Here is a 57,671-nt window from a genome sequence, read left to right as displayed (position 1 = left end):
ACCAGGTGCTGGCCTTGGCGCCTGACGCCGCGTCACGCAAAGCGGGAAGCAAACTCGGCGCGGCGGGGCCGTGGTCCGAGGCGGGCAGTTCCGACGAGGGGACGGTGTGGGGGCTGTGCAAGGGCAGCGGGAGCAAGCCGTATCAGACGGTCGTGGACGTCGCGGACGCCTCCGGGCCCGCGTACAAGTGCAGTTGCCCGAGCCGCAAGTTCCCGTGCAAACACGCGCTGGGGCTGCTGCTGCTCTGGGCGGGCGGCGACGCGGCGGTGCCGCGGGGGCAGGCGCCGGAGTGGGCCGCGCAGTGGATGGCGGGGCGGCGCAGACGGGCGGAGGAGAAGAAGGGCGGGGAGGCCGCGGGCGCGCCGTCCGGGTCGGCTGATCCGGAGGCGGCGCGGCGCCGGGCGGAGCGCCGCGCCGAGCGGGTCACGGCGGGCGCGGTGGAGCTGGAGCAGCGGCTGGCGGACCTGCTGCGCGGTGGCCTGGCCTCGGCGGAGCAGTCGGGGTACGGCCTGTGGGAGGAGACGGCGGCCCGCATGGTCGACGCCCAGGCGCAGGGTCTCGCCGCCCGCGTACGGGAGTTGGGGGCGATCCCGGCCACGGGGCCCGGCTGGCCGGTGCGGCTGCTGGAGGAGTGCGCGCTGCTACATCTGCTCGGCCAGGGCTGGCTGCGCCGCGAACGGCTCCCGGACGGCCTCGCCGCCACGGTCCGCTCCCGCATGGGCCTGCCGGCCTCAGCGGACGGCGAGCCGGTGCGCGACCGCTGGCTGGTGCTCGCCCAGTACGACACGGCGGACACGCGCCTGACGACCCGCCGCATCTGGCTGTACGGCGCCGACTCGGACCGCACGGCGCTGCTCCTCTCCTACGGCGCCGCCGGACGCGCCCCGGAGCTGGCGCTGCCCGTGGGGCTGGCCCTGGACGCCGAGGTGGCCTCCTACCCGGGCGCCGGGCAGCCGCGGGTGGCGCTGGGCGAGCAGTTCGCCCCTCCGGCACCGGCGGCGATACGCCCTCCGGGCGTGACGACCTCCGAGGCGGCCGCCCGGTACGGCGACGCCCTGCGCGACGACCCGTGGCTGGAGTCCGTCCCGGTGACGCTGGGCAGGGTCGTCCCGGCCCCCGACGGGGACTCCTGGCAGCTGGCGGACGCCGACGAGGACGCGGCGCTGCCGCTGACTCCCGCCGCGCGGTCCCGGCCCGGCCTGTGGCGGCTCGTCGCCCTGTCGGGCGGTGCCCCGGTCACGGTGTTCGGCGAGTGCGGCCACCAGGGCTTCACCCCGCTGACGGCCTGGTCCGAGGGCCCGGGCGACGCCGTGTCCCTGTGCTGACCCGACGGCGGACCCCCGGTTCACGGGGCATCGGCCGGACCCACCCTTCTCACGGATTCACGCATCTTTCAGGCATCACGGGACAACCGGTAAGGGCGAGCCTTCGACCACCTCCGGGCGCCCCACGGAAAGGAAGCTCATGACCAGGACCTCCGCTCCTGTGGACGCGCCCGTCGCGGGCGCCTGGGAGGGGCTCGTCACCACGGCACTGCTGGGCACGGACCGGCGCACCCCGCCGGGCACCGCCCCCGGACAGGACGCCCCGGTGGCCCTGCTGGACGCGGCGGCCGTGGAGACCGTCCGACGGCGGGCCGGCCTGCGTCCGGCGCGCGCGGCGCAGCGTCCGCGACCGGCCCCGGAGGACCGGCGTCCGCCGTTGCCCGCCGCTGCCGCCCGCAGACTCGCGATGCTGCTGGCCGACCGGCCCGGCACGTCCGGCGGCGGCCGCCGCGGTACCGCGCCCGATCTGATGGAGCTGCTGCCCCAGTGGCTGGCGGCGGCGAACGCCCGCGGCTTCGCCCCGCCCCCGCAGGTGCTGCCGGCGCTGCTGGACGCGGCCCGGGGACGGACGGACCTGCGCCCGGCGGCGCTGGAGTTCGCCGGACCGCGCGCCCTGTGGCTGGCCCGGCTGAACCCGGACTGGCGGTTCGCCCTGCGCGCGGCCCCGGGCGGCGGAGCGGCCCTGCCGCGCCCCGAGGACGACGACACCACGCGCCGGTTGTGGGAGGAGGGCCTGTTCGCCGAACGGGTCGCCCTCCTGTCCGCCCTGCGCTCCCGTGAACCGGCCGCCGCACGCGAGCTGCTCGCGTCGACGTGGACGACGGAGCGGGCCGAGGACCGGCTGATGTTCCTCGACTCCCTGCGCACGGGCCTCGGCCCGGACGACGAGCCGTTCCTGGAACAGGCCCTGGACGACCGCAGCCGCAACGTCCGGGCCACGGCGGCGGAACTGCTGTCGGCCCTGCCCGGTTCGGCGCTCGCGGCCCGGATGGCGGTCCGGGCGACGGCGTGCGTGGCCATCGACCACACGGGGACCGGCCGGACCGCGGGGACGCCTGCCCCCGTGATCGCCGTCGAGGCCCCGCACGAGTGCGACCTGGGCATGGAGCGCGACGGCGTCGTGCCGAAGGCCCCCGCGGGGCGGGGTGAGCGGTCCTGGTGGTTCGGTCAGCTGGTGGAGGCGGCACCGCTCGGCACGTGGTCGCGGCGGCTCGGCGGCCGGACGCCCCGGGAGATCGTGGCGCTGCCGGTGGCGGACGACTGGCAGGGCGAGCTGCACGCGGCGTGGTGCCGGGCCGCGGTGCGTCAGGGGGACGCCGAGTGGTCGCGCGCGCTGCTCGGCGAACCGTCCGCGCCGGAGGCGGGTGGCCCGGGCGCGGTGTCCCTGGCCGAGCGGGCCAAGCTGCTCGGCACGCTGGACGCCGCCGAACGGGCCGAGTGGGTGGCCGGTTTCATCGCGACGCACGGCCTGTCGGAGGCCTTCCAGCTGCTCGGCGTGTGCGCGGTGCCGTGGGCTCCGCCGCTCGGCCGCGCGGTGGTGGACGCGCTCAACATCGCGCGGGACGCGGGGAGTTATCCATGGAGTTTCAGCGGAGTCATGGGGCTGGCCGAGCGCTGCCTGGACCCGTCCGAGTCCGGCCGTCTCGACGCGCTGCTGGCCGTGCCCGACGAGCCGGAGGACGCGTCCCCGGGAGCCGGCGGCTACTGGGCGGAGGCCTTCCAGCGCCTGGTCACGACCCTGCGCCTGCGCGCGGCGATGATCGAGGAACTGGGCCCGGCGGGCCCGGCGGAGAACGCGAGCCCGGCCTAGAGCGCCACGACGCGCACCAGGCCGGCGATCCCGCCGGCACGCGCCGCGCCCCCGCGAGCCCGGGGCACGATCATGCCGATACGCATCGCGTCCACCCCCACCCGGGCCACGATCACCCCGGCCCGGCGCGCGACCTCACCGACCCAGGCCACCGCCGCCCGGGCTCGGGCCACAGTCACGCCGGCACCCGCACCCGCACCGGCACCGGCACCGGCACCGGCACCAAAAGCGGCAGCGGCCCCGGCCCGGGACCCGGCCGAATCGGCTCAGCCGCCGGAGGCAGCCGGCTGGCGTACGTTCGCCCGGACCCAGTCGACGATGGACTGCGTCGTCGCACCGGGCGTGAAGATCTCCGCGACGCCCTTCTCCTTCAGCGGGGCGATGTCCGCCTCGGGGATGATCCCGCCGCCGAAGACCAGGATGTCCGCCGCGTCCCGCTCCCGGAGCAGGTCGATCACCGCCGCGAAGAGGGTGTTGTGCGCGCCGGAGAGGATGGACAGCCCGATCGCGTCGGCGTCCTCCTGGATCGCCGTGTCGACGATCTGCTCGGGAGTCTGGTGGAGGCCGGTGTAGATGACCTCCATACCGGCGTCGCGCAGGGCCCGCGCGATCACCTTGGCCCCGCGATCGTGGCCGTCGAGCCCCGGCTTGGCCACCACCACGCGGATCGGACCGGCTGCCACACCCATCACTGCCTCCATGAAGCGACTACATCCATCCGTACGGACAAGTACCGCACACATCCGGCACGCCGTACACGCCACCCTGACACGGACGCGCCCCGAACCGCCCGGGGAAGTGAACGAACGTTATCTCCAGCATCCCGCAACCGGCAGTTTCGCGGTGCTGACCGAGGGGGAAATCACACGATGGGACAAGCGCAAGGGGAGCCGCAGGAAGGCCGCCGCACCGCCGCGCCACCCATCGCACCCAGCGGCGGTACGTCACTCCGGCGAAGGCACACAGGGCAAGCACCGCACGCACAGCTCGCAGGGCACGCACAGCAGGCAGGGCACGCACGGCGCACCAACGGGGAGCCACGTCACCGCGTAGACCGGGAACCCCGCCTCACCACCGCCGTCACACACGCCACCTGCCGCGCGCGTTCCTCGCAGCTCACGCGGCTCGCGCCACTCGCCCGGTCGTCGCCGGCCGTCTTCGCCGCTGCTTTCCACGAGTGCACTCGGGGGGCCATGCCGTCCTCCCGTGTGCCGACAGGAGGTCGGCCATGAAGGTCACCGGGGCGGCTGCGCCTCTTCTTCCGTTCTGCCGGGGCCTGCTGCCGAACCGCCTGGCGGGACTGTCCATGGCACTCCTGAAGGCCACCGCCCTGGAGATCGCGATCCTGGCCGGGCACCTCCTGCTCTACCCCTCCGGCATCGCGCAGGAGCGGCGCGGCCCCGCCCCGGCCCTGCCCGCCGACGGTGCGGCCCAGCTGCCGACGGAGGCCAAGCCCCCGGTGGTGCTGCTGCACGGCTTCATCGACAACCGGTCGGTCTTCGTCCTGCTGCGCCGGAGTCTCGCCCAGCACGGCAGGCAGCAGATCGAGTCCCTCAATTACTCGCCGCTGACCTGCGACATACGCGCCGCGGCCGAGTTGCTCGGCCGGCACATCGAGGAGATCTGCGAGCGCACCGGAGCCCGGCGGGTCGATGTGGTCGGGCACAGCCTCGGCGGACTGATAGCGCGTTACTACGTGCAGCGGCTCGGCGGCGACACGCGCGTGCGGACCCTGGTGACCCTCGGCACGCCGCACTCGGGCACCCGGGTGGCGCCCTTGGCCGACGCGCACCCCATCGTGCGCCAGATGCGCCCCGGCTCGCCGGTGCTCGAGGAGCTCACTCGGCCCGCCCCGGGCTGTCGAACGCACTTCGTGAGCTTCTGGAGCGACCTCGACCACGTGATGGATCCGCTGGAGTCGGCCTGCATCGACCATCCCGATCTGACGGCGCAGAACGTACAGGTCACCGGCATCGGCCACCTCGCCCTGCCCGTGCACCCCGCCGTCGCCAACGGGATACGGCAGGTTCTCGACACGGCCCGCCCGGGCGAACCGTCCACCGGCCACGCCGGAGGCGCGACGGTGGCCTGACGGGGTGCCTGACTCGGGCCTGACGCAAGTCCTCACGGTGGACCGACGACAACCCGACGGTGCGCCGAAGACCGCTCGAACCGGTCCGCCCGACGGCCACCCCACCACACGGTCGGGCGACAGTCGGCCCGTGGCCGTCACACCCGGCGCGCGGACTCGTCATACAGATGACACACCGCTCCGCATCACCCAACAGCCTCGAACAAACTTCGAACACAGAGCCAAACTCGCGCCCGCAGTCCGCCAAAACACGGCCGAATGCCCGTTTCCTGCGCGCGCGAAACCTGCCGAAGATTGTCGTGCCCGCGTACCGCCGGGTACAGTCGCCGCACTGCTCTGGCAGCCCCTGTTGTCGAGGCGAAAGAGAAGTTGGTGAACGACCGTCACCCGTCGGGGACCATGACCCCGGCTCCGGCTTCCGACGCCGCCTCGGCGCCCTACGCGTCGTACGGCACCCAGGAAGCCCCGTACGGCGACTTCACCACGTACGGCGACTACGCCGCCACCGGTTTTGATCCCGCCGGCACGGACGGCGCCGGCTTCGACGCCACCGGCCACACCACCGCGAGCTTCGCCGCCGACCCCCTCTTCGGCGACATGCCGGGCAGCGGTCAGGACACGGGCACGTACGACACCGGCCACTGGCCCACGGGTGCGCACGAGAACCCGCACCACGACGCGTACGCGGCCCAGCACCACGCCGCCTACGACACCGGCGTCTACGACACCGGCTCCTGGCACACCGAGCAGCAGCCCCTGTCGGCCATCCCGCCGCAGGCCCCGCCCTCCGACGCCACCGGCCAGTGGGAGACGGGTGCTTGGCTCCAGCCGGACCAGTCCGGCAACCCGGGCGACCGGACCCAGCAGTGGGAATGGGGCACGCAGGCTTTCGACACGGGTGCCTTCGACGCCACGCAGTGGAACTCCGACGGCACCGCCGCACCCGCCCCGGACGCCTACGAGCAGCATGGCGAAACCTTCGAGCAGCACGAGCCGGTCGCCTTCGATCAGCGCGAGACCGCGACGTTCGAGCAGGTCGCCTACGAGGAATCCGCCGAGGCCGGCCACCACGAGCCGGACGCGACCGGCGAACTGCCCACCGTCGCCCCGCTCCTGGACGGCCAGGAAGAGGTCGAGCCCCCCGCTTCGCGCGCGGCTTCGCGCGCCGGCTCCCGTTCCCGCCGCCGTACGCCGCCCAAGCGCTCGGCGCTGATGACCATCGCGGTGCCCTCGGCGTGTGTGATGGGCGTGGCCGGGATCGCGGCCGCCTCCGTCGGCAGTCTCACGGAGGACAGCGCGGCGGAGGCGCACACCACCGCGGCGGACGTGCAGCCGGTGCAGCCGGCCGCGGCCAACAACAAGCTCGACACCCAGTTGCAGAGCCTCGCCGCCGGGGCCGACGACTTCGCCGACCGGGCCAGCCGTACGCAGGAGCGCATCGACCTCAAGGCCCAGCAGGCCGCCGAGCGCAAGCGGGCGGCGGAGGAAGCGGCCCGCAAGGAGCGGCTGCGCCCGAAGTTCGCCCTGCCGGTCGCGCAGCACGGACTGAGCGCCTACTACGGCCAGTCCGGCATCAACTGGATGTCCCTGCACACCGGCATCGACTTCCCCGTCTCCTACGGCACGACGGTGATGGCCGCGACCGACGGCACCGTGCGCACCCAGTGGAACAGCGCGTACGGCAACATGATGATCGTGACCGCGAAGGACGGCACGGAGACGTGGTACTGCCACCTCTCCACGTACACGGTCGCCTCGGGGACGACCGTCAAGGCCGGGGACCCGATCGCGCGCTCCGGCAACTCCGGCAACTCGACCGGCCCGCACCTGCACTTCGAGGTGCGTCCCGCGGGCGGCTCGGCGATCGACCCCCTCTCGTGGCTGCGCAGCCACGGCGTCGACCCGACGTAAGGCCGCCCCGACCCCGCGGGCGCGTCACGCCGCCCCGGCCCCCAGCACCTGACGCAGCCCGCCCCCGCAAGCGGGGCGGGCAAACACGACGGCCCCCGCCGGGCGGACCGGCGAAGGCCGGCGACCCGCCCGGCTCACCGGACTACAGCTTCTCCACCGGCGCGTACCGCAGCAGCAGCCGCTTGGGTTTGGTGTCGCCGAAGTCGATCGTCGCCTCGGCGTTCGCGCCGGTTCCCTTGACCGCCACGACCGTCCCGAGACCGAACTGGTCGTGCGTGACCCGGTCCCCGACCGCCAGCCCCACCACCGGCTTCTCGGCCGTACGGCGGGTGGCGAAGCCGGACGCGCCCGAGGCGGACGAGCGCGAGCGGGACGACGACAGCGAGGCCGCGACGGCGGAGACGGGACCGGAGGACGCGGGGCCGGTGGCGCCCGTGCGCTTCCACTCCACGTGGGCCGGCGGGATCTCCTCCAGGAACCGGGAGGGCGGGTTGTACGAGGGCTGGCCCCAGGCGCTGCGCAGCGTGGAGCGGGTCAGGTAGAGCCGCTCCCGCGCGCGGGTGATGCCGACGTAGGCCAGGCGCCGCTCCTCCTCCAGTTCCTTGGTCTGGCCGAGGGCGCGCATGTGCGGGAAGACGCCGTCCTCCATGCCGGTGAGGAAGACGACCGGGAACTCCAGGCCCTTGGCGGTGTGCAGCGTCATGAGCGTGATGACGCCGTCGCCGTCCTCCTCGTCGGGGATCTGGTCGGAGTCGGCGACCAGCGCGACCTGTTCGAGGAAGTCGGCCAGCGTGCTCTGCTCGCCCTCGCCGCGTTCCTGCTCGAACTCCATGGCGACGGCGGCGAGTTCCTGGAGGTTCTCGATCCGGGTCTCGTCCTGCGGGTCGGTGGAGGCCTGCAGCTCGGCGAGGTAGCCGGTGCGCTCCAGGACGGCCTCCAGCACCGTGGCCGGTCCGGCGCCGGACTCGACGATCGTGCGGAGGTCCTCCATCAGCGTGTTGAACCGCTTGACGGCGTTGGTGGAGCGCGCGGCCATGCCGTAGGCCTCGTCGACGCGCTTGAGCGCCTGCGGGAAGCTGATCTTCTCGCGCTGGGCGAGGGCGTCGATCATCGCCTCGGCCCGGTCGCCGATGCCCCGCTTGGGGACGTTGAGGATCCGGCGCAGCGGCACCGAGTCCTCCGGGTTGGCCAGGACGCGCAGGTAGGCCAGGACGTCCCGGACCTCCTTGCGCTCGTAGAAGCGGACGCCGCCGACGACCTTGTAGGGCAGGCCGACGCGGATGAAGACCTCTTCGAAGACACGGGACTGGGCGTTGGTGCGGTAGAAGACCGCGACGTCGCCCGCCTTCGCCTCGCCGGCGTCCGTGAGGCGGTCTATCTCGTCGGCGACGAACTGGGCCTCGTCGTGCTCGGTGTCGGCGACGTAGCCGGTGATCAGCGCGCCCGCGCCCGCGTTGGTCCACAGGTTCTTGGGGCGGCGGGACTCGTTGCGCTCGATGACCGCGTTGGCGGCGCTGAGGATCGTCTGCGTGGAGCGGTAGTTCTGCTCCAGCAGGATCGTCGTCGCGTTCGGGTAGTCCTCCTCGAACTGGAGGATGTTGCGGATCGTCGCGCCGCGGAAGGCGTAGATCGACTGGTCGGCGTCGCCGACGACGCACAGCTCGGCGGGCGGGATCTCGGCCTCCGGCGGTACGTCCACGGGGTGCTCGGCGGTGCCGACCAGCTCGCGGACCAGGGCGTACTGCGCGTGGTTGGTGTCCTGGTACTCGTCGACCAGGACGTGCCGGAAGCGGCGGCGGTAGTGCTCGGCGACGTCCGGGAAGGCGCGCAGCAGGTTGACCGTGGTCATGATCAGGTCGTCGAAGTCCAGGGCGTTCGCCTCGCGCAGCCGCGACTGGTAGAGGGCGTAGGCCTGGGCGAGGGTCTTCTCGAAGCCGTCGGTGGCCTGGGCGGCGAAGTCCTCCTCGTCGATCAACTCGTTCTTCAGGTTGCTGATCTTGGCGCTGAACGACTTCGGCGGGAAGCGCTTGGGGTCGAGGTCCAGGTCGCGGCAGACCAGGGCCATCAGGCGCTTGGAGTCGGCGGCGTCGTAGATCGAGAAGGAGGACGTGAAGCCGAGCCGCTTGCTCTCGCGGCGGAGGATGCGCACGCAGGCGCTGTGGAACGTCATGACCCACATGGCGTTGGCGCGGGGGCCGACGAGCTGCTCGACGCGCTCCTTCATCTCGCCCGCGGCCTTGTTGGTGAAGGTGATCGCGAGGATCTGGCCGGGGTGGACGTCCCGCTCGGCGAGCAGGTGCGCGATGCGGTGCGTGAGCACGCGGGTCTTTCCGGAGCCGGCGCCGGCCACGATGAGCAGCGGGGAGCCGGAGTGCACGACGGCGGCGCGCTGGTTGTCGTTCAGCCCGTCCAGCAGCGCGGCGGAGTCGATCACGGGGCGGGGGGCGCCGTCCCGGTAGTGGGTGTCCCGGTCCGGCGGCACGTCGAACTTCCCGCCGAACAGATCGTCCGGGATCGACTCCGGAACGTGATCGTCCTCGGGCGGCGGCGGGGGCTCGTCCGCGGGGCCCCGCTGGGCCTGGAGACTCGCCAGGAAGTTGTCGTCAAAGAGGCTGCTCATCGCTCTCCGAGTCTAGGGCGCCCCACTGACAGCCCGCCGCCGCCCCGAGAACATCGCCCCGGAACCGGGCCTTCGTGCCCGGTCGCCGGGCCGCCGTCGCCGTCCGGAATGGCGTGATCACGCCGCGCGACACCGGGCCCGATTCGGGACGACTCAGGACCAATTACCCCCACTCCCTCACGCTCAGCGATGCTCCGACGTAAGGTCACGAAAATGTATCGGGCATATCACCCATCAACCTTCACAGGCGCCACACGAGTTGGCTACGGTGCGACCGGGCCGCATGACCCCCACCGGCGAACGTCGCCGGGCCGCGCGGCCTCCGCCGAGTCCGGTGTGCCGCAGCGGCAGCCGGAGCCGGGGACCCACCGAGAACCTGGGGTGAATCGGCCCGACTCCCTCCCCGGGAAGGCCGTAGGGCAACCCTTCCGAACCACCCGCCCGAACCCGACAGCTAACCCGGTAGGCGGAACCTTGGAAGGAGTCGCCTCCCTTGGCGTCGCACCGTAAGTCGCGTCCTTCGGGCACGCGCGTGGCAGGCATACGGACCCCCGCCCTCGCAACGGCGGCCCTCACCTCCGTCGCCCTGCTGTCCCAGTCGGCCAACGCCGCCCCCGAGGCCGACGGCAAGCCCAGCCTGGAGGAGGTCGAGAAGAAGGTCGACGACCTGTACCGCCAGGCCGAGTCGGCGACCGACAAGTACAACGCGGCCAAGGAGAAGACCGCGAAGCAGCGCAAGCGCGTCGGCACCCTCCTCGACGACGTCGCCGAGCGCACCGAGAAGCTCAACGAGGCCCGCCAGAAGCTCGGTTCCTTCGCCGCCGCCCAGTACCGCACCGGCGCCGCCGCACCGGACACCGCCACGTTCCTGCTCGCGGACACCCCGCAGGACTACGTCGACCAGTCCCAGCTGATGGACCGGATGACCGGCCGCCAGAAGGGCGCGGTCGACGACTACGTCACCCAGCAGTCCGAGACGATGCGCAAGCGCCAGGAGGCCACCGAGAGCCTGCGGACGCTCACCGCGTCGCAGAGCGATCTGAAGACGGCCAAGGCCACCGTCCAGCGCAAGCTCGCCGCCGCCCGCGACCTGCTGTCGCAGCTGACCGCCGAGGAGAAGGCGCGGCTCGCGGCGATCGAGCAGGAGAAGCGGGCGGAGGCCGCCCGCAGGGCCGCCGAGCTGGCCCGCGAGCAGGCCGCGCGGGACAAGGCCCGGGAAGAGGCCGCCCAGCGGCAGGACAGCGCCCCGTCGGGCACCGCCGCGGGCCCCGCCTCCCCGACGTCCCCGGTCCCGGCCGGCTCCTCGTACGCCACCAAGGCGGGCAAGGCGCTGGCCTTCGCCCGCGCCCAGATCGGCAAACCGTACGTGTGGGGCGCCGTCGGCCCCGGCTCCTACGACTGCTCCGGCCTCACCCAGGCCGCGTGGAAGGCCGCCGGGGTCACCCTCCCGCGCACGACCTACGACCAGGTCGACGCCGGCACCACCGTCCCGCTGTCCCGTGCCCAACCCGGTGACCTGGTGTTCTTCTACGACGACATCACCCACGTCGGCCTCTACATCGGCAACGGCATGATGATCCACGCCCCGAAGCCGGGCGCGTACGTGCGCGAGGAGTCGGTCTACTACGACGGCGAGTCGGCCGTCCACAGCGTGGTGCGGCCGGCCTGAGGGGTCCCGTGCGTTTTTGAGGGGCACGCGCGCGTGCCCCTCACCCAACCCGCGCGCCGCTCTCTAGCATCGGCGCTATGCCCGGCCCCTCCCGGTTCGCCACCTTGTGGGCGACCTACGCGCTGACCGCCGGCACCCTGTCGGCAGGTCTCGACTCGGCGGGGTACGGAGTCCTCTCCCGCATCGCCCTCGTCCCGGCCTGCGCGGCCTGGCTGGGGACCGTGGCGTACGTCGTGCTGCGACTGCCGCGGGCCGCGTGGCGGGCGCAGGCACCGGCCGCCCACACCTTCACCGCGGCCACCGCCCTGCTCGGCGCCGGTGTCTCGGCGGCCGGCCGGCAGACGCCCGCCGCGGCGCTGCTCGCGCTCGCGGCACTGCTCTGGACGCTGCTGCTCGCCGCCGGGGATCCGGGCCGCGGCGGGACCGTGTTCCTGCGCTGCGTGGCCACCCAGGGGCTCGCCGTGCTCGGCGCCACGCTCGCCGCGGCCGAGTCGGTGGCCTGGCCCGCCCACGCCGCCATGGTGCTGTTCTGGCTGGGGCTGATCCGGTACGGCTTCGCCCTGTTCCGCTTCGCCCCGCGCGAAGTGACCGACGGGCTCGGGGACCACTGGCTCGCGGGCGGCGCGCTCGCCGTCTCGGCACTGGCCGGGGCGCGGCTCCTCAGCGCCGGCAGCGGCCGCCTGTACGTGTGGAACGACGACGATCACACCGTCCTCAGCCGGGTCACCGTCGCCCTGCTGGTGCTCACCCTGGTGTGCTGGGTCGCCCTGCTCACCGCCGAGCTGATGTGGCCCCGGCACGGCTTCGACGTGCGCCGCTGGGCCGGTGTCTTCGGCGCGGCCGTGACGGCGGCCGCGACGCTGGCCGTCGCCGCCGCCCTGGACGCCCCCTGGCTCGACGCCGTCGGCCGGGCACTGCTGTGGCTCGCGGTGGCGCTGTGGCTGGCGTGCACCGCCCGGACGGCAGCGGCGGTCCGCGCCGGGTCAGGTCCCGCCGGGGTCAGGTCCACAGGACGGCGATGAAGACGTTCGCCGCCGTCAGCAGCCCGACCAGGCCGAACAGGCCCTTGTCCACCTTCTCGTCGTCCCGTTTCACGTAGACCAGGCCCAGGATCACGATCAGCAGGGCCAGCTTCACGCCGATCTTGATGTTGTTCACGGACTGGTCGTCGGCCTGGTTGAGCCCGACCAGGATCACCCCGGTGACCAGCATCGTCAGGGCGCCGTGCAGCATCGCGGGGGTGTAGCGGGCGGTGCCCCGGCCCATCGCCTTCAGCTGGGTGAGGAAGCCGCCCAGGAGCGCGGCGATGCCGATGATGTGCAGACCGACGAAGAGGTGGATGAGTACGTCCATGGGGCCGGAGCCTAATCAGGGGCCCCGGCGCCGCCGGACACCGGCCCACCGGTGCATATATGCGCCATAGCACCCGATCACCGTCACTCGCCCGGGAAATCCACGCATCGGTCATCACGCTGAGTCGAGTGGACGGCGCCCCGGAGGCTTCACGGTCACATACGGTCACCGCCGGTCCTCTCGAAACACTTCCGCGCACCCGCCCCCGGCCCCGCACGCCCAGGTTTAGCGTCCTCCACCAGGTGCCCGGCTCCCCACCGCCGCCCGGGCCAGGGGCGGCAGTCGGACACCACCGCCGAGAAGGTCCGGCGGCGGCCCGCTTCCCCTGTGCGGGCCGTCGCCGGACGCGCGCAGGCCGCTGTCCGCTCCCCCGACGGCCGTACGCACCCACCGGCGGTCGAGGAAAGGACGTGGCCGGAAGAGTGGCAGCGCACCGCAAGCCCCGACAGCGCTCGACAGGTGGCGGCACGGCCCGCACGGCCGCCACGATCGCCCTCGCGGGCGCGGCGACGGCGACGGGCTTCGACGGGACCGGACACGCCGAACCGCAGCTCACCCCCGGCCAGGTCAAGGCCGAGGTGGACCGGCTGTACCGGGAGGCGGAGGTCGCCACCGAGAAGTACAACGGCGCGAAGGAGAAGGCCGAGGCGGCCGGGCAGCGCCTGAAGGGACTCCAGGACCAGGCGGCCCGCAAGGAGGAACGGCTCAACACGGCCCGCGACGCCCTGGGCGCGGTCGCGTCGGCCCAGTACCGCGGCGGCGGCCTGGATCCCGCGCTGCAACTCGCCCTGTCCGACGACCCCGACCGCTACCTGGACAACGCCGAGTTCGTCGAACGCGCCGGCAACCGGCAGCGGTCCGCCGTCGCGGGCGTGCGCAAACGGCTCCGGGAGATCGAGCAGCTGCGCGGCGCCGCCCACATCGAGCTGACCTCCCTGAAGTCACGGCAGTCGGAGCTGCGGCGGCACAAGAAGACGGTCACCGGCAAACTCGGCACGGCACGGCGGCTGCTGTCCCGGCTCACCGCCGAGGAACGCGCCCGGCTCGACGGGTCCCCCCGCGCCTCCCGGACCCCGGGGGCGCGGGACACCCTGGCGGCACCCGGTCCGGCCGCCTCCCGGGCACCCCACTCCCGCGCGGCCGCGGCCGTCTCCTACGCCTACCAGAAGCTCGGCAGCCCCTACGTCTGGGGCGCGACCGGCCCGAACGCCTTCGACTGCTCGGGCCTCGTCCAGGCCGCGTACCGCTCCGCCGGCGTCGCCCTGCCCCGCACGACCTACTCCCAGATCGACGCGGGCCGGCGCGTCTCCCGCTCCGAACTCCTCCCCGGCGACCTGGTGTTCTTCTACGCCGGCATCAGCCACGTCGGCATCTACGTGGGCAACGGGCAGATGATCCACGCCCCCAACCCGTCCGCCCCGGTCCGCCTCGCCCCGCTCGACGAGATGCCGTACGCGGGCGCCACCCGGGTGGTCTGAGCCGGCCGGACCCCGCCGCCCGGGCGGCCCCCGGGTGGCGCGGCCGCGTCGGCGTCACACCAGCCGGCGGGCCGTCGCCCAGCGCGTCAGCTCGTGACGGTTGGAGAGCTGGAGCTTGCGCAGGACCGCCGAGACGTGCGACTCGACCGTCTTCACGGAGATGAACAGCTGCTTGGCGATCTCCTTGTACGCGTAGCCCCGGGCGATCAGCCGCAGCACCTCGCGCTCGCGCTGGGTCAGGCGGTCCAGGTCCTCGTCGATCGGCGGCGCGTCCGTGGAGGCGAAGGCGTCCAGGACGAACCCGGCCAGCCGCGGGGAGAACACCGCGTCGCCCTCCTGGACGCGGAAGATGGAGTCCACGAGGTCCGTGCCGGTGATCGTCTTGGTGACGTAGCCGCGGGCCCCGCCGCGGATCACGCCGATCACGTCCTCCGCCGCGTCCGACACGGACAGCGCCAGGAAGCGCACCGGCTGCTCGGCGTCGCCCATCAACGGGGCGCAGCGCCGCAGCACTTCCACCCCGCCACCGCCCGGCAGGTGCACGTCGAGGAGGACCACCTCGGGCCGGGTCGCGGTGATGACCGTGACCGCCTGGTCGACGTCCGCCGCCTCACCGACGACCTCGACGCCGGTCTGCTCGGTCTGCCCGATCTCGGCCTGGACGCCCGTGCGGAACATGCGGTGGTCGTCGACGAGGACCACGCGCACGTGCCGCCCGCCCGACTCCGCGGGCCCGGCCGCCTGTGCCGCTCCCGCCGTACCGTTCGCCTCGGTCGGGTCGCTCATGACGTCTTCTCCGCCCTCTCCATCTCCAGCTCGACCTCCGTGCCGCCGTCCGGCACCGCGCGCAGCCGCGCCGTACCGCCGTTGCGCTCCATGCGGCCGATGATCGATTCTCTGACACCCATCCGGTCGGCGGGTATCGAGTCGAGGTCGAAGCCGGGTCCGCGGTCCCGGACGGACACGAAGACCGTCTTCCCCTCGACCTCGGCGTAGACCTGTACGGCTCCTCCCTCGCCACCGTACTTGGCGGCGTTCACCATCGCTTCGCGCGCGGCCTGCATCTGTGCGGCGACTCTCTCGTCGAGCGGGCAGTCCCCCACCACCACGACCTCGATGGGCACGCCGTGCTTGTCCTCCACCTCGGCCGCGTTGCGCCGGACCGCGTCGGCGAGGGTCGTGGGCTCGTCGGCCTCGTCCTTGCCCGTGCCCTCGGGCTTGTACAGCCAGGTGCGCAGGTCGCGCTCCTGGGCGCGGGCGAGGCGGCGCACCTCGCCGGCGTTCTCCGCGTTGCGCTGGATCAGGGTGAGCGTGTGCAGCACCGAGTCGTGCACATGGGCGGCGACCTCCGCGCGCTCCTGGGCCCGGATGCGCATCAGCCGCTCCTCGGACAGGTCCTGCGTCATGCGGACCAGATACGGGCCCGCCAGCAGCGTAATCCCCACGAGGACCGCGAGGGCCGCCTGCAGGACGGAACCGAGGTGGGCGGCGGAGCCCTGCAGGACGAAGATGCCGGAGACGCCGGCCGTCACCAGCAGCACACCGGCCACCGAGCGCAGCAGCGTGACCGTACGGCGGCGGCGGCCGACCTCGGCCCAGCGGGCCCGGCGGGCGTTGTCCGCCTGCCGCCACACCAGGGCGACACCCGCGCCCACGAGGACCATGGGCCACAGGTAGGCGCGGGCCCCGCCGCCGAGGTTCACATTGCCCACGAAGACCATGGCCACCACGACCATGAGGAGCAGGGCCACGATCTGGCCCTTGTCGGGCCGGCGCGTGACCAGCTTGCGCCGCCCGTCGGGCGAGGTCTCCGTGGTGACCAGCGAGGACGGCCGCTGCGCGTCGACCCCGCCGACGCCCAGCGGGACGAAGAACCAGAACGCGGCGTACAGCAGCGCACCGAGACCGTCGGCCATGAACAGGCCGACGAAGACCAGCCGGACCCAGATCACGGGCAGCCCGAGATGCCCGGCGAGCCCCCGCGCCACGCCTCCCAGCCAGCGTCCGTCGCTGCTGCGGTAGAGCTTGCGCGGCGGCCGCGGCTCGGCGAGTGGCGCTGCTGCGGCTTCCGACATGCCACTGATGGTCACATGGGCGCGGGGCCGGAGCATCAGGGTCTGCCCCGGAGACTCCCCTGATCTCGGCGACCGGCCCGTCGAACGCTTCCCGGGCCCGTCTCTCAGGGCCGATATCAGGGTCCGGCCAGGGTCGTTCCGACTGCCGCCGCGGCGCCGCGCCCGTCACCATGGACCCATGACCGATCACGAGCACGCCGCGACGGGCCCGCGGCAGGCGGGCGCGGGCGACCGGGGAGGAGCGCCCGACCCGGCCGGCCCGGCCGCGGAAGCCGTCCCGCCCGGGCCGCCCCACGGTTTCCGCCGCGACCGCCGCCACAAGATGCTGGCGGGTGTGTGCGCCGGGCTCGGGCGGCAGTGCGACATGGACCCGGTCATCTTCCGCATCACCCTCGCCGTCCTCTCCGCCACCGGCGGCATCGGCCTGATCTTCTACGGCTTCGCCTGGCTCTTCGTCCCCTACGACGACGAGGACGAGAACGAGGTGCGCAAGCTGCTCACCGGCCGCGTCGACGGCCAGGCCCTGACGGCCGTGCTGTTCGCGCTGGTCGGCTGCGGCGTGTTCCTGACGATGCTGAGGAACGGCGGCGTGCTCACCTTCGCCGTCGTCCTCTCCCTGCTCCTCGCGGGCGCCGGGTACTGGTCCCGGCAGCGCGGCGCCCCCAGCCCCGATCCGCTGGCCGCCCAGGCGGCCGCCGACGCCCCGCCGGAGCCACAGGCCCCGCCGGTCCTGGCCACCTACCCCTCCTGGTGGCGCGACCCCATCGTCAAGGACGGCACGCACATCGGGGGCACGGGCTACCTCTGGGGTCCCCGCGACACCCGCGACCTCGACATGGCGGCGGCCGTCAACATCGGCCTGGGCACCCGCCCACGCGCCCGTGCGGACAGACCCGCCCCGCACGCCCGGCCTCCCGGGCCGCGCGGCCCCCGCTCGATCGGCGGCTGGGTCTTCCTGCTGGCCGTCCTCGCGGGCGCCCTCGGCACGAGCCGGACCTGGGGCACGCACCCGCTCGGCCCCAGCCTGCAGACCGGCCTGGCGTGCGCCCTCGCCGTCTTCGGGCTGGGCATCGCGGTCAGCGCCTTCCTGGGCCGGACCGGGGCGGGCTCCGTCCTCCTGGCGATCATCACGGCCGGCCTGCTCACCGCCTCGGCGGCCGTACCCGAGGACATCGGCACCCGGTGGAACCGCACCACCTGGCAGCCCACGACGGCGGCGGACGTACGGCAGCGGTACGACCTGGGCACCGGCGTGGGCACGCTGGACCTGACCCGGCTGGACCTGGCCGCGGACCAGACCGTGACCACCCGCGCGGATGTCGGCGTGGGCCGGGTGAGGGTGCTGGTGCCGCAGGACGTGACCGTGCGGCTGAGGGTCGACGTGGGGGTGGGCGACCTGCAGCTGCCGGGCGACGACCCGAAGGACGTGGACGTGAAACCGGGCCGGCACGAGGAGATGACCCTCTCCCCCGCCCGGGGCGCCAAGAAGGCGGGCACCGTCGACCTGGACCTCCAGGTCGGCGTGGGACAGGCGGAGGTGACCCGTGACGCGTCATGAAGTCCAGCCGGGAAAGCTGATCGCCGGCGCGGTCCTCACGCTGGTCGGCATCCTCTACGCCGGTGACGCCGACGGGGCCTGGGAGACCCCGTGGTTCGTGGCGATCCCCCTGGTCACGGGCGGGCTGTGCCTGGCGGGCGCGGTGGCGTTCGTGACGGGCCGCGCGCGCCGCCGCCGGTCGGCCCGCACGGCCTCCGACGGCACCGGCCCGGACCTGGCGACATGACGGCGTTACCGGTACTCGCCCCGCCGCTGCCGTCGCCGCGCCCGCAACGCGGCGTCCACGGACAGCAGGGGGGCGCCCGCCAGGACGAGCGGGATCCAGGCCATGAGGTAGGCGAGGTCGTTGCCGTAGTAGTACGGGTCGGAGGCCCAGCTCACGGTGAGCCACAGGCTGAGGGAGATGAGCGCGCCGCCGAGTGCGGCCAGCCGGGCCAGAAGGCCGAGCAGGGTGCCGATGCCGACGGCCAGTTCCCCGAAGGCGATGGCGTAGCCGAAGCCGACGGGGTTCTTCAGGGAGAGGTCGACCAGGGCCGGGATGGCGGAGGAGTCCCGGACGGCGCGCATCATGTCGCCGATCGACCCCGACCCGGCTTCCTTCATGAAGGCGCTGTCGGTGAGTTTGTCCAGGCCGGCGTAGATGAAGGTGACGCCGAGGAAGAGGCGCAGAGGGAGCAGGGCATAGCGGACGGCGGTGTCCCGCCAGTCCCCCCTGCCGTCGGGGTAGGGGGTGTGCGTGTCCGTTCTCATGCTGTGCGTCATCGCTGCGTAGCCGCCTCTCGCCCGCCGGTGCCGAGACCCCCTCAACAGACCATACGTACGACGAACGGACCGGGCTCAATCCTGCGCACCGGGCTTTTCCGCGGCGCGGTGCCTTTTCGCCCGGGCATGGGCGGATGCCGGGGCGCTGCACGGCCCCGAGGAGCGGGGTGGCGCCCTACTCCGTCACCTCCACCGCATACCGGTTCGTCTCCACCCCGGCGGCGGTGACGACCTGCACCTCCACCCGCCCCGGCTCCACCTCCACCGGCACCGGCACGGTCAGCAGCGTGTCCGTCGGGTTCCGGAACCCTCCGGGCACCGGCACCAGCGGCACGTGGACGTGCACCGCACCCACCCGCACGACCATCCGCGCCAGCCGGTCCGCCCCCTGCGCCCCCGGCGGCACGAACCCCGCGCCCCGGATCTCGATGTCGTCCCCCGTGCGGATCGGCGCGTCCAGGTCCCCCGCCTCCCGGGCCCGGACCACGGACAGGATGACCGGCCGGCCGCCCTCCGCGTACTTCCCGGCCAGGTACGTCGCCGCGGACACCAGCACCACCACCGCCAGCCCCCACGGCAGATCCGGCAGCTGGTCCGGCCGCCTCGCGAGCCGTACCGCCGCGAAGAGCAGGGCGACGCCGCTGATCACGACGTACTGGATGTCGGCGAAGGTGCCCCGTCCGGCGTCGTCGGTCAGCAGGTCGGCCGCGCGGGGCCGGTCGGCGCGCACCTTCTGCAGCCGCTGCCCCAGCACCCGCAGCCCGACCACCCGCCGCACCAGCACGGCGATCCCGCACACCACGGCGAGCACGGTCACCACACCGGCGCCCCGGGCGAGTTCCAGCCCGGAGATCAGCGCGTCCCGCTCCCGGTGCCGGGAGGCTGCCGCGAGCCGTCCGGCCAGCACGAGCACGGAGTAGGCGACGAAGAGCACCCACCCGGCGGCGACGGTGCGGGAGGTGGACAGCCGGTTGTCCTCACCGATCAGGGGTGCCAGCGCACCGCCCTTCGCCCGGTGGAACCACGACGCCGCGGTCAGCGCGCCGGCGACCACCAGTGCCGCGGCCAGGCCGGCCGTACGCGCGGACGTCCAGCCCGCGCCGACCGCGGTGAGGGCCTGCCCGAGCAGCAGCAGTACGACGCACGCCCAGACCGCTCCCGCGGTGCGGCGCCACAGTCCGGCCAGCCAGGCCTGGCCCTCGGCGCGGCCCCGCTCGGCGACGAGTGCGGCCGACTGTGCCAGTTCCTCCGAGACCCATTGGCGGGAGGCCGAGACGGAGTGGGCGACGGCGGCCGGCAACCCGTGCCCGGCCGCGAACTCGTCCCGCCGGCGCAGGAACGCCGCGACGGCCCGTCGGTGCCCCTCCCGGGCCCCGTGCGGACAGTCCCCGCAGGCGCACCCGCCCCCGTGCGCACCCCCGCCCCCGCCTTCGAGCCCACCCGGACCACCGGCGTGACCTGTCGGGTATCCCGGGTATCCCGGGTATCCCGCCGGGTACCCGACCGGATCCCCACCCCGGTACCCACCTGCGGACGCCCCGCCCCGCGTCCCGGAAGCCCTCGCGGACGCCCCGTCCCGCACACCCGGGTAGGCCGCTGCGGACGCCCCGCTCCGCACACCCGAGGAAGCGCCCCCGGACGCCCCGTCCCGAACCCCGGGTTGCGCCCCGGGTTGCGCCCCCGCGGAAGCACCCGCATGCCCACCGGCGGCCCGACCCGCGGATCCACCGGCGGACCCACCCGCGGCCCCACCGCCGTACCCGCCCGTGTCCCCGCCGCCCTGCCCCGTCTCGCGCACCGCCACGCCCGACGCCCGCCTTCCCGCGACCCAACCACCGCCGGTCTTCCGGACCCCGGAAACACCGCTGTGCAACTCCCGTGCGACGACGACGAATTGTGCCCTATACCACCCCGCCCGCGTCCCTCCCCTCTGGTCAACACGGGTGAAGTTCGGCGTGCCGTGTTGACCCGGCTGCGAGAATTCCCCCATGGCCGAGATCAGCCAGCGCGACGGGACATGGGCCTTCGACGGCGGCACGGTCCGGATCACACCCGGTCTGCACCGCTCCGTGCCACTGTTCCGGCAGACGTACGGCGAGATCGCCGTGCCGCTTGAGGCCGTCGCGGGTGTGGTCCTGGAGCCCGAACGCAAGCGCGGGCGGCTCCGGTTGCGGCTGCGCGAGGGCGTCGACCCCCTGCTCCAGGCGACCGGCGGGCGGCTGCCGGACGCGGCCGACCCGTACCGGCTGGTCGTGGACGCCGACCGAACGGGGGTCGCCGAGTACCTCGCCGAGGAGATCCGCCGCGCGCTGCTGCTGGAGGGGGTGCCGAAGGACCCGGTGAAGGCCTATCTGCTGCCGGGCCCGCCCGTTCCGGTCTCGGTGCGTTCCTCGGACGGCACGGTCTCCTTCGACGGCACGCAGGTGCGGATCGACTGGTCCGACACCTCCGAGCGGGTCAAACGCGCCACCGGCCCGCGGATCGTCGGCCTGGGCGAGCTGGTGCGCGTCGAGTGGCTGCCGAACACCGCCCACGAGGACGGTTTCCTGCGCTTCGTGACCCGCGAGACGGTCTTCTCGAAGCTGCCGCCGGAGAAGGACCCGTACGCCCTGGACCTGTGGGGCAGCACCCGCCGCGACCTGCTGACCGCGCTGGTCGCGACGGCGGTGACCGCCCGCCTGCCGCACCCCTCCACCCGCCCCGCCACCGGTGACGAACCGGCCGACGCGATGGACGCGCTCGCCGGGACAGACGGGACCGGCGCGCCCTCCGCGCGCAGCCGTGCGCTCCCGCCGGCCGGCTCCGACCATCACGACGTCCTGCTGCGCCGCCTGCGCGAGCTGGGGCGGCTGCACCGCGACGGCGTCCTCACGGACGAGGAGTTCGCGATGACCAAGGCGGCGGTACTGCGCGGCTTCTGAGAACGCCCGGGAGCCTAGGTCGTGTCCGTAAAGTCCCGCCTGCCCCGCCCTCCGGGCGGACGACGGGACTTTACGGACACGACCTAGTCGAGCAGGTCCGGCTCGCTCCGGCTGATGTCCCGCCACATCGGCTGGTAGTTGATCCACGCCACCAGGTCGCCGCCGAGCTGTTCCCGCGTGGCCACGGCCATCCGGTGGTCGATCCGGACCGGCCGCCCGGCCGCCCGCGCGCTCAGCTGCACCTGGCAGGACCGCTCCATCGACACGAACCACCAGGCGGCCGCGTCGACCGAGTCGCCCACGGTCAGCAGCCCGTGGTTGCGCAGCACGAGCGCCTTGCGGGAGCCGAGCACGCCCGCGATGCGCCGGCCCTCCTCGGCGTCGACGGCGACCCCGGTGTAGGTGTCGTACAGGGCGTGGTCCTCGTAGAAGGCGCAGCTCTCCTGGGTGATCGGCTCCAGCAGTTCGCCGAGGGCCGCGAGCGCCCGGCCGTGCACCGAGTGGCAGTGGGCGACGGCGACCACGTCGGGGCGGGCGGCGTGGACCTGGGCGTGCACGGTGAAGGCCGCCTGGTTGACGTGGTACTGGCCCTCGACGACCTGGCCGTCCTGGTTGGCGAGTACGAGGTCGCTCACGGTGACGTGCCGGAAGGGCAGCCCGAAGGGGTTGACCCAGAAGCAGTCGCTGAACTCCGGGTCGCGGGCGGTGATGTGCCCGGACACTCCGTCCTCGTAGCCGAGCCGGCCGAAGATCCTCAGGGCGCCCGCGAGGCGTTCCTTGCGGTGCCGGCGCTCGTCCTCGACCGACTCGTGCATCGGCGGCATCGCGAACCGCAGCCGGTCGGTGGGCAGCGGCAGGGGCGGTGTGGGCCCGTGCATAGGTCCTCCAGCGTCACTCTCGTACGGGGCGGAAGGTACCGCCGGTGCTGCCGGGAAAACAGCGCCGTTTCGTAAAGATGGATCGAGCGCCCCTGTGAGCACCCTGCACCCACCCGTATGCCCCCGGGCTCCCCCACCCCACGAATAGCCGACAGAAGATGTCGGGATTCGGCGCCACACTCTCGGTATGACAGCGAACTGGGCGGCATTCACCACCGCCGAACCGGATCTGGCCGACACGGTCGAGAAGCGCTTCGGCGCCTACACCCACCACGTCCTCGCCACCCTCCGCAAGGACGGCTCGCCCCGCACGAGCGGCCTGGAGGTGCGGTTCCTTAACGGGGAGCTGTGGCTCGGCATGATGCCGGGCTCGCTCAAGGCACGGGACCTGCTCCGCGACCCCCGCTTCGCGCTCCAGGCGAACCCCGGGGAGGGCACGGGCATGGGCGGCGGCGACGTCCGCGTCAGCGGGCGGGCGTTCGAGGTCGAGGACGCCGCCACGAAGGCCGGATACGTCGAAGAGGTGGAACCGCCGGAGCCGTTCCACCTCTTCCGCACCGAGCTGACGGAGGTCGTGCGGACCTACGTCGAGGACGACACCTACCTCGTCGTCCAGGTCTGGACGCCCGGCGCACCCCTGCGCACGGTCAAGCGCACCTAGCGGCGACCCGGGGGGGGTCACTCCCACTCGATGGTGCCCGGCGGCTTCGAGGTGACGTCGAGGACGACCCGGTTGACGTCACGCACCTCGTTGGTGATGCGGGTGGAGATGCGCGCGAGGACGTCGTACGGCAGGCGCGACCAGTCGGCCGTCATGGCGTCCTCGGACGAGACGGGGCGCAGGACGATGGGGTGGCCGTAGGTGCGGCCGTCGCCCTGGACGCCGACGCTGCGGACGTCCGCGAGCAGCACCACCGGGCACTGCCAGATGTCCCGGTCGAGGCCGGCCGCCGTGAGCTCCTCGCGGGCGATGGCGTCGGCCTCGCGGAGGAGGTCGAGACGCTCCTTCGTCACCTCGCCGACGATCCGGATGCCGAGGCCCGGGCCCGGGAAGGGCTGGCGCTGGACGATCTCCTCCGGCAGGCCCAGCTCCTGGCCGACCATGCGGACCTCGTCCTTGAACAGCTTGCGCAGCGGCTCGATCAGCTTGAACTCGAGGTCCTCGGGCAGGCCGCCCACGTTGTGGTGGGACTTGATGTTGGCGGTGCCGGTGCCGCCGCCGGACTCGACGACGTCCGGGTAGAGCGTGCCCTGGACGAGGAACTCCACGGCCGGGCCCTCGTCGGCGATGATCTCGGCCTGGGCCTGCTCGAAGACGCGGATGAACTCGCGGCCGATGATCTTCCGCTTCTGCTCGGGGTCGGACACCCCGGCGAGCGCCTTGAGGAACCGCTCCTCGGCGTCGACGACCTTCAGCTGCACGCCGGTCGCGGCGACGAAGTCCTTCTCGACCTGCTCGGTCTCGCCCTTGCGCATCAGGCCGTGGTCGACGTAGACGCAGGTCAGCTGGGAGCCGATGGCCTTCTGCACCAGGGCGGCGGCGACGGCGGAGTCCACGCCGCCGGACAGGCCGCAGATGGCGCGCTTGTCGCCGACCCGCTCGCGGATCGCGGCGACCTGCTCCTCGATCACGTTGCCCGTGGTCCACGACGGGGTCAGGCCCGCGCCGCGGTAGAGGAAGTGCTCCAGCACCTGCTGCCCGTGCGTGGAGTGCATCACCTCGGGGTGGTACTGGACGCCGTAGAGCTTCTTCTCGTCGTTCTCGAAGGCGGCGACCGGGACGACGTCCGTGGAGGCCGTGACGGAGAAGCCCTCGGGGGCGGCGGAGCAGGCGTCGCCGTGGGACATCCAGACGGCCTGCTCGGCCGGGGTGCCCTCGAAGAGGGTGGAGGACGCCTTGGAGACGTGCAGCTCGGTGCGGCCGTACTCGCGGGCGCCGGTGTTGTCGACGGTGCCGCCGAGGGTCTGCGCCATGAGCTGGAAGCCGTAGCACATGCCGAAGACGGGGACGCCGGCCTCGAAGAGGGCGCGGTCGAGGCGCGGGGCGCCCTCCTCGTAGACCGACGAGGGGCCGCCGGACAGGATGATCGCCGCGGGGTTCTTGGCGAGGATCTCCTGGACCGGCATCGTGCTCGGCACGATCTCGCTATAGACCCGCGCCTCGCGGACGCGACGGGCGATGAGCTGGGCGTACTGCGCGCCGAAGTCGACGACCAGGACGGTGTCGGTGGCGCTGGCAGCGGGAGACGCTGATGACACGGGGTGCCTTCCGGCGGTGGGGCGGGGGTCTTGTGCCACCCGATTCTACCGAGGTGCCCGCCGGGAGCGTCGCGCCCGCCGTACGCCCCCGGCTCCGGGCCCGGTGTCTCACCATGCGAACCCGTTTGGACGCCCCTGCGCCCCGGGGCATACTGGGCCCCATGCACGCGCACACGACCTTCGTCTTTACCTATGGCACCCGGCCCGCCGGCTGCCATGGTCGTGCTGCTTGAGCAACTGACAAGCGACTTCCCAGGCGCCCCGGGCCGACAAGGCCCGGGGCGCCTGTCGTCGTCGGGGCCTTGCCGGACCGGGGCACCCCTTGACGACGAGGAGCCCCTCATGACCGCCACCGACGTGACCGGTGCCCGCACCGCCGAGGCCGCCGACGTGATCACCGGCGCCCGCGAGCGGATCGACGCGCTCGACGACCGGATCATCGGGCTGATCCAGGAACGGGCGGCCGTCTCCGCCGTCATCCAGGAGGCACGGATCGCCTCCGGCGGCCGGCGGGTGAACCTCTCGCGCGAGATGGAGGTCCTCGGCCACTACAGGAAGGCCCTGGGCAAGCCGGGCACGACGCTCGCGATGACCCTGCTGGAGCTGTGCCGCGGCAGGATCTGACCCGCCCGAGGAATCCGCGTTCGCGGGACAGACGTACGCATCCTCCTCACCCGTACGGCGCGTGACCGCCCGGGGGCCGCCTCGTTGGTCCCGGTGTCCGTGCCAGCCAGGCGCGGGCCCGAGAGAACCACGCGTGGCTCGCTGGGGCGATGAGACGTACGGATCGTGCCGTGCGTCGTGGGACCTCGCCCCAGGGAAGTGACCGGACGGCAGGGGACAGCAGCCCGGTCACCCAAGAGAACGGCCGGCTCCGGGGACGCCCGGGGCCGGCCGCCGGACAGTGCAAGAACGCACAAGGCTGGGCCGAACGGTTGCGGGCGCCGCGTTCATCCAGCACGATGCGTACACAGCCCCAAGTCCCCTCGCGGGCATCCGCATTGCCCCATTGCCAGAGGTACAGACCAGCGGCGCAACCCCCCGGCGCCGCTTCCAGGCACCGGCGCTGCCCTGACGTCGGTGCTGACGAGAAGAAGGGCCCCGCGGCTCCACCCCGCGGGGCCCTTCGCTCTGTACCGGCGTCCCCTCCGGCGCCTTCTCGGGCGCCCCCTCCGGCGTCCGGTCAGGTGCGGGTCACCGTCCCGCAGGGGCCGCCGTCGTCGATCCCGCGGCTGCGGTCGTAGGGGTCGATCGCCGGTCCGGTGGGCTCGCGGTCCCGGTCGTCGCTCGACGGGAACCGCGGGTGCAGATAGCCGTCGTGGACGTCGCAGGCCGAGTTGCCGATCTCCTCGTCGTACTTCTTGACGCTGAGCCGGCCCGGGGTGACCCGGTAGCGGGTGGGGTCGGGGAGTTCGACGTCGATGACCCGCCGCACGATGGTGCGGGCGACCTCGGGGCGTCCGTCGGCGCGGGTGACCGGGTAGACGAAGGTGTAGTCGGCGTGCACCACGACTCCCGCGTGCGCGCCCTGCTCGAAGGTCATGCGGCCGCGCGTCTTGACCACGTCGCCGACCGGCCGGGTCTCGTCGGGGTCGAACCGGCTGAACATCGTCAGGGGGTCGTTGCGCTCGCTCGGGGAGCGCAGGGCCGTGTTCAGGTCGTCGAGCAGCTTCGGCTGCCGCGGGTCCAGCACCGCGAGGGCGGTCTCGGGGCGGGCGCCGCGCAGCGTGCGCGGGTCGAGGTTGGCGCCCACCAGCAGCCGCTTGGTCAGCTCCAGCGCCTGGGCGACGCGGTCCTTGGGGACCGGGCCCACGGCCTTCGCCTCGGGCGGGACGATGCCGGCCGCGCCGTCGGCCCAGCGCAGGGCCGGGGAGCCGGCGAACGGCTCGTCCAGGGTGGGGGTCCGCGGGGTCGACCCGCCGGGCGGTGCGGTCGGCGCGGCCGTCTCGGCGGGCAGCGGGGAGGCCGCGGCGGCCTCCGGTCCGTCCGGGCCGAAGGGGTCGCCGGGCAGCAGCGACGGCTTCAGGGCCACCAGCGCCACGGCGGCGGCGACCGGCACCCCGAGCACGGCCCACAGCTTCCGGCGCCGCCCCGCGCGCCGGCTCGCGCCCAGGGGGTCGGGGCCGGTGCGCCAGCCGGGAGGCAGCTCTCCCCGCTCCTCCTGCCGGCGCAGCCGCTCGGTCACCATGCGCGCCCGCGCGGACGGCTCCTTCGGGGCCGAGGCACGGATGTCCCGCTCGGTGTCGCGGGTGAACTGTTCCCAGACGTCGTCCGGGATCTCCGAGGCCGACGGCTGGTCGTCGGACGGCTTTTCAGACACGAGGCATAGATCTAAGCGGGTGGACAGCGCCTCCACAAGAAGATCGTCGGTGTGACGCAGTCCACATAAGGATTCTGTGAGGGTCGGCACAACCATTCACAGGTTTCACGGATCAAACCTGCCGAACCAAGGGCCACTCCCGCGCCCCACACGCGGAGGCCTCCCCCAACGTTCGTACCGCAGCCCGCGGTACGCCGGACTTTCCGAGGTCTTCATGAAGCTTCGCCGCGCCATGGCAGCAGCGGCCGCCACGGCGGTCATAGCCCCGGTGGCACTGCTCGCGGCACCGGTCGCGTACGCGACCGACGAAACCACGCCCACGCCGAGCGCGTCGGTGAGCGAGTCCGCTCCCGAGACGTCCGCCTCGCCGTCGGCGAGCGAGACCACGCCCGAGACGTCGCCGTCCCCGAGCACCTCGGTGAGCGAGTCGGCTCCCGAGGCCACCGCGTCCGCCTCTGCCAGCGCGTCGGCGTCGGCCAGTCCTTCCACGTCCGTCTCCGCCACGCCGAGCGAGCCGGCCGATGGGGACGACGAGGAGTACCCGGAGTGCGAGGAGGCGAACATCTCCGTGGGCCTCACCGGCTTCCCGGAGAAGATCGTCGCCGGCAGCGGCTGGAAGACGTTCGAGTTCAACGTCAAGAACACCAGCGAGACGGACATCGAGTCCCTGCAGGTCACGGCCACAGCGTTCTCCGCTGCGGACCTGGACTCCGACGAAGACCAGCTCTTCGACAAGTACGCCCACTTCGAGTACCGCAACCCCAGCACCGGCAAGTGGACCAACGACTTCGCCGACACGGGCATCAACAACGGCTTCTTCTTCGGTGAGTTCCCGCTCGACGCCGGTCAGAAGGTGACCATCGACCTGCGAGTGAAGATCGACGCCGGCGCGCCTGTGGGCGACAGCCTGGCGATCGCCGCCGGTGGCTATGACACCAGCGAGGGCGACTGCTTCCAGAACGGCGCCGTCTACCCGTTCCAGATCCTGAAGGCGGGTTCGAAGCCGGGCGACGTGGACGACGCGAAGCCGTCGGGCCAGAAGCCGCCGAAGGACATCAAGCCGCAGGGTGAGGCCAAGCCGATCGAGGTCGAGGGCAACCTCGCCGAGACCGGCTCCAGCTCGGCTCTGCCGATGATCAGCCTCGTCGGTGGTGCCGCGGTCGTCGCCGGTGCCGGCGCGATCTTCGTGGTCCGTCGCCGCAAGGCCGGCGCGGAGGCGTAAGCCACGGCGGCCGTGAGGCCGCGGCGAACGGAAGAGGGACCTGCGCTCGGAGGGGGGCGCAGGTCCCTCTTCCGTGTGCCGAGGGGGCGGAGGCCGGACGCGTTACTTCTTGGGCGGGACGGCCGGCAACCCCAGGAACGGCAGGCGCAGCGCCCCGAAGGCCTCCGCCGGGACCGCCGGGGACTTCGGCTCGACCGGCTGCAGCCGCACGTAGGCCGTGCCCTGCCGGGGGCGCGGGTCGGGCTCGCCCTTGTTGGGCCAGAACGACATGGCCCGTTCGGCCTGGGCGGTGATCGTCAGGGACGGGTTCACGCCCAGGTTGGCGGAGACCGCGGCCCCGTCGACGACGGAGATGCCGGGGTGGCCGTAGAGGCGGTGGTACGGGTCGATCACGCCGGTCTCCCGGGAGTCGCCGATGGGGCAGCCGCCCAGGAAGTGCGCGGTGAGCGGGGTGCCCATCAGCTCGCCCACGTTGGAGCCGGCGAAGCCGTTGATCTCGGCGGCGAGGGCCGAGGCGCCCTCCGTGGCGGCCTTGATCTGCTTGGGGTTGGGGGCGCCGTGGCCCTGGCGGGCGGTGAGCAGGCCGCGGCCGACGCCGGACGGTTTCAGGTAGGTCGTCAGGGAGTTGTCCAGCGACTGCATCACCAGGCCGATGATGGTCCGCTCCGACCAGCGGCGGTTGGACAGGGAGCGCAGCACGAGCACGGGGTGGCGGGCCGCGTTCGCGAGGAAGCCCAGCACCCGCGAGGTGCCCGAGTTCCGCCCCGCGTACGGCACTTGGAGGATGGACAGGCTGCCCATCGAGTTGGAGCCCTTGCCGTAGCGGACGGGCTCGATGTGGGTGTTCGGGTCGGGGTGGATCGAGGACGTGATGGCCACGCCGCGGGTGAAGTCCGCCTTGGGCGCGCCGTGGGCCTTGCGGTAGCGCCGGTCGTCGGTCTGGGCGCCGACCAGGGCCTCGGAGTTGGTGCGGGTCAGCTCGCCCAGCTTGTCGCTGATGTGCGGCAGTTGCCCGCCGGCCTTCATGCGGTGCAGGAGGGTCTGGGTGCCGTAGGTGCCGGCGGCGAGGACGACCTGGCGGGCCCGGTAGGTGCGGCCCTCGGCCTTGCGGCGGTCGGTGGGCAGGGTGGCGACGGCGTAGCCGCCGCGCGAGTCGTCGGTGACCGAGACGACCGTGGTCAGGGGGTGGACGACCGCGCCCGCCTTCTCGGCGAGGTGCAGGTAGTTCTCGTTGAGGGTGTTCTTGGCGCCGTGGCGGCAGCCGGTCATGCACTCGCCGCACTCCGCGCAGGCCTTGCGGGACGGGCCCGCCCCGCCGAAGTACGGGTCCGGCACCTCCTGGCCCGGCTTCGCGGTGACTGTGCCGTCGGCGTCCCGGCCGTCGCCGAAGAAGACGCCGACGGGGGCCAGGTGGAAGGTGTCGCCGCAGCCCATCCGCTCCGCCGCGGCCTTCAGGTGCACGTCGGAGGGGGTCATGGTCGGGTTGGTCCGCACGCCCAGCATGCGGCGGGCCTGGTCGTAGTACGGCGCGAGTTCGTCCTGCCAGTCGGTGATGTCACGCCACTGGGGGTCCTCGAAGAACGGCTTCGGCGGGACGTAGAGGGTGTTGGCGTAGTTGAGGGAGCCGCCGCCGACGCCCGCGCCGGCCAGCACCATGACGTTGCCGAGCAGATGGATGCGCTGGATGCCGTACATGCCGAGCTTGGGGGCCCAGAGGTAGTTCTTCAGGTCCCAGGAGTTCTTCGGGAGGGTCTCGCGGGTGAAGCGGCGGCCGGCCTCCAGGACACCCACGCGGTAGCCCTTCTCGGTGAGGCGCAGGGCGGTCACGGAGCCGCCGAAGCCTGAGCCGACCACGATGACGTCGTAGTCGTATGCGTCCTGAGGCACGTGTTCTCCTCGTCGAGTGTCGCGTGCGGGCCGTCGGTGGTGGTGCGGGGGGGGTCAGCGGAAGCGCAGCGCCTTCATCAGGCGCAGGCTGCGGCTCATGAACCGGGCGTACTGCTCGTCGTCCATGCCCAGGGACGGGGCCATCGGCAGGACCCGCTGGTGGGCGACCGTCTGGGCCTCCGTGTACTTGAGGATGCCCTCGGAGCCGTGGCGGCGGCCGAGGCCGGAGTCCTTCATGCCGCCCATCGGGGACTGGACGCTGCCGTAGGCGGGCGCGTAGCCCTCGTTGATGTTGACCGTGCCGGTGCGCAGCCGGGCGGCGACCTGCCGGCCGCGGCGGGCGTTCCGCGTCCAGACCGATGCGTTGAGGCCGTACGCCGTGCCGTTGGCGCGCTCGATCGCCTCGTCCTCGCTGCCGAAGCGGTAGACCGAGACGACCGGGCCGAAGGTCTCCTCCGCGCAGACGGACATGTCGGTGCCGACCCCGTCGAGGATCGTCGGCTCGAAGAAGTAGGGGCCGATGTCCGGCCGGGCCACCCCGCCGGCGACGACCCTCGCGCCCTTGGCGACGGCCTCCTCCACGTGGCGCGTGACGGTCTCCAGCTGGCGCTCGCCGACCAGGGAGCCCATGTCGGCGCCGTACGCCAGGGACGTGCCCAGGCGCATCGCCCTGGTCCGGGCGGCGAAGCGCTCCAGGAAGGCGTCCGCGATCGACTCGTGGACGAAGAGCCGCTCGATGGAGATGCACAGCTGACCGGCGGAGGAGAAGCAGGCCCGGACGGCACCGGCCGCGGCCTTCTCGACGTCGGCGTCCTCCAGCACCAGCATGGCGTTCTTGCCGCCGAGTTCGAGGGAGACACCGATCAGCCGGGCGGCGGCCCCCTGGGCGACCTCGCGGCCGGTGCGGGTGGAGCCGGTGAACGAGACGTAGTCGGCGTGGCGGACGACCTCGGGGCCGACCACCGGGCCCTCGCCGAGGACGACCTGGAAGGCGTCGGCGGGCAGGCCGGCCTCGATGAGCAGGTCACGGGCCCACAGGGCGGTCAGGCAGGTCTCCGTGTCCGGCTTCATGACGACCGCGTTGCCCGCGGCGAAGGCCGGGAGCGCGTCGCCGACGGAGAGTTCGAGGGGGTAGTTCCAGGGGGCGATCTGGCCCACGACACCGCGCGCGTGACGCAGTTCGACGACCTTCGTCAGGGTCGGCACGGCACCCGCGTGCCGCTTGGGGCGGAGGTAGGCCGGGGCCTTGCGGCCGTAGTGCCGGGCGGCGACCGCGACGGCCTGGACCTCCTCGTGGGCGTGCAGCCGGGCCTTGCCGGTCTCCAGCTGGATCAGGTCGAGCACCTCGGCCTGGCGCTCCAGCAGCAGGTCGTGGAAGCGGAGCAGGACGGCGGCGCGCTGCCGTACGGGCGTCCGCTCCCACACGGTCTGGGCGGCCCGGGCCAGTTCGAAGGCCTCGGCCACGTCCTCGGGCGTCGCCTCTGGGAGGTCGGCCAGCTTCTCACCGGTGAACGGCGTGTGGTTGGCGGTCCGGCCGGAGCCGACCACGCCCTTGGTGAGCTGGGCGACCAGCTCGGGGGTCACCACGTCGGCGGCGGTGCGGGCGCCCTCCGGAGCGGGGGCGAGGGGATTCGTACCGCTTCGTGCCGTGCCGGTCTGTGCCGTGCCGGTCTCTGCCGTCTTCTCGGCGGCCTGCGCGTCCGTCATGAGGCGCAGGGTATGCCTCGGCGGAGCCTTTGGGTACCCGTCGGTAATACGGCTTCACCGACTGCACACACGACGCCAGTGACCACTGGCAACGAACGACCTGATCAGGGCGTTGTGCAGTGGCGCCGACGATCATTCAGCCTTTTGCGATGCCGAGCCGGTCCCGGGCGGTCCGGAACAGCGAGGTGCCCTCGCGCTCCTCCGGCGTGCCCGCCGGCATGTCGACGCGCAGTTCGTACATGCGGTCGTCGTCGGTGCGCAGCAGCACCCGCAGGGCCCGCCTGTGGTGCTCGCCCCGGTCGTACGTGGTGTCGGCGAGGGCGGAGGCGTAGCCCTGGACGGTGGTGCGGGTGTAGCGCGTCTGGCCCCCCGCCTCGGGAGTCCGTCTGGCCTGCTTCATCGGGGAGGCCGGGGCCCGGTCCCAGAACAGCAGGCGGACCTGGATCGAGCCCCGGCCGTCGCCGTAGAGCACGGTACGGGGCAGCCGGTCGGTGCCGTCGCCGGTGCGGTCGAGGGGGTGGAAGCGGGGTGGGAGGTGGAGGACGGCCGCCATGTCGGGCTCGGGGTGCGGGGTCCAGGCGTCCGTGTCGTCGGCGGCGTCAGCGGCGTCCGTGGAGTCCGTGACGTCGGCGGCGCGCTCGGCGGTCTCGGCGGTCCCGGCGGTCTCGGCGCTGCTGGTGTCGGCGAGGTGGGTGGCGGCTCCCACGCCCCCGGCGAGCAGCGCGCCGAGGAGGGCGAGCGGCCCGGGGCGGAGGAGGGTGTGGCGTCTGGGCGGAGCGGGAGCCGGCGCCTCGGGGTGTACCGCTTCGCGGGGGCCGGACGGTATCGCCCCGGCCGCGGCGAGGGGCGGGGGCTGCTGCCGCGCGGGCATGCCGGAGTCCGGCAGGTCGCCCGTGTGTCCGGCCGTCTGCGACGGCGTCGCCCTCACGGCCGGTGCCGCCACCGCCTCCAGTTCCTTCGCCACCTCCTCGGCGTCCGGCCGCTGTTCGGGGTCCGGCGCCAGGAGCCGTCCGATCAGCGGCCCGAGCGGTCCGGCCCGTCGCGGTGCGGGCGGCTCGGCGGCGAGGACCGCGGCGGACGTGTCCTCGGGGGTGGCCCGCCGGAACGGGGACGAGCCCTCCACGGCCGTGTACAGCAGCACGCCCAGGGACCACAGGTCGGACGCGGGCCCGGCGATGCGGCCCGACAGCCGCTCGGGGGCGACGAACGCGGACGCACCGTCCACCTCCCCGCGGCCCGGGGGCGACTCGTCCCCCTGGGCGGGGGTGATGCCGAAGTCGGTGAGGACGACGCGGCCGTCCTCGGCGATCAGCACGTTGGACGGCTTGACGTCCCGGTGCACGATCCCCACGGCGTGCGCGGCGCGCAGGGCGCCGAGGAGGGCGAGGCCGACCCGGGCGGCTTCACGCGGTTCGACCGGGCCGCGCCGCAGCGTCTCGTGCAGGGACTCGCCGGGCAGCAACTCCATGACGATCCACGGGAGTCCGTCCAGCATCTCCGTCGCGTCGAGCTCGTCGGGGCCCTGCGGGCCGGGGCGTTCGTCCGGCTGCTCGGCCTCCACGACGACGTCGAGGATGGTGACGGCGGCGGGATGGACGACCCGGGCAGCGGCGCGGGCCTCACGATGGAGCCGGTGGGCCGCCCGCCGGTGGCCCTCGTCCTGCGGATCGCCGGGCAACCGCGGCTGCCGGACGGCGACTTCGCGCCGCTCGAGCTCGTCGTGGGCCCGCCATACGGTGCCGGAGGCGCCGGCGCCGATGCGCTCCACCAGCCGGTACCGCCCGCCGACCAGCCGGCCCTGGGCGGCGTCCGGCCCGCCCCCGTCGTTGCTCATGCCCCATCAGTACCCTGCGAAGCGGGGCTGTGTCGACGCGGGGCGGGCCGAGGCCGGTTCAGGTCCCCTTGATGTCCAGATTCGCGATCGCCGTGCGCGCCACCTCACGCCCGCGCTCGGTGAAGTCGCCCTTGCCCGGGTAGCCGACGGTGAGTTCGTACATGTCGCCGCCGGGCTTCTGGAAGTAGAAGAGGCGCAGTTCGCGCGGGCGGGGATTCTGGTTGTCGTCGGTGTCGTACGTGACGGTGTTCTCGGCCGCCTTCTCGCCCCGGTACGTGGTCACTCTGGGGTTCGTCCGCGGGTTCTCCGGCATGTCCAGGTCGTAACTGCCGCTCTCCTTGAAGGCGGTGTCGTCGTCGTACATCTCGGCGGCCGCGGAGCCGGCGATGGCCCGGCCGGTGTCCTCGGCCTTCTTGTCGAGGGAGAGGCTGATCCAGATGCTGCCGCTGAGGTCGGTGTAGGTGACCCGGTGCCCCCGGTTCGCCTCCGGGTCCGGCACGGTTCGCTCGTAGCCGGCCGGAACCGCCAGGGCGGCGGCGAGTTCCTTCTCCTGGTGGACCTCCCAGCCGTCGGGCAGCGGCCCGGCGAACGGGTCGGCGAGCAGCAGGTACGCCGTCACCGCCGCCGCCACGACCGCCGCCCCGAGGCCGGTCCACGCCGTGCGGCCGAAGCGCACGCGTCCGCGCCGGCCGCCGCGCTCGTCCGGGGCCCCCACGATCCGCGTGGGGGGTGCGGCGGGCGGGTGTGCGGCCGCCTCCAGCAGCGCCCGTACCCGCGCGGCGTCCGGGCGGCGGGCCGGATCCTTGTGCAGCAGGCCGTTGATGGCCTCGGCGAGCGGGCCCTGCGCGGAGGCGGGCGGCGCGGGCGTGGCGTGGAGGACGGACTGGAGGGTGGCCGGCGTGTTGCTGCGGCGGAACGGCGAGACGCCCTCCGTCGCCGCGTACAGCACGACCCCCAGCGACCACAGGTCGCTGGCCGGGCCCGGCCGCTGGCCCAGCACGCGCTCGGGCGCGATGTACTCGGGCGAGCCGACGAAGCCGCCGGTGTCGGTCAGGCTGGTCTCGCCCTCGATCCGGGCGATGCCGAAGTCCGTGAGGACGACCCGGCCGTAGCGGCCGAGCAGCACGTTGTCCGGTTTCACGTCACGGTGCAGGATGCCCGCCGCGTGCGCGGCCTCCAGCGCGCCGAGCACCTCCAGGCCGACCCGGGCCGCCTCACGCGCGGACAGGGTGCCCTCCTGGAGGGCGTCACCGAGCGAACGGCCCCGGACCAGCTCCATCACGATCCACGGCTGCCCGTCCACGACCGCGACGTCGTGGACGTCGACGACGGCCGGGTGATCGAGCCGGGCCGCGGCACGCGCCTCGCGGCGCATCCGCTCGAAGACGTTGGCACGTTCACGTTCGGGAAGGTGGTCGGGGACGCGTGGCTCCTTGACGGCGACCTCCCGGTCCACCGTCTCGTCCTGCGCCCGCCACACCGTGCCCATGCCGCCGTGCCCGAGCTTGCCGATCAGCCGGTAGCGACCGGCGATGAGCCGCCCGGCGCCGGGATCCTCGGCCGGCGCCGCCGAGACGACGGTGGCGGCCGGGGTGACCGGGGTGGCCGCACCGTCCGGAGCGGCCGGGCCGGCCGGGGTGTCCGGAGCGGCCGGGGCGACCGGGGTGTGCGGGCCGGCCGGGGCGGTGACGGTGTTCGGAGGGGCCGGGGCGGTCGCCGGGGGCGGCACCGTCCGGGTGGGCGCCGCGTACGGGTTCCCCGGCACCGGCGCCTGCGGCTGAGGCGGTTGCAATACGAAACTCGTCGGCTCGTCGGCCCCGGATCGGGCTCCCCCGTCGCTGCTCATGAGTTCATCCCTATCGCGCCAGGCACCCGCGTATCCACCAGGGACGCGAGCCGGTCACCGACCCGTGACTTCCGGCCGGGGGTTATGTCCCCTTCAGGGCGCTTCGGGAGGCACCGGCCGGCTCGCGGTGCCGGTGGGTGCGGTCACGGGGGCGCTCGGCGTGGAGGGCCGGGCCGTGGGCGTCTTGGTCACCGAGGGCGCTGGACGGGTCGGCGGCGTGACGCCGTCGCCGTTGCTCTCGTCCCGGAGCAGGGCCGCCGCGGACACCCCCGCACCCGCCACGGCGGCGACCAGCAGCGCGGCCACGAGCACCCGCCGGGTGGGCTGCCCCGCAAAGGGCTCCTCCCGCCGGCCCGCCATGCCCATCGGCGGCGCGGACGGCCGCGCACCGGCCTCGACGCCCGTGTCCGGGGACGGTCCGCGCGCCGCGTCCCACGCCGCCGGCACGTACCCGGGCGGCGGCGCGAGCGGCGTCCGGCCCGTCTCCCGGAACGCCCGCAGCATCCGCTCCGCCCGGTCCGCGTCCAGACGGCGGTCCGGGTCCCGTTCCAGCAGGCCCCGCACGACGGGCAGCAGCGGCCCGGCCTGCGGGGGTGGCTGGATGTCGCCGACGACGACCGCGTGCAGGATGCCGCCCAGCGAGTCGCGGTGGAACGGCGACTCGCCGCTGAGGGCCGCGCACAGCAGCGCGCCCAGCGACCACAGGTCGGACTCGGGCCCGGTCCTGACCCCGGCCATCCGCTCCGGCGCGGTGTACTCGGGCGAACCGACGAAGGAGCCGTTCTCGGTGAGCGTGGGGGCGCCCTGGACCTGGGCGATGCCGAAGTCGGTGAGCACGACCCGGTCGGTGCCCTCCTCCAGCAGCACGTTCTCGGGCTTGAGGTCGCGGTGCAGCACCCCGGCCGCGTGCGCGGTGCGCAGGGCGCCCAGCAGGGCGATGCCGATGCGCGCGGCCTCGGCGGGGTCGACCGGGCCCCGGCCGGCGATCCGGTCGGCGAGCGACCCGCCCTCGATCAACTCCATGACGATGTACGGGCGTTCACCGTCCTCGACGACATCGTGGACGACGATGATGTGCGGGTGGCTCAACTGGGCCACGGCCCGGGCCTCACGCAGCGTACGGTCCCGTCGGCGGCGCGCCTGAGCCGTCGAGGGCGTCTCGTCGTAGGGGAGCTCCTTGACGGCCACGCTCCGGCCGAGCAACTGGTCCGTCGCCCGCCAGACCACGCCCATGCCCCCGCGCCCGAGCCTCTCCTCGAGCCGGTAACGGCCCGCGATGACACGCATGTTGTGCCCCTCGGTCCCCATGCGGCCATGATGCCCCACCGGACGGAACCGCTCCGGGGCGGCGAAACGCGGGTGGCCGAAAGCGACATCCCGGCATCAGGGACCGGGCGGTCTCAGGAGGTCTTCTCCTGCCACCCCTGCAGCAGCGCGGTGAACTGCTTGCGCGCCTTCGCCCAGTCCGACGCGGGGGCCGACATGTAGAGCGCGTACTCGGTGCCGTCGCGGGCGACGTACGTCTCCTCGATGGCCCGGCGCGGACCGGGGAACGGGGTGTCCTTGGCGCGCGCGGTCCAGGTGTACTCCCACAGGGCGCCGTTGCGGTCGCGGTAGACGTTGCGCTCCAGCACGACCCGCCGGTAGTCGACCAGGCGCTTCAACTGCTGCTCCAGGTCGAGCTGGTGGGCGTACGGGTCGGCGAAGTCCGGGGAGGTGTCGACGGCGATCCTGACGAACTGCCGTCCGCCGTCCGGTGAGTAGTCGATCTGCCGGAGCTCGCCCTGCGGGCCGAAGGGCGTGCGCTTCCAGCCCTCGGGCAGGTACAGGCTGAAACCGGCCGGGTCGTCGCGGCGGGTCCAGCCGTCCGGGACCGAACTCCCCGCCTTCGCCGAGGGCCCGACGGAGCCGGACGCGGTCCCGGGCGTGCGCCGGGAGTCGTCCCACTGCTGCAGGACCACGGCCGTGCCCCCGCCGATGAGGGCCGCGAGCGCGACGACCAGAGCGAGGCCGCGCAGCCGGCGCCGTCGCCCGGAACCGGCCGGCCGGCCCGGACCTGACGCCTGCCCGGCCCCGTACGTCTGCGAGGCGCCGTACGGCTGTGCCTCGCCGTACGCCTGTGCCCCGCCGTGCGCCGGTGCTCCACCGTTCGGCTGTCCCGCCGCGGGCCGCTGATGCGGTCCGTACGCGTGCGGGTCCGTCCCCGGCGCGCCCGGCACGGAGGACCCGGACGCCGGTGTTCCGGTCGCCGGGGTGCCGGCCTGCGGCGGCAACGGCACCCCGGTGTGCGAGCCCGAGCCGCCCCGACCGGTGTCATTCCCGCCGGTGCCGTACGGGCCCGTGCCGTTGGAGCCCGTGCCGTTGAAGCCGGTGCCGTCGGAGCCGGTGCTGTTCAGGCCCGCGCCCCTACCGGCCGTTCCCGGGCCGCCGTTGCCCTCCCGGTAGGGCTGCGTGCCCCCGTACCGGGTCGGCACATACGCCTGCGCCCCGCTCGGCCGCCGCCCCTCCGCCGCCTCGGCGAGCATCTGCTCGGCCTCGGACGGGTCGGGCCGGGTCGCGGGGTCCTTGCGCAGCAGCGCGGTGATGACGGGCGCGAGCGGACCGGCGTACCGGGCCTCGGCGGCCTCCTCCTCGACCACGGCCTGCATCGTCGTCAGCGGCGTGGTGCGGCGGAACGGCGAGCGTCCCTCGACGGCCGTGTACAGCGTCGCGCCGAGCGCCCACAGGTCGGAGGACGGGCCGGGGTCGTGGCCGCGCACCCGCTCGGGCGCCAGGTAGTCCACCGAGCCGACGACCTCGCCGGTCCGGGTGATGGTCGTGTCGCCCTCGATCTGGGCGATGCCGAAGTCGGTGAGCAGGACCCGTCCGTCGCGGGCGAGCAGCACGTTGCCCGGCTTGATGTCGCGGTGCAGGACCCCGGCGGTGTGCGCGGCGCGCAGCGCCCGCAGCACCCACAGTCCGATGCGCGCCGCCTCGCGCGGCTCGACGCGCCCCTCCTCCTTGACCGCGTCGGCCAGTGAGCGGCCCTCGACCAGCTCCATCACGATCCAGGGGCGGCCGTCGTGCTCCAGCACGTCGTGCACCGTGACGACGGCGGAGTGGTTGATGCGCGCCGCGGCCCTGGCCTCGGCCCGGGTGCGGGCCAGCAGGATGGCCTGCTCGCTCTCGGAGACGTAGAGGGCGGCCGTCAATTCCTTGATGGCCACCGCACGGTGCAGCACCTCGTCATGCGCACGCCACACCCGGCCCATCCCGCCGCTGCCGATGGCGTCGGCCAGCCGGTAGCGGCCCGCGACGAGCCGGCCCTGCATCTGATTCACGTTGCCCCGCAATGGTTTTGACAGGGTCAGCGTAAGGACACGCCCTAGCCCAGGGAACAAGCGGGGTGCCACGGTGACCGCACTGTGACGGTTGTCGCCTGCCGGGACGGGAGTGACCGAAGAGGTGACCCGGGGTGGGACCGGAGCGGACCGGCGGCACGCCCCTCGCTCAGCCCGTCACCCGGTAGGTGGCCGCCGCCTGCTCGTAGAACCGCGTCACCTCGTCCCGGTCCGCCTCCGGGCCGCGCACCTGGACCACGTGGTAGCGCCCGCCGACCAGCATCGCCAGGTTGCGCACGTACAGCTCGCCCCCGTCGTCCCCGGTCCAGGTGAACTGCCCCTCGGCCATGGTGCGCCCGCCCACCTCGATCGTCTTCAGCCCGGTGGAGGTGGCCCAGCTGGAGTCGCGGTACGGCTGCAACTCCCGCTCCCGCTCCCGCTGGTAGGCCATCGGGTCGCTGCCGTACTCCGACGCCTTGTCCCGGCCCGGTACGACGATCAGCTCGAAGTCGCCCCGGGCGTAGACGACCTGGCCGTTGCCACCGCGCTCGGTGCGGTCCCAGCCCTTGGCGACCGCGACCTGGAAACCGGCCGGGTCCTTGCGCAGGGTGAAGCCGTCGGCGGCGCCGGGGCCGGTGGTCTGCGTCTCGGAGGAACCGGCCGAGGTCGACGGGCTCTTCTCCGGTGCCGGCGAGGTCTGGTCGGGCCTCGGCTCGCTGCTGGCGTCCGGCTCGGGCGCCCGGCTCGCCTCGCCGGCGGCGCCGGTGCGGTCCGCGCCCTGCGTGCCGCCGGTGTCCGACTTGGGCATGAAGAGCATGGCGTAGGCGATCGCCGCGGCCATCGCGAGCAGCACCAGCACGAGGAGGGTGCGGCCGAGCCGGTGCGGTGAACGCGACTCCTTGGCCCGCTTGTGCCGCCCGTGGTGCGCGGGCAGCCCGGCCCGCCGCCGGCGCACCAGCTCGCCCCGCCGGCGTACGACGGGCAGCCTGCTGGCGTCGGCCGGGGGCGCCGGGACCACGTGCAGCCCGGCCTCTGGCTCCGGCGCCGAGCGCACCAGCGAGCGCAGCCAGCCGCGCAGCTCCTCGAAGTCGAGGCGCTCGGTGGGGTCCTGCCGCAGCAGCGACTCCACGACCGGCCTGAGCGGCCCGCACTCCTCGGCGTACGCGGGCGGTTCCGCGCACACCATCTGCACCAGCTCGGCCGTCGACTCCTCCGGGTAGGGCGCGTGGCCCTGCACCGCGCGGAAGAGCAGCGCGCCCAGTGCCCACAGGTCGGTGGCGGGGCCGATGGGGGCGGCCAGCTGCCAGTTCTCGTGCACGGGTCCGGCCTGCTCCGGCGCCCAGCGTTCGGTGACGGGCCCGACGACCGCCATCCGGGCCTGCCGCGCCCGCTCGGCGGCCAGGGCCGTGGCCGGGCCGCGCCGGGGCGCGGGGGTGTCGGCGACCAGGTCGTCCCACCGGGCGGGCTCGGCCGCCTGGGGGCCCGGGGGGAGGGCCGCCTGCTCCTGGCCCTGCGGCGCGGCGCCGCCGCCGGTGCCGCGGGGCGTGGCGCCGTGCCAGGCGGTGGTGCGGGGCCTGCCGCCCACGCCGTAGGGGTCGGCTATCCGCCCCGGCGGGGACGCGTCGGGTGCCGTGCCCTGCCCGGGCACGTACGGGGTGGGCGCCGCGCCGTTGCCGGGGGAGCCCGGTCCACCGCCCGGGGCGGGCCGGGCGCCGGGCAGCGCGCGGGTGTTCTGCTGGGCCTCCTGGACCCGCGCGGCGGCCCGGGCTCCCGCCCGGTAGGCCGCGATGGCCCCGGCGCGCGCGGCCCGGGGGTCGCTGTCGTCCGGACTCCGCCGCGCGGGCACGACCGGTCCCCCACCCGCCGTGTCCACCCCGGCCGCGGGCAGTCCCCTGGCCTCCCGCGCCTCTATGGCGGCGCGCCGCGCGGCCTCCGGGTCACCCGCGCCGCCGATGCCGACCGGCCCACCGGCACCGCCGATACCGACCGGCCCACCGGCACCGCCCTGACCACCGGGGCCGCCCCGGACGCCCCCGCCGTCGATCGGTCCGGCCCCGGGGCCGCCGCTCTCGGGCCCCTGGCCGGGCGGGGCTTCCTCGAAGGCGGGCGGCGGCACCGGGTCGTACCCGCACAGCGCCTCCTCCGCCGCGCCCACCGCGAGACCGGTCAGCATGACCCGGCCGTCGTCGCAGACGAGGACCGTCCGGGCGGTGATGTTCCGGTGCACCCAGCCATGGGCATGCAGCACCCGCAGTGCCATGAGCACGTCGGAGGCCACCTCGGCCGCCCGGTAGGGCGTCAGGGGCTTCTCGGCGAGCAGCGCCGCCAGCGGGCGCGCGGCCACCAGCTCGCTGACGATCCACAGCGAACCGCCCTCGGCGAACACGTCGAAGACCTGGTCGAGCCGCGGATGGTCGGGGATGGCCGCCGCTGCCTGCGCGGCCTCGACCGCGCGCAGCACCACCGGGTCCGTGGGCCGCCGTACGCCCGGGCGGGCACCGGGCCGCCGCGCCTGCCCGTCACGGGCCGTGAAACCGTCGGGCAGTCCCTCCGCGTCGAGGACCTCCGCCTCGACCACCTCCGGCAACGGCACCTGCCGGACCAGGACTTCCTGTCCGCTGTAGGTGTCGAAGGCCCGGGTCTCGGTGAGTTCGTACTCGTCGGACGGCGGCAGCGGCAGGCGGTAGCGGTCGGCGAGAACCCGTCCCGCATAGTCGTCCACGTTGCCTCCCCCGTCGGCCCGGTCGGTCACATCCGTTCGCCCCACGGTCCGTTCCGGCTGCGCACGGTCCGCAAACATTTACGATACGTGCCGCAGGCAACCCGCAATGTGGGGATGACCAGATCTGCCTCCCCAAACCCGGGGCCGCTCATGCTCAGGACTTGGGTTCGAAGGTCTTCGTCAGCGTCCGCCAGGTCTCCTTGCGCAGCTCGCCGTCCCAGTCGGCCGCCTTCGCCGTGTACATCAGCGCGTACCCCTGCCGGTCGTCGACGACGAACCCGCGGTCGATCGTCCGGTACTTGGTGCCGCCGTCCGTGTAGGTGAACTCCCAGTCGGCGGTGTTCCAGCCGCGGTAGTCCACCTTCTCTATTCGGATCTTCTTGTACTGCGCGCGCTGCATGTAGCGCTCCTGGTTCTCCCAGTCCGCCACCGGGTCGCCCTTGGGCGTGGAGGTCCAGGCGATGAGCAGCTTCTGCCCGTCGGGGCCGGTGAACCGGTCGCCGGCCGCACCCGTGGACTGGTACTTCCAGCCCTTCGGCAGGCCGATCGAGTACCCCTGGTTCCCCTGGTGCGTCGACGTGGCCGCGGTGTCGTCGCCGCCGGAGGAGCCGCTGCCGGCCGAGGCGCCGGAACCGGAGCCGCTGCCGGGTGTGCCGGTGGAGGCCGGGCCGGAGGGCTCGGGGCTCTTCGCGCCGTCCGTGCGCGTGCCGTCGCTCTCGTCGCCCTTGGTGTCGGGGCTGCTCGGCGCGGTGGCGGCGGTCTTGTCCCCGCCCTCTCCGGCGCCCTGCGAGCCCTTGTCGTCGCCGCCGAGCGTCAGGGCGAGCACCGTGCCGATCACGGCGAGCACCACCACCACCGCGATGATCAGCAGTGTCCGCCGCGGCACCACGTCGGTGAGCGGCGCGCGCGGAGCGGGCCTCGGCGGCAGGTCCGGCGGGGACATCACGGGCCACCCCGAACTCCCCGCCGCGGAGGCCGTCGTCGCCTTCTTCCCACCGGCTCCGGCGGACGGCTCCGCGGCCGGCGTCCCCGGACTCGGTGCCGTCCCGGCGGCCGCGCCCGCGGCCCCGGCCCGCTTCGCCCCGCCGTCCGTCCCGGTGGTGGAGGCCTCGGCCGCCCCGGACCCTGCCGAGGCGGCGGCAGCCGATCCCGTCGCGGCCTTGCGCACCGACCGCAGGGCTCCGCGCAGCCGCTCCCCGGCCTCCTCGCCCCGCTTGCCTGCGGCAGCGCCCGAACTGCCCTTGCCGGACGACCTGTCCGGCTGCGCGGGCAGCGGCACGACCCTCGTCGCGTCCAACGGCTCCGCCTCCGCCTTGGCGGGCGCGTGGATGACCGCGTTGAGCATCGCCCGGGCGCCCGCGTCGTCGAGCCGCTGGGCGGGATCCTTGGTGAGCAGACCGTGGATGACGTCCCGCAGCGGACCCGCGTTCTTCGGCTCCTCCAGCGGCTCGGTCATCACGGCCGTCAGCGTCGCTATGGCCGAACCCTTGTCGTACGGCGGCGCGCCCTCCACCGCCGCGTACAGCAGCCCGCCGAGGGACCACAGGTCGGCCGCCGGGCCCGGCTTGTGCCCGCGCGCCCGCTCCGGGGAGATGTAGGAGGGCGCGCCGACGAGCATGCCGGTCGAGGTGATGGACGGGTCGCCCTCGACCTGGGCGATGCCGAAGTCGGTGAGCACGACCCGGCCGTCCTCGGCGATCAGCACGTTGGAGGGCTTCACGTCGCGGTGCAGGATGCCCTCGCGGTGCGCGGAGCGCAGCACGTCCAGCACGGCGAGCCCGACCTCGGCGGCGCGCTTCGGTTCGAGGAGGCCGTCCTCCCGGATCACCTCGGCGAGCGACTTGCCCTCGACGAGTTCCATGACGATCCAGGGCCGGTCGTCCTCCTGGACCACGTCGTAGACCGTCACGGCGCTGTTGTTGCGGATCCGCGCGATCGCCTTGGCCTCGCGCAGCGTCCGCGTGATCAGCCGCCGCTTCTCGTCCTCGTCGATGTTGCCCGGGAACCGCAGTTCCTTGACGGCGACCGTCCGCCCCAGGGTCTCGTCCTGGGCCCGCCAGACCGTGCCCATGCCCCCGCGGCCCAGCACTTTGCCCAGCCGGTAACGCCCCGCGAGGAGACGCTCCTTGTTGTCCTGACGAGTGTCCTGACGAGATGTGCCCGCCCGCTCCGCCTCCGACATGCGTCCCCTCATACAACCCGCCCTGACAGAGCCTCCATTGTCTCTCACCCGACAAGTGCCCAGTGCCCAGGGGGCCCCTGGCGAGACGCCCCACCGGCCCGTCCCACCGGAACCCGCCTGCGGCCCGCCCGGCACCTCCCTGCATGATGGGCCCCCGGCACCCGCCGCCCGGGGCCTCTTCGGCCCCGACACCCGGGTACCCCGTTCCCCGACGTCTCCTACACCCGGACCCCCGACACTCCGGCATTTCGACGCCCCGTCACCCCGAAACCCCCACACGCCTCAACACCCCCACGCCCCAGGCATCCCGACACCCCGCACGACCCGACACTCCGCACGATCCGACGACCCGACGACCCGACGACCCGACGACCCGACCAGGGAGGTGCCCGCTTGCCGTCGTTGCGGACGTTGCTGGTCCTGCCCGTGGCCGTGGTCCTGCTCGGACTGCCACCCGCCGATTCCTCGGCGTCGTCGGCGCCGCCCGCGGACGCCGTGCTGCCGTTGCTGGTGACCCGGGGCCGGGCCCCCGCCGCGGCCCTGCTGACCCGGGAGGGGACCACCACCCGCTATGCCGGGGCCGGGCACGGCATCGCCCGGTCGGACCACTTCCGCGCCGGCAGCATCACGAAGACGTTCATCGCCACCGTCGTGCTGCAACTGGCAGCCGAGGAACGGCTGTCGCTGTCCGACACGGTGGAGCAGCACCTGCCCGGTCTGGTGCGGGGCGCGGGCAACGACGGCCGCGCGCTGACCCTGCGCTCCCTGCTCTCCCACACCAGCGGGCTGTACGACTTCACCGCGGCCACCCACGGAACCGCGCCCGTCACACCCGATCAGGCCGTGCGCATGGCTCTCACCCACCCTCCGGCCGCACGCGGCCGCTTCTCCTACTCGAACACCAACTACGTCCTGCTCGGCATGGTCATCGAGCAGGTCACCGGCGCCTCCTACGCCACCGAGGCCGAGCGCCGCATCATCGCTCCGCTGGGTCTGACGGGCACCTCCTTTCCTGGATCCCGCTCCTCGCTGCCCTCCCCGCTCGGCCGCTCCTACGCGGCCGACGGCACCGACGTCACCGATCTCGACCCGCGGGCAGCCGGAGCCGCGGGCGAGCTGGTGACCACCCTGGCCGATCTGGACCGCTTCTTCGCGGCCCTGCTCGACGGCCGGCTGCTGCCCCCGCACCGGCTGCGCGAGATGCTCGACACCCGTGCCGCACACGGCGCGTACGGCTTGGGGCTGTTTCCCGAGAAACTTCCGTGCGGCACGACGGTGTGGGGGCACAACGGGCACATATCCGGCAGCTACGTGCGCAGCGCGGCCACCGTCGACGGCCGGCGTGTCCTCACCTTCCGCGTGAACACGGACGCGATAGCCGATCCCGGTCTCGAACCCGCGGTGCTCGCGGCCGAGTTCTGCTCCCGCACCCCGTAGAACGACCGGGTCCCGAACAGAGATCCCACCCCCCGCCACTCGTTCGGGTGATCTGAGGCGGGCTCACCAGGCGGGAACCGGCGCGGCGATCACAACGGCACGATGTCCGGCGCCCCCAGCCGCGCCGCGTCCGCCGTCAGGTCGTCCGGCTGCCGCTGCGACTCCCGCTCGGCCTCCACCCGCTTCTCGTAGTGCTGGACCTCGCGCTCGATCTGGTCCTTGTCCCAGCCGAGGACCGGCGCCATCAGCTCGGCGGCGTCCCGCGCGCTGCGCGTGCCGCGGTCGAAGGTCTCGATCGAGATGCGCGTCCGCCGGGTCAGCACGTCGTCCAGATGGCGCGCACCCTCGTGCGACGCCGCGTAGACGATCTCGGCGCGGAGGTAGTCGTCGGCCGCCGGCAGCGGCTCCCCGAGCGCCGGGTCCTGGGCGATGAGTTCGAGGAGTTCCTCCGTCATCGCCCCGTACCGGTTGAGCAGGTGCTCCACACGCACCACGTGCAGTCCGGTGCGGGCGGCGATCCGCGCCCGCGCGTTCCACAGGGCCCGGTAGCCCTCGGCGCCCAGCAGCGGCACCTCCTCGGTGACGCACTCGGCGACCCGCATGTCGAGGCCGTGCACCGCCGCGTCCACCGCGTCCTTGGCCATGACCCGGTAGGTCGTGTACTTGCCGCCCGCCACGACGACCAGGCCGGGCACCGGGTGCGCCACCGTGTGCTCGCGCGAGAGCTTGCTGGTGGCGTCCGACTCGCCGGCGAGCAGGGGCCGAAGGCCGGCGTAGACGCCCTGGACGTCGTCCCGCGTGAGGGGCACCGCGAGGACCGAGTTCACATGCTCCAGCAGGTAGTCGATGTCCGCGCTGGAGGCGGCCGGGTGGGCCTTGTCGAGGTCCCAGTCGGTGTCCGTGGTGCCGACGATCCAGTGCCGGCCCCAGGGGATGACGAACAGCACGGACTTCTCCGTGCGCAGGATGAGCCCGGTCGTGGAGTGGATCCGGTCGCGCGGCACGACCAGGTGGATGCCCTTGGACGCCCGGACGTGGAACTGGCCGCGCTCACCCACCATGGCCTGGGTGTCGTCCGTCCACACACCGGTGGCGTTGACGACCTGCTTGGCGCGGATCTCGTACTCGCCGCCGCCTTCGACGTCCTGCACCTTCGCGCCGACGACCCGCTCGCCCTCGCGCAGGAAGCCCGTGACCCGCGCGCGGTTGGCGGCCTTCGCGCCATACGCCACCGCCGTGCGCACCAGCGTCGCGACGTAGCGGGCGTCGTCCATCTGGGCGTCGTAGTACTGCAACGCCCCGACCAGCGCGTCCTTCTTCAAGCAGGGCGCCACGCGCAGGGCGTGACCGCGCGTCAGATGCCGGTGCATGGGCAGGCCCCGGCCGTGCCCGCGCGCCATGGACATGGCGTCGTACATCGCGACGCCCGACCCGGCGTACAGCCGCTCCCAGCCCTTGTGCTGCAGGGGATACAGGAACGGCACGGGCTTCACCAGGTGCGGGGCGAGCCGCTCCAGCAGCAGGCCGCGCTCCTTCAGGGCCTCCCTGACCAGGGCGAAGTCGAGCATCTCCAGGTAGCGCAGGCCGCCGTGGATCAGCTTGCTGGACCGGCTGGAGGTGCCGGACGCCCAGTCCCGCGCCTCGACCAGGCCCGTGGACAGGCCTCTGGTGACGGCGTCGAGAGCGGTGCCCGCGCCGACCACGCCTGCGCCCACGACCAGCACGTCCAGCTCGCGCTCGGCCATCGATGCGAGGGACTCGGCGCGCTGCGCCGGTCCGAGTGTCGCTGTCCTCACCGCTGCCTCCCGCTCATCGGTCGCGCCGACCGCACCCGTCGGGCGCAGCCCCGTCCGTATCCCCCTGCCCAGATTCTGACCGGGTTGCCCGACTTCAGCCACCACGGGCCCTCAGCCTGTGGACAACGGTCACGGAACACTCACCGAAACTCGGCCGACCAATCCCGCATATCGGTCATATTTACTCCTAGTCTGACATTGCGCTCGCCCGTCCTGTCCACAGGGCTTGCGCACCTGTCCCACTTCGGTTATCGGGAAGGACGGCCACGCCATGCCCGCAGATCTCGCCGTCATCGGACTCGGCCCGTACGGCCTGCCCCTGGCCCAGGCCGCCGTCACCGCAGGCATCCCCACCCTCGGCTACCGGACCGGCCCGGAGGCCGGTTCGCTGAGCCCCGCCGAGCTGCGCCGGATGCTCTCGGGGGGCTTCCGGCCGGCCACCGACCCGGCCGAGCTGGGCCGGGTCCGCACCGCGGTGCTCTGCCCGCCGACGCCGCCGGGCGCGGACGGCACGCTCGACCTCGGACAGCTGGAGGCCGCCGCGCGCACCCTGGCGGCGCACCTGCGCCCGCACACCACGGTGATCCTGGAGTCACCGGTGCACCCGGGGACGACGGGGGACTTCCTGCGCCCGCTCCTCGAAGAGGGCTCCGGCCTGCGCGCGGGCCGCGACTTCCACCTGGCGTACTCCCCCAGCCGTGTCGACCCCGGCAACCGCGACGTCCCGCCCGCCACCACCCCGAAGGTCATCGGCGGTCTCACCCCGGCCTGCACGGAGTCGGCCGCCGCGTTCTACGGCAGGCTGACGGACAAGGTGGTACGCGCGCGTGGACTGCGAGAGGCGGAGACCGTACGACTGCTGGAGACGAACTACCGGCACGTGAACATCGCCCTCGTCAACGAGATGGCGGTCCTCTGCCACGACCTCGGCGTCGACCTGTGGGACGTCATCCGCTGCGCGGAGACCAAGCCGTTCGGCTTCCAGGCCTTCCGTCCGGGCCCGGGCGTGGGCGGCCACTCCGTGCCCCAGGACCTGACCGGGCGGGCCGGCCGCGGCCTGCGCATGGTGGAGCTGGCCCAGCAGGTCAACAACCGCATGCCCGGCTACGTCGTCCAGCGCGCCGCCACGCTCCTCAACGAGCACGGCAAGTCGGCCCGGGGCGCGCGCGTGCTCCTGCTCGGCGTCACCTACAAGCCCGACCTCGCCGACCTCCAGGGCACCCCGGCACAGGAGATCGCCCAGCGGCTGATGGGACTGGGCGCGTCGGTCAGCTACCACGACCCCCACGTCCCCGCCTGGAGCGTCCTGGACCGCCCCGTCCCCCGCGCGGACTCCCTCTACGAGGCGGCGGCCGACGCGGACCTGACGATCCTGCTCCAGCAGCACCGCACGTACGACCTCCAGGGCCTGTCGGTGAAGGCCCAGCTCCTGCTGGACACCCGCGGAGCGGCCCCGACGGGGGCGGCGCACCGGTTGTGAAGGGGGGCGCGCGAGGTGCGGAAGCCTGGGGACTGCTGGCACGCGGCACCCGGCCCGGGTACCTTACGAGAACAGACGGAGCCCACCGCAGCGGCCACTGCGGCAGGCTCCTGGATGGATCACGGAGTGTCCGCCCCTAGTTCTCGTGGGGGCGGCCGCTCACCATCCGAAAATCCGCAAGATCCACCTCCTCCGGCACTGCGCCATCCGAAGACGGAGTCGGTCCCAGCGGGTGGGCTTGCGGTGGCGACCCATGGGCGCCCCCTTCCACGACGCCGCCCAGTGGCCCGGTGAACGGCTCGTCGGTGTCGGGCCGGGCCCCGAGGGCGGGGTCCGGACCGTGTCCTTGGAAGGGGGCACCCAGAAGAACCGGGGCGCCGATCACGGACACTAGCGGCACACCACCACCCCTCACCGACCCGAACGGCCCGAAGGCAACCGTGCGCCCCCCTGCGCCAACAAGCGCCCCAGCCGCGCCACTTGGGCAAGCGAAAGGGCCCGGCCACTCCCCTGAGTGGCCGGGCCCCTGCGCGTGCGGAGCGGGTTACCGCCGGTGCTGCGAGTCCGCCACCGTGACCTCGACCCGCTGGAACTCCTTCAGCTCGCTGTAGCCGGTCGTGGCCATGGCCCGCCGCAGGGCGCCGAAGAGGTTCATCGAGCCGTCGGGCGTGTGGGACGGGCCCGTGAGGATCTCCTCCAGCGTGCCGACCGTGCCGAGGGCGACCTTCTTGCCGCGCGGCAGCTCCTCGTTCACCGCCTCCATGCCCCAGTGGTGACCCTTGCCCGGGCCGTCGGTCGCGCGGGCCAGCGGGGAGCCCATCATGACCGCGTCCGCGCCGCAGGCGATCGCCTTGGGCAGGTCGCCGGACCAGCCGACCCCGCCGTCCGCGATCACGTGCACGTACCGGCCGCCGGACTCGTCCATGTAGTCGCGGCGGGCCGCGGCGACGTCGGCGACGGCCGTGGCCATCGGGACCTGGATGCCCAGCACGTTGCGCGTGGTGTGCGCGGCGCCGCCGCCGAAGCCGACCAGCACACCGGCCGCGCCCGTGCGCATCAGGTGCAGGGCGGCGGTGTACGTGGCGCAGCCGCCGACGATCACCGGGACGTCCAGCTCGTAGATGAACTGCTTCAGGTTCAGCGGCTCGTGCGAACCGGAGACGTGCTCGGCGGAGACCGTCGTACCCCGGATGACGAAGATGTCCACGCCCGCGTCCACGACCGCCTTGGAGAACTGGGCGGTGCGCTGCGGGGAGAGCGCGGCGGCGGTGACGACGCCGGAGTCGCGCACCTCCTTGATGCGCTGCCCGATCAGCTCCTCCTTGATGGGAGCGGCGTAGATCTCCTGCAGACGGCGGGTCGCGGTCTCCGAGTCCAGCTCGGCGATCTCGTCGAGCAGCGGCTGCGGGTCCTCGTAGCGCGTCCACAGGCCTTCGAGGTTCAGCACGCCCAGGCCGCCGAGTTCGCCGATGCGGATGGCGGTGGCCGGGGAGACGACCGAGTCCATGGGAGCGGCCAGGAAGGGCAGCTCGAAGCGGTAGGCGTCGATCTGCCAGGCGATCGAGACCTCCTTCGGGTCCCGCGTACGGCGGCTGGGGACGACGGCGATGTCGTCGAAGGCGTACGCCCGGCGGCCGCGCTTGCCGCGCCCGATCTCGATCTCAGTCACGTTGGTGGCCTTTCCCTGATGCGTTTCAGCGTCTTCCAGTATCGCCGACGGGCACGCCGAGGGCGGCCCCGGATGCCCCGGGGCCGCCCTCGGAAGGCCTGGCCGTTACTTGCGGCTGTAGTTCGGCGCCTCGACCGTCATCTGGATGTCGTGCGGGTGGCTCTCCTTCAGACCCGCCGACGTGATGCGGACGAAGCGGCCCTTGGACTCCATCTCCTCGATGGTGGCCGCGCCCACGTAGCCCATGGTCTGGCGCAGACCGCCGACGAGCTGGTGCAGCACGTTGGCCAGCGGGCCGCGGTAGGGCACCTGACCCTCGATGCCCTCGGGCACGAGCTTGTCGTCGGAGGCGACCTCGGCCTGGAAGTAGCGGTCCTTCGAGTACGACCGGCCCTGCCCGCGGGACTGCATCGCGCCCAGCGAGCCCATGCCCCGGTACGACTTGAACTGCTTGCCGTTGATGAACTGCAGCTCGCCCGGCGACTCCTCACAGCCGGCGAGGAGGCTGCCCAGCATCACCGTGTCGGCACCGGCGGCCAGGGCCTTGCCGATGTCGCCGGAGTACTGCAGACCGCCGTCGCCGATCAGCGGGATGCCCGCCGGGCGGGCCGCCAGGGACGCCTCGTAGATGGCGGTGACCTGCGGGACGCCGATGCCGGCGACCACGCGCGTGGTGCAGATGGAGCCGGGGCCGACACCGACCTTGATGCCGTCGACACCGGCGTCGATCAGCGCCTGGGCGCCGTCGCGCGTGGCGACGTTGCCGCCGATCACGTCGACGTTCACGCTGGACTTGATCTTCGACATCCAGCTGAGGGCGTTGCTGTTGTGGCCGTGCGAGGTGTCGACGACCAGGAAGTCCACTCCGGCCGCGGCCAGCGCCTGGGCCCGCTCCAGCGCCTCGGGGCTGGCACCGACGGCGGCGCCGACGATCAGCCGGCCCTCCGCGTCCTTGGCCGCGTTCGGGTACTGCTCGGCCTTGACGAAGTCCTTGACGGTGATCAGGCCCTTGAGGATGCCCGCGTCGTCGACCAGCGGCAGCTTCTCGATCTTGTGGCGGCGCAGCAGCTCCATGGCGTCCGGGCCGGAGATGCCGACCTTGCCGGTCACCAGGGGCATGGGCGTCATGACCTCGCGCACCTGGCGGGTGCGGTCGGTCTCGAAGGCCATGTCGCGGTTGGTGACGATGCCGAGCAGCTTGCCGTTGCCGTCGGTGACGGGGACGCCGCTGATGCGGAACTTGGCGCACAGCGCGTCGGCCTCGCCGAGCGTGGCGTCCGGGTGCACCGTGATGGGGTCGGTGACCATGCCGGACTCGGACCGCTTCACCAGGTCGACCTGGTTGACCTGGTCCTCGATGGACAGGTTGCGGTGCAGGACGCCGACGCCGCCCTGGCGGGCCATCGCGATCGCCATACGCGACTCGGTGACCTTGTCCATGGCGGCGGACAGCAGCGGGATGTTCACCCGGACGTTGCGGGAGATGCGGGACGAGGTGTCGACCGCGTTGGGGAGCACTTCCGATGCACCCGGCAGCAGCAGCACGTCGTCGTAGGTCAGCCCGAGTGTCGCGAATTTACCGGGCACTCCGTCGACGTTGGCAGTCATGACACCTTCCCCAAATGGCCTTGATCGGTGCGGATGTCCATGCTAACGGGAAGCGGCACTGTCTCATTCCACGGTTCCGGCCCGCACCGGGCTTCGTATGTTCCTACGGAAGCGGCGCACCGCCTGTTCAACGAAGGGCTCTGGCAGGCCTACTGCTCGGCCAGTGCCCGCAGCCTGCTCAGCGCCCTGTGCTGGGCGACCCGGACGGCGCCGGGTGACATTCCCAACATCTGGCCGGTCTCCTCCGCCGTCAGCCCCACCGCGATCCGCAGCAGCAGCAGCTCCCGCTGGTTCTCGGGCAGGTTGGCCAGCAGTTTCTTGGCCCATTCCGCGTCGCTGCTGAGCAGGGCGCGCTCCTCCGGCCCCAGGGAGTCGTCGGGCCGCTCGGGCATCTCGTCGGAGGGCACCGCCGTCGAGCCGGGGTGGCGCATCGCGGCGCGCTGCAGGTCGGCGACCTTGTGCGCGGCGATGGCGAAGACGAACGCCTCGAAGGGACGCCCGGTGTCCCGGTAGCGGGGCAGCGCGAGGAGGACGGCCACGCAGACCTCCTGGGCGAGGTCCTCCACGAAGTGCCGGGCGTCGCCCGGGAGGCGGGACAGCCGTGTGCGGCAGTAGCGCAGCGCCAGGGGGTGGACGTGGGCGAGCAGGTCGTGCGTGGCCTGCTCGTCTCCGTCGACGGCGCGGTGGACGAGCGCGCCGATCGCCCCTTGGGCATGGACCGCCTCGTCGTCGCGCATCGGTCCATGGTGCCCTGCGGCCGCCGGGTCCGCGGCACCGCGCCCGTTGTTGTGCACCGAAGCGTTATGAGCAGGTGCGCCGGAACTCATCCCCTGCGCCCTCCCCTTCCGCTCGACCGACTCGTCCCCGAGGAACTCCACACCCTCAAGGATGCGGCATCCGCGGCGAAACGAGCAGCGGGCACCGGGCGGACCCCCGGCCCACCCCCGCCCACCTGGCGTTCCACGCCCTCACCGCGATCGTTGCGGCCCGCCGGGCCGCCGCCGGGACCTGCCGTTCGGATCGTCCCGGGGACGTGGAGCCTCGCCCGCGTCCGCCCGGGCCCCCGGCCTCGCCCCGGCCGGGGAGGGAGCCCCCCATCGGCGCTGCCGTCGGCCACCGGCTCCCGCACGCGCGGGTGCGGCTCGCGCGGGGGCATCCGCGTGCCCCCGCTCTCCGGCGCGCGCCGGAGGCCGCGTGTCGCAGCCGGCCCGATCCGAACGACAGGCCCTAGCGCACCAGACCCCACCGGAAGCCGAGCGCCACGGCGTGGGCCCGGTCCGAGGCGCCCAGCTTCTTGAACAGGCGCCGGGCGTGCGTCTTGACCGTGTCCTCGGAGAGGAACAGCTCACGGCCGATCTCCGCGTTCGAGCGACCGTGGCTCATGCCTTCGAGCACCTGGATCTCACGCGCGGTGAGCGTGGGGGCGGCGCCCATCTCGGCCGAGCGCAGTCGGCGCGGGGCGAGCCGCCAGGTGGGGTCGGCCAGGGCCTGCGTGACCGTGGCCCGGAGCTCCGCGCGGGAGGCGTCCTTGTGCAGGTAGCCGCGGGCCCCGGCCGCGACCGCGAGGGCCACGCCGTCCAGGTCCTCGGCGACGGTGAGCATGATGATGCGCGCACCGGGGTCGGCGGACAGCAGCCGCCGGACCGTCTCGACGCCGCCCAGTCCGGGCATGCGTACGTCCATCAGAATCAGGTCCGAGCGGTCGGCCCCCCAGCGGCGGAGGACTTCCTCGCCGTTGGCCGCCGTCGTCACGCGCTCGACGCCGGGCACGGTCGCGACCGCGCGGCGGAGCGCCTCTCGGGCAAGCGGGGAGTCGTCGCAGACGAGGACGGAAGTCATGGCCGCCCTCCGCAGCTGATGCGCGTCACCTTGAGCCTCCAGGCTGGTACGAAATCGTCACCTGTGCGGTCGACCGTCTCGGACGCCTGCCCGAGCGCTTGTTCCTTCAACCGCCTCGCACTCTCAACGACGGTCACTCGAAAGAGTTACGGGGCCGGCTGCCATCTTCGGCACTCTACGTGAGGGCGCGGACACGGTGCAGATATGCGCTCCGGACCCTCGAACTTTCATCACAACCTATGCCCCATTCAGACCCATTTCTTCCGCTTTGGCAGTGTCTGGAGCTAGATTCGCAATGAGTCATATTTTCATCTCCTTAGATCGTAGTTGTACGGTCGTGGACACCGGATCCGCCAAGAACGGCTACAAGGGGTCACGTAATGGCAGATTTCTCCCGCCTTCCCGGACCGAACGCGGACCTGTGGGACTGGCAGCTGCTGGCTGCCTGTCGCGGGGTGGACAGCTCGCTCTTCTTCCATCCGGAGGGCGAACGCGGTGCGGCTCGGAGTGCTCGCGAGAACTCGGCCAAAGAGGTCTGCATGCGCTGCCCGGTGCGCGCCGAGTGCGCCGCCCACGCGCTGGCGGTGCGAGAGCCGTACGGCGTGTGGGGCGGGCTGACCGAGGACGAGCGTGAAGAGCTGATGGGGCGGGCGCGCAACCGGCTGGTGTCGGCGACGACATCCGGCGGGCACTCCGCCTCGAACAACTGAAGGAACGTTTCTTCTCAAGGCACGCGCATGCGTGCCGTTGGTTTTTGGCGTGCCTGCCGTTGGTTTTCGGCGTGCGTGCGCGCCCCGGGAGGGGTGCGCGTGGGCGGCGCTAGCGGCGGGCGGCGCGGGCCAGCTGGTCGAGCGTGGCCGCCACCGCGGGGACCTGCGCGAGGTCGGGCAGCGTCAGGGCGACGATCTCCCGCCGCACCGCCGGCTCCAGCGTCACGGTGCGCACGCCCCGGGGCCGTACGGACTCGACGGCCAGCTGGGGCAGTACGGCCACGCCGAGGCCGGCGCCGACCAGACCCACCACCGCCGGGTAGTCGTCGGTGGCGAAGTCGATGCGCGGGGTGAAGCCGGCCGTCGTGCACACCTCGACCAGCTGGCCGCGGCAGCGTGGGCAGCCCGCGATCCACGGCTCCTCGGCGAGTTCGCCGATGGCGACGGACTCCGCGTCCGCGAGCCGGTGGCGTTCCGGCACGAGCGCCACGAGCCGGTCCGACAGCAGCGGCCGTACGACGAGGTCGTCCCACTCCTCGGCGCCCGCCGCGTCCTCGTAGCGGAAGGCGAGGGCCACGTCGCAGTCGCCCTCGCGCAGCAGGCCGACGGAGGCGGGGGGCTCGGCCTCCTCCAGGGAGACGCGGGTGCCGGGGTGGGCCCGGCGCAGGGCGGCGAGGGCGGTGGGGACGAGGGTGGAGCTGCCGCTGGGGAAGGAGACGAGGCGGACGCGGCCCGCGCGCAGCCCCGCGATGGCGGCGACCTCCTCCTCCGCGGCGGTGAGCCCGGCGAGGATCCCGGCGGCGTGCCGCACCAGGGCCTCACCGGCCTGGGTCAGGCGCATCTCCCGTCCGGTGCGGATCAGCAGCGGGGTGCCGACGGACGTTTCCAGCGCCTTCATCTGCTGGCTGACGGCGGGCTGGGTGCAGCCCAGTTCCCGCCCGGCGGCGGAGAAGGAGCCGGTGGCCGCGACGGCGCGAAGGACGCGGAGATGACGAGCTTCGATCACCCTTCGAGGATAAGCGACGATAAGCGAGTCTTTGGATCTCCGCCGGATAATGCGTCGACGCTTTGGGGCCCGGTCCCCTACCGTGCGGGCATGAAGCTTCTGTCTGTGAATCTGGGCCGCGCGAAGGCTGTGCCGTACACGGACAACCCGGAGGGGGTCACGGGGATCGACAAGCGGCCGGTGGCGGGGCCGGTGCGGGTGGCCGCGCCGGGGCCCAAGGGCATCGGCGGCAGCGGGCTCGCCGGCGACGCGGTGTGCAAGCTGGAGCACCACGGCGGCGACGACCAGGCGGTGTACGCGATGGCGCGCGAGGACCTGGACGCGTGGGAGCGCGAGCTGGGCCGGACCCTGGCCGACGGCGCGTTCGGCGAGAACCTCACGACGGCGGGCCTCGACGTCTCCGGCGCCCTGATCGGCGAGCGCTGGCGCATCGGGCCCGAGGTGGTGCTGGAGGTGACCAGCGGGCGCATTCCGTGCCGCACCTTCCAGGGCCATCTGGGCGAAAAGGGCTGGGTGAAGCGCTTCACGCAGCGAGGCGCGCCCGGGGCGTATCTGCGGGTGATCGAGCCGGGCGAGATCCGGGCCGGCGACGCCGTCGAGATCGTGCACCGGCCCGGCCACGACGTGACGGTCGCCCTGCAGTTCCGGGCGGTGACGACCGAGCGGACGCTGCTGCCGCGGCTGTCGGCGGCGGGCGAGGCCCTGCACCCGGAGATCCTGCGGATGGTGCGGGAGCACGCGGAGAAGTACGGGAACTGACAGCCGCTCACCGGGCCCTTCTCCACCGACCCTTCACCGGCGAAGGGCCCGCGGGCAAGCGGACGCACGTGGTCCGGGTCACTACCCTGCTGCCATGACAACGGCTCTGATTACGGGATCGACGGCAGGCATCGGGGCCGCGTTCGCGCGGCGACTGGCGGCCGACGGGCACAACCTGGTGCTGGTCGCGCGCGACACCAGGCGGCTGCGCGAACAGGCGACCGAACTGCACGACCGGCACGGCATCGAGGCGGAGGTGCTGACGGCCGACCTCGCCGAGGACAAGGGCATCGAGGCGGTGGCCGACCGCCTGGGCGACCGCAGGAACCCCGTCGACCTGCTGATCAACAACGCCGGTTTCGCCAACAAGGGGCGCTACCTCGACGTCCCGATGGCCGACGAGCTGCGCATGCTGAAGGTGCACTGCGAGGCGGTGCTGCGGCTGACGTCGGCGGCGACGGACGCCATGCGCGAGCGGGGCCGCGGCGGTGTCGTCAACGTCGCCTCGGTGGCCGCGTTCGTGCCGCGCGGCACCTACGGCGCGTCCAAGGCGTGGGTCGTGCAGTTCACCCAGGGCGTGGCCCGTGACCTGGCCGGCAGCGGCGTACGCCTGATGGCGCTGTGCCCCGGCTTCGTCCGCACCGAGTTCCACGAGCGGGCCGGCATGGGCACGGACAACATCCCGGGCTGGATGTGGCTCGACGCGGACAAGCTGGTGGCGGCGGCCCTGCACGACCTGGCCCGCGGCAAGACGCTGTCCATCCCGGACCCGCGCTACAAGGCCCTGATGGGGGCGGCGAAGCTGGTGCCGCGGGGGATGCTGGGGGCGGTGTCGTCCAGGACGGGGCGCAAGTACGGGCCGCAGTAGGCCGGTCACGGGGCCGGTCGACGGAGCGGGCCGGCCGCCGGCGAGGGTCCGGTCGGGCGGGAGCGCCGGGTGCCGGGAGGCGGCGGTCGGTCGCACATCGTGGAGATCGTGGAGTTCCCGTCGTACGAGGACGCGATGCGCAACTCGGGGCTGCCGGAGACCGACCGGATCTTCCGGGAGATGGTGGCGCTCTGCGAGGGGACGCCGACGTTCACGGACCTCGACGTGGTGCGGGACGAGCAGCTCTGCGCGGCCACCGCGCACCGCTTCTCCTTCACCATCGAGGACCAGCTGGCGCAGGGCGACCGGGTGTGCACCCGGTGGACCTTCCACGGACGTCACACGGGCGGGTTCCTCGGCATCCCGCCGACCGGCGAGGACGTCACCATGACCGGCACGACCGTCCACCGCTGCGCGCCGGACGGCAAGCTCGCCGAGGGGTGGTGGCAGTACGACCGGCTGGGGCTGATGCAGCAGCTGGGGGCGCTGGAGCCCACGGAGCTCTGAACCGCCGCGGAAGTGCTGCGGCCCGTACGGCGCACCGGACCCGCACGGGAACCGAGACCGTCGCCGGGCCGCCAGCCCTCTGAACCGGACCAGGCTGCGCGCGGAGGCCCAGACCATCGCCGGGCCGGCGTCGCCGGGGCGCTAGTTGTATTGACCCGCAGGGTTGTTAACGCGGCTGATCGGTGGCTGGCCGCCGAGTGCGGTGTGGCAGCGGTGGTGGTTGTAGGCGTGCAGAAAGTCT

44 protein-coding genes, 1 pseudogene and 1 riboswitch (1 of these 46 running past the window's edge) are annotated in these 57,671 nt (G+C 73.4%); of the genes and pseudogenes, 19 read left to right on the top strand and 26 right to left on the bottom strand.

What is annotated here, in order from left to right; translation table 11 throughout:
- Both ACIGAN_RS33860 and ACIGAN_RS33855 read left to right on the top strand, forming a co-directional pair.
- Positions 1-1,325, top strand: the 3' portion of a protein-coding gene (locus ACIGAN_RS33860; RefSeq protein ID WP_365735555.1) for an SWIM zinc finger family protein. It extends 31 nt beyond the left edge of the window; the window shows 1,325 of its 1,356 coding nt (coding positions 32-1,356); the start codon falls outside the window, past its left edge; the stop codon is at positions 1,323-1,325.
- Positions 1,326-1,464: 139 nt separating this feature from the next.
- Positions 1,465-3,135: a DUF5691 domain-containing protein gene (locus ACIGAN_RS33855; RefSeq protein WP_399863275.1), complete on the top strand. Its 1,671-nt coding sequence runs from the start codon at positions 1,465-1,467 to the stop codon at positions 3,133-3,135.
- On the opposite strand, the gene ACIGAN_RS33850 is transcribed toward ACIGAN_RS33855, so the two are convergent.
- Together ACIGAN_RS33850 and ACIGAN_RS33845 are read right to left on the bottom strand one after the other, a co-directional pair.
- Positions 3,132-3,314: a hypothetical protein gene (locus tag ACIGAN_RS33850; RefSeq protein ID WP_399863272.1), complete on the bottom strand. Its 183-nt coding sequence runs from the start codon at positions 3,312-3,314 to the stop codon at positions 3,132-3,134. The two genes, ACIGAN_RS33855 and ACIGAN_RS33850, sit on opposite strands and share 4 nt — an antisense overlap.
- An 87-nt stretch (positions 3,315-3,401) precedes the next feature.
- Complete coding sequence (locus tag ACIGAN_RS33845; protein ID WP_094054527.1) at positions 3,402-3,824, bottom strand: cobalamin B12-binding domain-containing protein; 423 nt, start codon at positions 3,822-3,824, stop codon at positions 3,402-3,404.
- A gap of 539 nt (positions 3,825-4,363) precedes the next feature.
- On the opposite strand from ACIGAN_RS33845, the gene ACIGAN_RS33840 reads away from it, so the two are divergent.
- Together ACIGAN_RS33840 and ACIGAN_RS33835 are read left to right on the top strand one after the other, a co-directional pair.
- Entirely contained in the window at positions 4,364-5,227 is an 864-nt protein-coding gene (locus ACIGAN_RS33840) for an esterase/lipase family protein (RefSeq protein ID WP_365735563.1), read from the top strand.
- A gap of 372 nt (positions 5,228-5,599) precedes the next feature.
- On the top strand, positions 5,600-7,138 hold the full coding sequence (locus ACIGAN_RS33835) for a M23 family metallopeptidase (RefSeq protein WP_399863269.1): 1,539 nt from the start codon (positions 5,600-5,602) through the stop codon (positions 7,136-7,138).
- A 142-nt stretch (positions 7,139-7,280) separates the two neighbouring features.
- On the opposite strand, the gene pcrA is transcribed toward ACIGAN_RS33835, so the two are convergent.
- Positions 7,281-9,758, bottom strand: a complete 2,478-nt coding sequence (gene pcrA / locus ACIGAN_RS33830; RefSeq protein ID WP_399863267.1) for a DNA helicase PcrA — start codon at positions 9,756-9,758, stop codon at positions 7,281-7,283.
- A 313-nt stretch (positions 9,759-10,071) separates the two neighbouring features.
- A riboswitch (cyclic di-AMP (ydaO/yuaA leader) is annotated at positions 10,072-10,244 on the top strand.
- A 7-nt stretch (positions 10,245-10,251) separates the two neighbouring features.
- On the opposite strand from pcrA, the gene ACIGAN_RS33825 reads away from it, so the two are divergent.
- Together ACIGAN_RS33825 and ACIGAN_RS33820 are read left to right on the top strand one after the other, a co-directional pair.
- Complete coding sequence (locus ACIGAN_RS33825; protein ID WP_365735569.1) at positions 10,252-11,427, top strand: C40 family peptidase; 1,176 nt, start codon at positions 10,252-10,254, stop codon at positions 11,425-11,427.
- A gap of 77 nt (positions 11,428-11,504) precedes the next feature.
- Positions 11,505-12,449 (top strand): hypothetical protein, encoded by a 945-nt coding sequence (locus ACIGAN_RS33820; protein ID WP_399863265.1) that lies wholly within the window; start codon positions 11,505-11,507, stop codon positions 12,447-12,449.
- On the opposite strand, the gene ACIGAN_RS33815 is transcribed toward ACIGAN_RS33820, so the two are convergent.
- Positions 12,427-12,780: a hypothetical protein gene (locus ACIGAN_RS33815; RefSeq protein WP_365093214.1), complete on the bottom strand. Its 354-nt coding sequence runs from the start codon at positions 12,778-12,780 to the stop codon at positions 12,427-12,429. The two genes, ACIGAN_RS33820 and ACIGAN_RS33815, sit on opposite strands and share 23 nt — an antisense overlap.
- 422 nt (positions 12,781-13,202) lie before the next feature.
- Here ACIGAN_RS33815 and ACIGAN_RS33810 point away from each other — a divergent pair, with 422 nt between their 5' ends.
- Positions 13,203-14,258, top strand: coding sequence for a C40 family peptidase (locus tag ACIGAN_RS33810; RefSeq protein WP_399863328.1), 1,056 nt, complete (start codon positions 13,203-13,205; stop codon positions 14,256-14,258).
- 54 nt (positions 14,259-14,312) lie between these two features.
- Here the strand turns inward: ACIGAN_RS33810 and ACIGAN_RS33805 are convergent, their stop codons facing one another.
- Complete coding sequence (locus ACIGAN_RS33805) at positions 14,313-15,044, bottom strand: LuxR C-terminal-related transcriptional regulator (RefSeq protein WP_399863263.1); 732 nt, start codon at positions 15,042-15,044, stop codon at positions 14,313-14,315.
- The gene (locus ACIGAN_RS33800) at positions 15,041-16,333 is read right to left on the bottom strand and encodes an ATP-binding protein (RefSeq protein ID WP_399863261.1); all 1,293 of its coding nucleotides are present in this window, start codon (positions 16,331-16,333) and stop codon (positions 15,041-15,043) included. Before ACIGAN_RS33800 ends, ACIGAN_RS33805 begins: the two co-directional genes overlap by 4 nt.
- A gap of 178 nt (positions 16,334-16,511) precedes the next feature.
- Here ACIGAN_RS33800 and ACIGAN_RS33795 point away from each other — a divergent pair, with 178 nt between their 5' ends.
- Complete coding sequence (locus ACIGAN_RS33795) at positions 16,512-17,891, top strand: PspC domain-containing protein (RefSeq protein WP_399863259.1); 1,380 nt, start codon at positions 16,512-16,514, stop codon at positions 17,889-17,891.
- Positions 17,878-18,117, top strand: a complete 240-nt coding sequence (locus ACIGAN_RS33790) for a hypothetical protein (RefSeq protein WP_399863256.1) — start codon at positions 17,878-17,880, stop codon at positions 18,115-18,117. The genes ACIGAN_RS33795 and ACIGAN_RS33790 overlap by 14 nt, the downstream gene beginning before the upstream one ends.
- Before the next feature lie 5 nt (positions 18,118-18,122).
- Here the strand turns inward: ACIGAN_RS33790 and ACIGAN_RS33785 are convergent, their stop codons facing one another.
- Positions 18,123-18,653 (bottom strand): DoxX family membrane protein, encoded by a 531-nt coding sequence (locus ACIGAN_RS33785; RefSeq protein WP_365093201.1) that lies wholly within the window; start codon positions 18,651-18,653, stop codon positions 18,123-18,125.
- 175 nt (positions 18,654-18,828) lie between these two features.
- The gene (locus tag ACIGAN_RS33780; RefSeq protein ID WP_399863253.1) at positions 18,829-20,235 is read right to left on the bottom strand and encodes a hypothetical protein; all 1,407 of its coding nucleotides are present in this window, start codon (positions 20,233-20,235) and stop codon (positions 18,829-18,831) included.
- A 406-nt stretch (positions 20,236-20,641) separates the two neighbouring features.
- Between ACIGAN_RS33780 and ACIGAN_RS33775 the strand changes: the two genes are divergently transcribed.
- Entirely contained in the window at positions 20,642-21,574 is a 933-nt protein-coding gene (locus tag ACIGAN_RS33775; protein WP_399863251.1) for a DUF4429 domain-containing protein, read from the top strand.
- Between the two features lie 83 nt (positions 21,575-21,657).
- On the opposite strand, the gene ACIGAN_RS33770 is transcribed toward ACIGAN_RS33775, so the two are convergent.
- Complete coding sequence (locus ACIGAN_RS33770; RefSeq protein WP_399863249.1) at positions 21,658-22,452, bottom strand: class II aldolase/adducin family protein; 795 nt, start codon at positions 22,450-22,452, stop codon at positions 21,658-21,660.
- A 187-nt stretch (positions 22,453-22,639) separates the two neighbouring features.
- Here ACIGAN_RS33770 and ACIGAN_RS33765 point away from each other — a divergent pair, with 187 nt between their 5' ends.
- Positions 22,640-23,113, top strand: a complete 474-nt coding sequence (locus ACIGAN_RS33765; protein WP_399863247.1) for a pyridoxamine 5'-phosphate oxidase family protein — start codon at positions 22,640-22,642, stop codon at positions 23,111-23,113.
- Between the two features lie 17 nt (positions 23,114-23,130).
- Here ACIGAN_RS33765 and guaA read toward each other — a convergent pair whose 3' ends face one another.
- Entirely contained in the window at positions 23,131-24,711 is a 1,581-nt protein-coding gene (guaA, locus tag ACIGAN_RS33760) for a glutamine-hydrolyzing GMP synthase (protein WP_399863244.1), read from the bottom strand.
- 342 nt (positions 24,712-25,053) lie between these two features.
- On the opposite strand from guaA, the gene ACIGAN_RS33755 reads away from it, so the two are divergent.
- Complete coding sequence (locus ACIGAN_RS33755; RefSeq protein ID WP_365735589.1) at positions 25,054-25,335, top strand: chorismate mutase; 282 nt, start codon at positions 25,054-25,056, stop codon at positions 25,333-25,335.
- Positions 25,336-25,894: 559 nt separating this feature from the next.
- Here ACIGAN_RS33755 and ACIGAN_RS33750 read toward each other — a convergent pair.
- Positions 25,895-27,031, bottom strand: coding sequence for a hypothetical protein (locus tag ACIGAN_RS33750; RefSeq protein ID WP_399863241.1), 1,137 nt, complete (start codon positions 27,029-27,031; stop codon positions 25,895-25,897).
- 232 nt (positions 27,032-27,263) lie between these two features.
- Here ACIGAN_RS33750 and ACIGAN_RS33745 point away from each other — a divergent pair, with 232 nt between their 5' ends.
- Positions 27,264-28,253 (top strand): LAETG motif-containing sortase-dependent surface protein, encoded by a 990-nt coding sequence (locus tag ACIGAN_RS33745; protein ID WP_399863239.1) that lies wholly within the window; start codon positions 27,264-27,266, stop codon positions 28,251-28,253.
- A 102-nt stretch (positions 28,254-28,355) separates the two neighbouring features.
- On the opposite strand, the gene ACIGAN_RS33740 is transcribed toward ACIGAN_RS33745, so the two are convergent.
- The 8 genes from ACIGAN_RS33740 to ACIGAN_RS33705 form a co-directional block, all read right to left on the bottom strand.
- Positions 28,356-30,140, bottom strand: coding sequence for a GMC family oxidoreductase N-terminal domain-containing protein (locus ACIGAN_RS33740; protein WP_399863236.1), 1,785 nt, complete (start codon positions 30,138-30,140; stop codon positions 28,356-28,358).
- A gap of 54 nt (positions 30,141-30,194) precedes the next feature.
- Positions 30,195-31,847, bottom strand: a complete 1,653-nt coding sequence (locus ACIGAN_RS33735; RefSeq protein ID WP_399863233.1) for a succinic semialdehyde dehydrogenase — start codon at positions 31,845-31,847, stop codon at positions 30,195-30,197.
- 136 nt (positions 31,848-31,983) lie between these two features.
- The gene (locus tag ACIGAN_RS33730) at positions 31,984-33,681 is read right to left on the bottom strand and encodes a serine/threonine-protein kinase (RefSeq protein WP_399863231.1); all 1,698 of its coding nucleotides are present in this window, start codon (positions 33,679-33,681) and stop codon (positions 31,984-31,986) included.
- Positions 33,682-33,739: 58 nt separating this feature from the next.
- The gene (locus tag ACIGAN_RS33725) at positions 33,740-35,527 is read right to left on the bottom strand and encodes a serine/threonine-protein kinase (RefSeq protein WP_399863229.1); all 1,788 of its coding nucleotides are present in this window, start codon (positions 35,525-35,527) and stop codon (positions 33,740-33,742) included.
- Between the two features lie 93 nt (positions 35,528-35,620).
- Entirely contained in the window at positions 35,621-36,835 is a 1,215-nt protein-coding gene (locus tag ACIGAN_RS33720) for a serine/threonine-protein kinase (RefSeq protein ID WP_399863227.1), read from the bottom strand.
- 92 nt (positions 36,836-36,927) lie between these two features.
- Entirely contained in the window at positions 36,928-38,838 is a 1,911-nt protein-coding gene (locus ACIGAN_RS33715) for a serine/threonine-protein kinase (RefSeq protein WP_399863326.1), read from the bottom strand.
- Between the two features lie 178 nt (positions 38,839-39,016).
- Positions 39,017-41,569, bottom strand: coding sequence for a protein kinase (locus ACIGAN_RS33710; protein ID WP_399863226.1), 2,553 nt, complete (start codon positions 41,567-41,569; stop codon positions 39,017-39,019).
- Positions 41,570-41,723: 154 nt separating this feature from the next.
- The gene (locus tag ACIGAN_RS33705) at positions 41,724-43,751 is read right to left on the bottom strand and encodes a serine/threonine-protein kinase (RefSeq protein ID WP_399863224.1); all 2,028 of its coding nucleotides are present in this window, start codon (positions 43,749-43,751) and stop codon (positions 41,724-41,726) included.
- Positions 43,752-44,144: 393 nt separating this feature from the next.
- Here ACIGAN_RS33705 and ACIGAN_RS33700 point away from each other — a divergent pair, with 393 nt between their 5' ends.
- On the top strand, positions 44,145-45,188 hold the full coding sequence (locus tag ACIGAN_RS33700) for a serine hydrolase domain-containing protein (RefSeq protein WP_399863221.1): 1,044 nt from the start codon (positions 44,145-44,147) through the stop codon (positions 45,186-45,188).
- A gap of 89 nt (positions 45,189-45,277) precedes the next feature.
- On the opposite strand, the gene ACIGAN_RS33695 is transcribed toward ACIGAN_RS33700, so the two are convergent.
- On the bottom strand, positions 45,278-46,984 hold the full coding sequence (locus tag ACIGAN_RS33695) for a glycerol-3-phosphate dehydrogenase/oxidase (RefSeq protein ID WP_365735609.1): 1,707 nt from the start codon (positions 46,982-46,984) through the stop codon (positions 45,278-45,280).
- 271 nt (positions 46,985-47,255) lie between these two features.
- Between ACIGAN_RS33695 and ACIGAN_RS33690 the strand changes: the two genes are divergently transcribed.
- Positions 47,256-48,464: a nucleotide sugar dehydrogenase gene (locus ACIGAN_RS33690; protein ID WP_399863218.1), complete on the top strand. Its 1,209-nt coding sequence runs from the start codon at positions 47,256-47,258 to the stop codon at positions 48,462-48,464.
- A gap of 544 nt (positions 48,465-49,008) precedes the next feature.
- Here ACIGAN_RS33690 and ACIGAN_RS33685 read toward each other — a convergent pair.
- The 4 genes from ACIGAN_RS33685 to ACIGAN_RS33670 all read right to left on the bottom strand — a co-directional run bounded on the left by ACIGAN_RS33685 (position 49,009) and on the right by ACIGAN_RS33670 (position 53,580).
- Positions 49,009-50,133 carry a GuaB3 family IMP dehydrogenase-related protein gene (locus ACIGAN_RS33685; RefSeq protein WP_365735613.1) on the bottom strand — a complete coding sequence of 375 codons (1,125 nt, stop codon included), beginning with the start codon at positions 50,131-50,133 and terminating at the stop codon, positions 49,009-49,011.
- Positions 50,134-50,238: 105 nt separating this feature from the next.
- Positions 50,239-51,741, bottom strand: a complete 1,503-nt coding sequence (gene guaB / locus ACIGAN_RS33680) for an IMP dehydrogenase (RefSeq protein WP_365735614.1) — start codon at positions 51,739-51,741, stop codon at positions 50,239-50,241.
- Between the two features lie 149 nt (positions 51,742-51,890).
- On the bottom strand, positions 51,891-52,478 hold the full coding sequence (locus ACIGAN_RS33675; protein WP_030233658.1) for a sigma-70 family RNA polymerase sigma factor: 588 nt from the start codon (positions 52,476-52,478) through the stop codon (positions 51,891-51,893).
- Between the two features lie 490 nt (positions 52,479-52,968).
- Positions 52,969-53,580: a response regulator transcription factor gene (locus tag ACIGAN_RS33670; protein ID WP_003948568.1), complete on the bottom strand. Its 612-nt coding sequence runs from the start codon at positions 53,578-53,580 to the stop codon at positions 52,969-52,971.
- A gap of 380 nt (positions 53,581-53,960) precedes the next feature.
- On the opposite strand from ACIGAN_RS33670, the gene ACIGAN_RS33665 reads away from it, so the two are divergent.
- Positions 53,961-54,290, top strand: coding sequence for a WhiB family transcriptional regulator (locus tag ACIGAN_RS33665; RefSeq protein WP_365093139.1), 330 nt, complete (start codon positions 53,961-53,963; stop codon positions 54,288-54,290).
- 109 nt (positions 54,291-54,399) lie between these two features.
- Here the strand turns inward: ACIGAN_RS33665 and ACIGAN_RS33660 are convergent, their stop codons facing one another.
- On the bottom strand, positions 54,400-55,296 hold the full coding sequence (locus ACIGAN_RS33660; RefSeq protein ID WP_365093136.1) for a LysR family transcriptional regulator: 897 nt from the start codon (positions 55,294-55,296) through the stop codon (positions 54,400-54,402).
- A 90-nt stretch (positions 55,297-55,386) separates the two neighbouring features.
- Between ACIGAN_RS33660 and ACIGAN_RS33655 the strand changes: the two genes are divergently transcribed.
- From ACIGAN_RS33655 to ACIGAN_RS33645, 3 genes are all read left to right on the top strand, one after another.
- The gene (locus ACIGAN_RS33655) at positions 55,387-56,055 is read left to right on the top strand and encodes an MOSC domain-containing protein (protein ID WP_365093133.1); all 669 of its coding nucleotides are present in this window, start codon (positions 55,387-55,389) and stop codon (positions 56,053-56,055) included.
- Between the two features lie 94 nt (positions 56,056-56,149).
- Entirely contained in the window at positions 56,150-56,923 is a 774-nt protein-coding gene (locus ACIGAN_RS33650) for an SDR family NAD(P)-dependent oxidoreductase (RefSeq protein WP_399863213.1), read from the top strand.
- A 69-nt stretch (positions 56,924-56,992) separates the two neighbouring features.
- A complete protein-coding gene (locus ACIGAN_RS33645) occupies positions 56,993-57,430 on the top strand; it encodes an ester cyclase (RefSeq protein WP_399863211.1) in 438 nt (145 codons plus the stop codon).
- A gap of 141 nt (positions 57,431-57,571) precedes the next feature.
- On the opposite strand, the pseudogene ACIGAN_RS33640 reads toward ACIGAN_RS33645, so the two are convergent.
- Positions 57,572-57,671, bottom strand: a pseudogene (locus ACIGAN_RS33640) (IS481 family transposase); the annotation flags it as partial.

The organism is Streptomyces sp. NPDC085931, from assembly GCF_044540565.1.
Classification (GTDB): domain Bacteria; phylum Actinomycetota; class Actinomycetes; order Streptomycetales; family Streptomycetaceae; genus Streptomyces.
The sequence above is the reverse complement of the archived record's forward strand: the minus strand, read 5'-3'. Positions and strand labels throughout refer to the sequence as shown.

What these genes read in the sequence shown, in the direction of transcription:
- ACIGAN_RS33855 (WP_399863275.1), top strand. Translation starts at nt 1,465, where the DNA reads ATGACCAGGACCTCCGCTCCTGTGGACGCGCCCGTCGCGGGCGCCTGG.
- ACIGAN_RS33845 (WP_094054527.1), bottom strand. Translation starts at nt 3,824, where the DNA reads ATGGGTGTGGCAGCCGGTCCGATCCGCGTGGTGGTGGCCAAGCCGGGG.
- ACIGAN_RS33840 (WP_365735563.1), top strand. Translation starts at nt 4,364, where the DNA reads ATGAAGGTCACCGGGGCGGCTGCGCCTCTTCTTCCGTTCTGCCGGGGC.
- pcrA (WP_399863267.1), bottom strand. Translation starts at nt 9,758, where the DNA reads ATGAGCAGCCTCTTTGACGACAACTTCCTGGCGAGTCTCCAGGCCCAG.
- ACIGAN_RS33820 (WP_399863265.1), top strand. Translation starts at nt 11,505, where the DNA reads ATGCCCGGCCCCTCCCGGTTCGCCACCTTGTGGGCGACCTACGCGCTG.
- ACIGAN_RS33815 (WP_365093214.1), bottom strand. Translation starts at nt 12,780, where the DNA reads ATGGACGTACTCATCCACCTCTTCGTCGGTCTGCACATCATCGGCATC.
- ACIGAN_RS33805 (WP_399863263.1), bottom strand. Translation starts at nt 15,044, where the DNA reads ATGAGCGACCCGACCGAGGCGAACGGTACGGCGGGAGCGGCACAGGCG.
- ACIGAN_RS33800 (WP_399863261.1), bottom strand. Translation starts at nt 16,333, where the DNA reads ATGTCGGAAGCCGCAGCAGCGCCACTCGCCGAGCCGCGGCCGCCGCGC.
- ACIGAN_RS33795 (WP_399863259.1), top strand. Translation starts at nt 16,512, where the DNA reads ATGACCGATCACGAGCACGCCGCGACGGGCCCGCGGCAGGCGGGCGCG.
- ACIGAN_RS33785 (WP_365093201.1), bottom strand. Translation starts at nt 18,653, where the DNA reads ATGACGCACAGCATGAGAACGGACACGCACACCCCCTACCCCGACGGC.
- ACIGAN_RS33775 (WP_399863251.1), top strand. Translation starts at nt 20,642, where the DNA reads ATGGCCGAGATCAGCCAGCGCGACGGGACATGGGCCTTCGACGGCGGC.
- ACIGAN_RS33770 (WP_399863249.1), bottom strand. Translation starts at nt 22,452, where the DNA reads ATGCACGGGCCCACACCGCCCCTGCCGCTGCCCACCGACCGGCTGCGG.
- ACIGAN_RS33765 (WP_399863247.1), top strand. Translation starts at nt 22,640, where the DNA reads ATGACAGCGAACTGGGCGGCATTCACCACCGCCGAACCGGATCTGGCC.
- ACIGAN_RS33755 (WP_365735589.1), top strand. Translation starts at nt 25,054, where the DNA reads ATGACCGCCACCGACGTGACCGGTGCCCGCACCGCCGAGGCCGCCGAC.
- ACIGAN_RS33745 (WP_399863239.1), top strand. Translation starts at nt 27,264, where the DNA reads ATGGCAGCAGCGGCCGCCACGGCGGTCATAGCCCCGGTGGCACTGCTC.
- ACIGAN_RS33735 (WP_399863233.1), bottom strand. Translation starts at nt 31,847, where the DNA reads ATGACGGACGCGCAGGCCGCCGAGAAGACGGCAGAGACCGGCACGGCA.
- ACIGAN_RS33730 (WP_399863231.1), bottom strand. Translation starts at nt 33,681, where the DNA reads ATGAGCAACGACGGGGGCGGGCCGGACGCCGCCCAGGGCCGGCTGGTC.
- ACIGAN_RS33725 (WP_399863229.1), bottom strand. Translation starts at nt 35,527, where the DNA reads ATGAGCAGCGACGGGGGAGCCCGATCCGGGGCCGACGAGCCGACGAGT.
- ACIGAN_RS33720 (WP_399863227.1), bottom strand. Translation starts at nt 36,835, where the DNA reads ATGGGGACCGAGGGGCACAACATGCGTGTCATCGCGGGCCGTTACCGG.
- ACIGAN_RS33715 (WP_399863326.1), bottom strand. Translation starts at nt 38,838, where the DNA reads ATGCAGGGCCGGCTCGTCGCGGGCCGCTACCGGCTGGCCGACGCCATC.
- ACIGAN_RS33705 (WP_399863224.1), bottom strand. Translation starts at nt 43,751, where the DNA reads ATGTCGGAGGCGGAGCGGGCGGGCACATCTCGTCAGGACACTCGTCAG.
- ACIGAN_RS33690 (WP_399863218.1), top strand. Translation starts at nt 47,256, where the DNA reads ATGCCCGCAGATCTCGCCGTCATCGGACTCGGCCCGTACGGCCTGCCC.
- guaB (WP_365735614.1), bottom strand. Translation starts at nt 51,741, where the DNA reads ATGACTGCCAACGTCGACGGAGTGCCCGGTAAATTCGCGACACTCGGG.
- ACIGAN_RS33675 (WP_030233658.1), bottom strand. Translation starts at nt 52,478, where the DNA reads ATGCGCGACGACGAGGCGGTCCATGCCCAAGGGGCGATCGGCGCGCTC.
- ACIGAN_RS33670 (WP_003948568.1), bottom strand. Translation starts at nt 53,580, where the DNA reads ATGACTTCCGTCCTCGTCTGCGACGACTCCCCGCTTGCCCGAGAGGCG.
- ACIGAN_RS33665 (WP_365093139.1), top strand. Translation starts at nt 53,961, where the DNA reads ATGGCAGATTTCTCCCGCCTTCCCGGACCGAACGCGGACCTGTGGGAC.
- ACIGAN_RS33655 (WP_365093133.1), top strand. Translation starts at nt 55,387, where the DNA reads ATGAAGCTTCTGTCTGTGAATCTGGGCCGCGCGAAGGCTGTGCCGTAC.
- ACIGAN_RS33650 (WP_399863213.1), top strand. Translation starts at nt 56,150, where the DNA reads ATGACAACGGCTCTGATTACGGGATCGACGGCAGGCATCGGGGCCGCG.